Here is a 54,833-nt window from a genome sequence, read left to right as displayed (position 1 = left end):
TGACCCAGAGCCTGTACATCGCCTCGATCGAGGGGTTCACGGGAAAGTCACTGGTCGCGCTCGGCGTGGTCGACCAGCTCGCCCGGCGCGCGTCCCGGGTCGGCGTCTTCCGGCCGCTCGTGGAGTCCCGCGAGGAGCGCGACCCCGTCCTCGAGCTCCTGCTCGAGCACGACGCCGTCGACCTCGGGTTCGACGAGTGCCTGGGCGTGACCTACGACGAGTGGTTCGCCGACGAGGAGGCGGCGCTGACGACCATCGTCGAGCGCTACCGGGCGGTGGCCCGGCAGACCGACGTCGTCGTGGTCGTGGGCTCGGACTACACGGACGTGACGACGCCGACCGAGCTCGCGTCCAACGCGCGGATCGCGGCGAACCTCGGGGCGCCCGTGCTCCTGGTGGTCCGCGGTCTCGGGCGCAGCGTCGACGAGATCCGCCAGGTCGTCGGCGTGGGCACCAACGAGATCACCCAGGGGCACGCGACCACGGTCGGCGTGGTCGTCAACCGGTGCGAGGCCGACCGGGTCGAGGAGGTCCGCGCAGCGTTGAAGGACGAGCCCCTGGACACCGGCGTCCTGCCCGAGATCCCCGTGCTGTCGGCGCCGACCGTCGACGAGGTCCGCGAGGCCCTCGGGGGACGCCTGTACATGGGCGAGCCCGACCTGCTCTCCCGCGAGGCCGAGCACATCCTCGTCACCGGGATGAACGCCGAGCACATCATCGAACGGCTGCGCGAGGGCACGCTCGTCATCGCGCCCGCGGACCGGGTCGATGCCGTCCTCGCCGTCATCGCCTCCCACGCGGCCGACGGCTTCCCCTCGCTGTCCGGGCTCGTGCTCAACGGCGGTCACCTGCCCAGCGAGCAGCTACGGCAGCTCATGTCGGGCCTCGTCGACCGGCTCCCCGTCATCACGACCGAGGACGACACGTTCGAGACGGCGCTCAAGGTCTCCGGCACGCGCGGCGTGATGTCCCGCCACACCCAGCGCAAGAGGGACCTCGCGCTCGGCGTCGTCGAGCAGAACCTCGACGCCGACCGGCTGCTCGGGCTCATCGACGTCCCGGCCAGCGAGGTCGTCACGCCGCTGATGTTCGAGGCGACCCTGCTCGACCGCGCGCGGTCCGACCGGCAGCACATCGTGCTCCCCGAGGGTGACGACGACCGGATCCTCCGCGCGGCGTCGACGGTGCTCTCCCGCCAGGTCGCGGACCTGACGATCCTCGGCAAGGAGTCGGAGGTACGGGCGCGGGCCGCCGAGCTCGGCCTCGACATCGACGCCGCGCGCGTCGTCGACCCGGCCACCTCGGAGCACGTGGAGGAGTTCGCCGCCGAGTACGCCCGGCTGCGCGAGCACAAGGGCATGACGCTGGAGCGGGCGCGCGAGGTCATCACCGACGTCTCCTACTTCGGCACGCTCATGGTCCACCTCGGGCTCGCGGGCGGGATGGTCTCCGGCGCCGCGCACACCACCGCCCACACGATCAAGCCGTCGTTCGAGATCATCAAGACCCGGCCGGGCGTCTCGATCGTCAGCTCGGTGTTCTTCATGTGCCTCGCGGACCGCGTCCTCGTCTACGGCGACTGCGCCGTCAACCCGGACCCGACGGCGGACCAGCTCGCCGACATCGCCATCAGCTCGGCGGACACCGCAGCGCAGTTCGGCGTCGACCCGCGCATCGCGATGCTCTCCTACTCCACCGGCGCGTCCGGCGCCGGCGCCGAGGTGGAGAAGGTGCGCTCGGCGACGGACACGGTGCGGGAGCGGGCCGCCGAGCTCGTCGTCGAGGGCCCCATCCAGTACGACGCCGCCGTCGACGCCTCCGTGGCCTCGAAGAAGCTGCCCGGCAGCGAGGTCGCGGGCCGGGCGACGGTCTTCATCTTCCCCGACCTCAACACGGGCAACAACACGTACAAGGCGGTCCAGCGCTCGGCCGGGGCCGTCGCCGTGGGCCCGGTCCTGCAGGGCCTGCGCAAGCCGGTCAACGACCTCTCCCGCGGGGCACTGGTCGGAGACATCGTCAACACCGTCGCCATCACGGCCGTCCAGGCCCAGGCGCAGAAGGAGAACGCATGAGCGGCACCGTCCTCGTCGTCAACTCGGGATCGTCGTCGATCAAGTACCAGCTGGTCGACCCCGACACCGCGGACGTCGTCGCCTCCGGCCTGCTCGAGCGGATCGGCGAGGTCTCCGGGCACCTGCGGCACACGACCGGGGACGGGACCACCGAACGGGACCTGCCCGTGCCGGACCACACCGCCGGGCTCGCGGCGGTGCTGGAGGCGTTCGACGAGCTCGGGCCGGTCCTCGCCGACGCCGGGATCCGCGCGGTGGGCCACCGGGTCGTCCAGGGCGGCGCGGAGTTCTCCGGCCCGGTCGAGCTCGACGACGACGCCGTGGAGCGCATCGACGCGCTCTCCCCGCTCGCCCCGCTGCACAACCCCGGCAACGTCGCCGGCATCAGGGTGGCGCGCGAGCTCGTGCCGGACGTCCCGCACGTGGCCGTCTTCGACACCGCGTTCTTCGCCGACCTGCCGGCGGCCGCAGCCACCTACGCGCTCGAGCGGACCACCGCCGAGCGGTACGCGGTCAAGCGCTACGGGGCGCACGGGACCTCGCACGAGCTCGTATCAAGGGCCGTGAGCGAGCGCCTCGGGCGCGACGACCTGCGCCAGATCGTCCTGCACCTGGGCAACGGGGCGTCGGCGTCGGCGGTCCGCGCCGGACGAGCGGTGGACACGTCGATGGGACTCACGCCGCTGGAGGGCCTGGTCATGGGGACCCGCACCGGGGACATCGACCCGGCGGTCGCCTTCCACCTGCACCGGGTCGGCGGGCTCGACGTGGCCGAGATCGACGACCTGTTCAACAAGCGGTCCGGCCTCAAGGGCATGACCGGGCACAACGACATGCGTGAGGTCCGCGAGCTGGCCGGAGCCGGCGACGCCGACGCCCGGCTCGCCCTCGACGTCTACGCGCACCGGCTGCGCAAGTACATCGGCGCGTACGCGGCCGTCATGGGCGGGCTCGACGCGGTGACGTTCACCGCCGGCGTGGGCGAGAACGACGCCCTCATCAGGGCCGAGGTCCTCGCTCCCCTGGCCTTCCTCGGGATCGAGCTCGACGACGACGCGAACACCGCGCGCTCGGGCGAGCCGCGGGTGATCTCGACGCCGGGCTCGGCCGTGACGGTGCTGGTGGTGCCGACGAACGAGGAGCTGGCGATCGCTCGGCAGACGATCGAGGTCAGCGGCGCCTGACCGACGCCGTCGACGGCAGCCCCGCGCCGAGCTGGACCAGAGGCCCTCGAGATGGACCGTGCAGAGGTCCATCTCGAGGGTGTCGGGTCCAGCGCGGCCCGGACGGAGGCTCAGGCCTGGTTCGGGCCCGTCATCGTGCGGACGTCGAGGAGCTCGTCGAGCTGGGTCTCGGTGATCTCGCCGCGCTCGACGTAGCCGAGGTCGCGGGTCGCCTCGCGGATCGTCAGGTCCGCCGCGACCGAGTGCTTGGCGATCTTCGCCGCCGCCTCGTAGCCGATGACCCGGTTGAGCGGGGTGACGATCGACGGCGAGGACTCGGCCAGCCGCAGGCAGCGCTCCTCGTCGGCCTCGAGCCCGTCGATGCAGCGCTCGGCGAGCACGCGCGAGACGTTGCCGAGGATCGTCATCGACTCGAGCAGGTTCTGCGCCATCACCGGCAGCATGACGAGCAGGTCGAAGTTGCCCTGCGCACCGGCGAAGGCGATGGCCGCGTCGTTGCCGATGACCTGGGCGGCGACCATGACGGCCGCCTCCGGCAGCACCGGGTTGACCTTGCCGGGCATGATCGAGGAGCCGGGCTGCAGGTCGGGCAGGCGCAGCTCGCCCAGGCCGGTGCGGGGCCCGGAGCCGCCCCAGCGGATGTCGTTGGCGATCTTCGTCAGGGAGACGGCGGTCGCGCGCAGGGCGCCGGAGGTCTCCACCGCGGAATCGAGCGCGGCCTGCGCCTCGAAGTGGTTCGGCGCCTCGGTCAGCGGCAGCCCGGTGTTCTCCGCGATGAGGGAGATGACGCGGGGCGCGAACCCCTCGGGGGTGTTGATGCCGGTCCCGACGGCGGTGCCGCCGAGGGGGAGCTCGGCCAGCCGCGGCAGGGTCGCCTCGATGCGGGAGATGCCGTTGCGGATCTGCTGGGCGTAGCCGGAGAACTCCTGCCCGAGGGTGATCGGGGTGGCGTCCATGAGGTGGGTGCGGCCCGACTTCACGACGTCGGCGAACTCGCTCGCCTTGCGCTCGAGGGACTCGGCCAGGACGGTGAGGTTCGGGATGAGCCCGGTGGTCGCGAGCCCGACGGCGGCGATGTGGATCGCGGACGGGAAGGTGTCGTTCGACGACTGGGACGCGTTGACGTGGTCGTTCGGGTGCACCGCGAGGCCCGAGTCGCGCGAGGCGATCGTGGCGATGACCTCGTTGGTGTTCATGTTCGAGCTCGTGCCGGAGCCGGTCTGGAAGACGTCGATCGGGAACTCGCCGTCGTGGTCCCCCGCGACGACCTGCTCGGCGGCCGCCACGATCGCGGCGGAGACGTCCTTGTCGATGACGCCGAGCTCCGCGTTGGCGATGGCCGCCGCACGCTTGATCTGCCCGATGGCGTGGATATGCTGCGGAGTGAGGGTCTTGCCCGAGATCGGGAAGTTCTCCACGGCCCGCTGCGTCTGCGCGGCGTACAGGGCGTCCGCCGGGACGCGCACCTCGCCCATGGTGTCGTGCTCGATCCGGAACTCAGTCACGTCGTCGTCTTCCTCTCGCTGCGCCGGTCACGGGCGCGACCGCGCGCCCGCCGCGCACAGTGTCCCACCGGCAGCGGCACCGGGTGCGCCGCCCGGCTCAGGACGCCTGGTACGGCGAGACGACGACCTCGACCCGCTGGAACTCCTTGACGTCGGAGTAGCCCGTCGTCGCCATCGCACGCCGCAGCGCACCCATGAGGTTCACGGTGCCGTCCGCGCGGTCGGAGGGCCCGTGCAGGATCTCCTCGAGCGTCCCCGCAGTGCCGACCTGGACGCGCGCGCCCCGCGGCAGCTGCGGGTGGTGGGCCTCGGACCCCCAGTGCCAGCCCCGGCCGGGCGCCTCCTCGGCGCGGGCGAGCGCGGCCCCCAGCATCACGGCGTCCGCACCGCAGGCCACGGCCTTGACGAGGTTGCCGGCGTGCCCGACCCCGCCGTCGGCGACGACGTGGACGTACCTGCCGCCCGACTCGTCGAGGTAGTCGCGACGGGCGGCGGCGACGTCGGCGATCGCCGAGGCCATCGGCACGTGGATGCCGAGGGTCTGACGCGTCGTGGAGGCGGCGCCGCCGCCAAAGCCGACGAGCACGCCGGCCGCGCCGGTGCGCATGAGGTGCAGGGCGGCCGTGTAGGTGGCCGCGCCTCCGACGAGCACGGGGACGTCCAGCTCGTAGATGAAACGCTTGAGGTTGAGCGGCTCGGCCGCCGACGACACGTGCTCGGCGGACACGGTGGTGCCCCGGATGACGAACAGGTCGACGCCGGCCTGCACGACCGTGCGCCAGTGCTCCTGGGTGCGCTGCGGGGACAACGAGCCGGCGACCGTCACACCGCTCGCCCGGATCTCCTTGAGGCGGGCCGTGATGAGCTCGGCCTTGATCGGCTCGTCGTAGATCTCCTTCATCCGGTTGATCGCGGCGTCGGCGTCGAGCCCGGCGATCTCCGCGTAGAGCGGTTCCGGGTCCTCGTAGCGTGTCCACAGGCCCTCGAGGTCGAGGACCCCGATGCCGCCGTGCCGGCCCAGGGCGACGGCCGTGGCCGGCGACATCACCGAGTCCATCGGCGCCGCGAGCACGGGGATGTCCACGTGGTAGGCGTCGATCTGCCAGGCGATCGACACGTCCTCCGGGTCGCGCGTGCGTCGGGAGGGCACGACGGCGACGTCGTCGAAGGAGTATGCGCGGCGGCCGCGCTTGCCACGTCCGATCTCGATCTCGATGCTCACGTGTGGAGGCTACCTGCACGACGTCGGTGGGCTCTGCGACAGTGGCCCAGACGTCAGGAGGACGGATGACCGGATGGACGCAGGACGTGTGGCTCGGGTTCGACACCGAGACCACGGGGATCGACGTCGGGAACGACCGCGTGGTGACGGCGGCGCTCGTCGTGCGGGAGGCCGACGGCACGATCGGCAGCTCGCGCACGTGGCTGATCGACCCCGGCGTGGAGATCCCCGAGGCCGCGACCGCGGTCCACGGCATCACGACGGCCTACGCGCGCGAGCACGGGGCGCCCCCGGAGGAGGCGCTCGAGGAGGTGGCCCAGGTCGTCGCGGGCGCCCTCGCGTCCGGCGCAGTCCTCGTCGCGTTCAACGCGACGTACGACCTGACGATCCTGCGCGCCGAGCTCGCCCGGCACGGCCTCGCCACTCTCGAGGAGCGGCTCGGGCGGGAGGTCTCCCCCGTCGTCGACCCGCTCGTCGTGGACCGGAAGGTCGAGCGGTTCCGGAAGGGGAAGAAGACTCTCGAGGCGATGGGCGAGGCGTACGGGGTCGCGGCGAACGATGCCGCGCACACCGCCGACGGCGACGTGGCGCACACGCTCGCCGTCCTGACGGCCCTGGCGGCGAAGCACCCGAAGGTCGCGGACCTGCCCTCGGCCGACCTCCACCGGGCGCAGGCCACGTGGCACGCCGAGTGGGCGGAGAGCTTCGAGGAGTTCCTGCGCGGCAAGGGACGTGCCGACGCGCACGTCTCACGGGCATGGCCGGTCGAGCCGACGGCATAGGTCACGAGCGACGGCCATGAGTCGCACCGTCGAGCTCGACGGCCGCCGCGCTCTCGCGTGGCGGCTGGACCGGCACGGCCTCGGCGACGCGGGCGCGTCCGACCCGGTCGATGTCGTGCGTCGCGTCGTGGCGCTGCGCGGGTGGCCGGCGGAGCGCGCGGAGCTCTCGGTGGGGGCGCGGTCCTCCGTTCCAGCCGCCGGCGCGCTGGAGCAGACCCTGGGCGGTGACGACCTCGTGCTGGCCTACGCGTTCCGCGGCGGCTCGTACGTGATGGAGGCCCGCACGGCGCGGACCCTGCTGACCGTGCGCCGCACGACCCGGGTGTGGGAGACCCCGCGGTACCAGCGTCAGGCGAGCTTCGAGCTCGACGACTGGGGCGACCTGCGCGCCGCGGTGGGCGAGCTGCTCACCGCTGGGCCGGCGACCCGCGAGGAGATCGCGGCACATCTCGGTCGCAGCCCGTCGCTCGCGCACCTGGCACGGGCCGCAGGCGGTCTCGGTGCGGACGCGCTCTACAAGCCGCTGCACTGGTGGGGCGACATCGTCTTCGGACCCCCTCGGGACGGGCGGTCGACATTCCGGCTCGCGCCCGGACGCGATCCGGGTCGTATCGAGCAGGCGACCGACGAGGCGGGCGTCGCCGCCGTCGTCCTCTATCTCGCCGCCTACGCACCCGCGACCGAGGCGAACCTCCTGTACTGGCTCGGCGAGGGGCTCAGCGCCCCGAGGCGTCGGGTCCTCGACTGGCTCCGGTCGGCGGACGCCGTCCGCGTCGGCGTCGACGGCCGGGACGCCTGGGCGCTCGGGGCGGACCTCGAGGCGATCCTCGGCGCCCGGGCGTCGGACGTCGTTCGGCTGCTGCCCGGTCACGACCCGTGGGTACTCGGCCCCGGGACCGCCGACGACCGGATCGTCCCGCCGCACCACCGCGCCGAGGTCTCGCGAGGTTCCGACCTCGTCGTGCGCGGCGGGGTCGTGGTCGGAACCTGGCGGACGCGCGGGAGCGAGGTGTCCGTGGCCTGGTTCGGCGGCGCCGACGCGGCGACGCGGCGCGAGCTCGAGAGCGAGCTGGCGCGGGTCGGCGTCGTGCGCGGCAGGGAGCTCGCGCTCGCCGACGGCTGACCGACGTGGTGGCGGACCCCGGCGGGACGGCAGCCCTGCCGCCCAGCCGCTCAGCCGCTCACCCGCTCACCCGCTCACCCGCTCACCCGCTCACCCGCTCACCCGCTCACCCGCTCACCCGCGACGACGTTTCCACATGTCTTCCCAGGTCACACCTGTCCACAGGCTCCAGACGGTCCCCCGCCGGTGTCAGTGGTGCCGACTAGCGTGGTCGATATAACGCACGGATGGTCGAGGTCGACGACGACGCGGAGGGGGCGATGATGACGACGCAGGAGACCGACGTCGCACCCCCGGTTCTGACGCTGGACAAGCTTCAAGCCCTGCGGGAGGCGATCCCCCGCCTCGAACGCGCCTCCGAGGCCGACGCGGTCGACCAGATCCAGTTCCTCGAGGAGCTCAAGGCGGTCGCAGCTGCGGGCCAGGCGATGGCCACGGCCGATCTCGCCCGGATGCGCGCCGAGGACGAGGCCGATCGCGGTGTCCCCGCCGGTCAGCGCGCCAGGGGCCTGATGGCGGAGGTCGCGCTGGCACGCAAGGAGGCCCCCACGAAGGGCGACCGGCACCTCGGGCTCGCCAAGACCCTCGTCCACGAGCTGCCCCGGACCCTCACGCTGATGAGTCAGGGGCTCGTGTCCGAGTGGCGCGCCACGATCCTCGCGCAGGAGACCGTCGGCCTCTCGGTCGAGCAACGCCGCGAGGTCGACGCGATGCTCGCGCCGGACCTCCCGACCTGGGGCGACCGGCAGGTGCGTAACCACGCGCGCAAGGCCGCCTTCGAGCGCGACGAGGGGGCCGCCGAGCGCCGGCGTCTCCGGGAGAAGCGGCAGCGTCATGTCAGCGTGCGGCCGGCAACCGGGTCGATGGCCTACGTCTCGGCGCTGCTGCCGATGACCGAGGCGGTACGGGTGCACGCCTCCCTGCTCACGCAGGCCGGAGGCATCGTCAATTCCGGGAACGCCCGAGGGCGCACCCCTGGACAGATCGCCGCCGACCTCCTGGTCGAGCACGTGACAGGCACCTGCGCGACCGAGCCGCGGGACGTCGATCTGACCATCGTCATGACCGACCGTACGCTCGCCGGTGGCAACGAGCCGGCCTGGCTGCCCGGTCACGGCCCGGTGGCCGCGTCGGTGGTCCGGGACCAGCTCCGCGAGGCGACCAAGGTCTGGTTCCGGCGGCTGTGGACGGATCCCGCCACGGGCGGTGTGGTGTCGATGGAGTCCCGTGCGCGGGTGTTCGGCGGGCAGCTCCGGCGGCTGATCCTCCTGCGCGACGACGCGTGCACCGGACCGTTCTGCAGCGGCGGGATCAGGCACGTCGACCACGCCACGCCGTACGCGGAGGGCGGCGCGACCAGCGCGGACAACGCGTCGGGACTGTGCGAGACCCACAACTACGTGAAGAACAACCCGGGGTGGCGCCACGAGCTCGCGTCCGGTGGCGAGGGGCTCGAGGTCCGCACCCCCACCGGGCACCGGTACCGGACGCCGAGATCACCGTTCCCGTACCGGAGACCGACCCCGCCGCCGGAGATGACCCGCGAGCGCTACGAGGCGCTCAAGAGACGCGTCGAGGAGCGAACCCGACGACCGGAGCCGGGGCCTGAGCCGCAGCCAGAACCGGAGCCACGAGGGTCAGCGTCGCGGAACAGCCTTCCGCCCGGGAAGGCTCCCGAGCCGGATCGGCGGGCACCAGATCCGGAACCACCAGACCTCGACCACCTTCTGGAGTGAGGGCCGGATGGCCACCCGGTGCGCGCGCCGCGACCGACTGCCTACGCGCGGTCCGCGCGTGCGCACCGCACGCCCGCGAGCCCTGCCTCGAACCGGTCAGCGCGCGGTGTAGTTCGGCGCCTCGGCGATCATCCGCACGTCGTGGGGGTGCGACTCCTTGAGACCCGCGGGCGTGATGCGGATGAACCTCCCGCGCTCCTTCAGCTCGCCGGTGGTCCGCGCCCCGACGTAGAACATCGACTGGTGCAGGCCCCCGACGAGCTGGTGCGCGACCGCGGACAGCGGGCCGCGGTAGGGGACCTGGCCCTCGATCCCCTCGGGCACGATCTTGTCGTCCGTGCTGACGTCCGCCTGGAAGTAGCGGTCCTTCGAGTACGAGACGCGTCCGCGAGAGGCCATCGCGCCGAGCGAGCCCATCCCGCGGTAGTGCTTGTACTGCTTGCCGTTGACGAACACGAGGTCGCCGGGGGACTCCTCGCACCCGGCCAGCAGCGACCCGAGCATCACCGTGTCGGCGCCCGCGACGAGGGCCTTGGCGATGTCGCCCGAGTGCTGCAGCCCACCGTCCCCGATCACGGGGACGCCCGCCGGGCCGCAGACCTGGGCCGCCATGTGGATGGCGGTGACCTGCGGGACGCCGACGCCCGCCACCACGCGGGTGGTGCAGATCGAGCCCGGCCCGACCCCGACCTTGACCGCGTCGACGCCGGCGTCGACGAGAGCCTGCGCGCCCTCGCGGGTCGCCACGTTGCCGCCGATCACCTGCACGTGCGCGAAGGCCGGGTCCTTCTTCAGCTTGCGCACCATGTCGAGCAGGAGTCGCGCCTCGCCGTTGGCCGTGTCCGCCACGAGGATGTCGACGCCGGCCTCGGCGAGCGCCGTCGCCCGCTCCCAGGCGTCACCCCAGTAGCCGATGGCCGCGCCCACCCGGAGGCGGCCGTCCGCGTCCTTCGTGGCCTGCGGGTACTGCTCCGACTTGACGAAGTCCTTGACCGTGATGAGGCCGCGGAGGCGCCCGGCGTCGTCCACGAGCGGGAGCTTCTCGATCTTGTGGGCGGCGAGCAGCTCCGCGGCGTCCTCGTTGCTGATCCCGACCGGACCGGTCACCAGGGGCATCGAGGTCATCGCCGAGCGCACGGTGCGCTCCCCCATGGAGTCGGTGGGGACGAAACGCAGGTCGCGGTTCGTGATGATGCCCAGCAGCACGTCGTCGCTGTCGACGACGGGCAGACCGGAGATCCGGTACTGGGCGCACAGCTCGTCGAGCTCGGCGAGCGTCGCGTCGGGGCCGATCGTCACGGGGTCCGTGATCATCCCCGACTCCGACCGCTTGACCACGGTGACCTGCTGCGCCTGGTCCTCGATCGAGAGGTTGCGGTGCAGGATCCCGAGTCCGCCCTGGCGCGCCATCGCGATCGCCATGCGCGCCTCGGTCACGGTGTCCATCGCCGCGCTGACCAGCGGGACCTGCAGCTCGATCTCGCGCGTGAGCCGCGCAGCGGTGCTCACCTCGGAGGGGATGACGTCCGTCGCCCCAGGCAGGAGGAGCACATCGTCATACGTCAGTCCGACCAGCGCGAACGGGTCGTGTGCGGGGGTCTCCGTCATCCCGTCATGCTAGATCCGCGCCCTCGAGAAGCGCAGTGACCGTGGACACCGCAGACGGCAGGTCGGAGGCCAGGATCGCCTCGGACGGGACGCGCCTCGGGAGCCCGGGGCCGACGAGGACGACCTCGGGTCGCCGCTCGCGCCCGGACGCGGCGAGCGCCCGCACGCTCGCGGCACGTCCGAACCCCACCACCACCCCGACGTCGGGCGTCCGGTCGACGATGTCGGACAGCGCCTCGTCCGGCACCCGGCTGCGGCCGACCCGCCGCAGGAGCGTGAGAACACCGCGCTCGGCGAGGGCGCCGGCGAGGACGTGGGCGGCGAGGACGTGCTTCGGGGTCGTATGGACGGCCACGCGGACGGGCTCCGTCACACCGTGGGCGAGGACGGTCGTGCGGACGACCTCGAGCGCGCAGCCGGTGAGCACGGTGATGCCGTCGCTGCCCGGTGCCTGGGGCTCCGCCCCGACGGCGAGCAGGTCGCAGGTCGGCGAGAGCAGGCGCTGCCAGGTGGCCGTCCAGCCATGGGCCTCGACGTGCCGGGACACGGCGAGCCGGACGTCGTTCCGGTCCCCGGCGGCGGCCGCCGCGGCGAGCGACTGCACGTCGAGACTGGTGGCGGTCACGGCGACCGGCATCCCTGCCCCGTAGCCCGTCGGCGTCTGCGTGACGGCCCGCGCCGCGTCGGAGGGACTGACGCCGGAGAGCGTGAGTGCGCGCATCCGCTCGAGACGGACGACGTCGGCGGGGCCGTACCGGCGGCGGTCGCCGGCGCGGTGGTCGCTCGGACCGAGCCCGTAGCGACGGTCCCAGCTGCGCAGCGTCGACGTGGCGATGCCGAGCCGCTCAGCGAGCGCGCCGACCGTGAGGGGCGCTTCGGCGACGACGCCCGCCGCAGCACCGTCCGCCGAGCGCGAAGCGATAACGGCATCCCGGTCGAGGTCTGTCCCATGAACAGATCTCTCGTCCCGATCCGGATCTCCGTCTCCGTCCTCGGCGTTCGCACGGCGGGCCGACCTGCTCGACCCGCGATCGCCGGGGGGTCGAGCTCCGGACGGGTCGAGCGGGCGACTCTCGTCGATGTAGGCGCCGTCGAGACTCTCGACCGCGCCGGCCAGTTCAGCCTCGTGGACCGACTCCTGCGCAGGGGGTTCCCGGTCCGCCGTCGTGCCGCGGCGCGAGGCGCGGGCAGCTTCGGGGCGTGCGGCCATGCTCCATCCTCCGTCCGACGGTCCGTGCGGGCAACACGGGCGAGACACCAACCTATGCATTTCCGGTGCATGCGCAACATGCACGCCACAGCGGGACCCGGCGCCATGTGCCGCCACGCACCCCCTTGCCCAACTTTCGCGCAAGTAATAACCTGTTGATGAATGGTGCTCGGACGGTCGTCCGGCCGGGCCCCTGCTCATCCGATCTGAGGAGGCCCCATGGCCGAGCTGTCCCGACTGCCCGGACCGCTGCTCGACGTATGGAGCTGGCAGATCCACGGGACCTGCCGAGAGGTCGACCCCGAGCAGTTCTTCCACCCGGAGGGAGAGCGAGGCGGGGTGCGTCGTCGTCGTGACGACGCGGCGAAGGCGATCTGCGCCGGCTGCCCGGTCCTCGAGCAGTGCCGGGAGCACGCGCTGACGGTGCGCGAGCCCTACGGCGTGTGGGGCGGCCTGAGCGAGGACGAGCGTGCGGCGACCTACCGCCAGGACCGACGACGAACGAGCCCGCAGGCCGGCTGACCCGCCCGCCCGCGGTCGAGCGTCCGCCCCGGGCCCTCGGGCCGACCGGGCCGTCTGATCGGATCGGGCATCACCGGTGCACCTGGACGCACGAGAGGGCCCCTGCGACCGACGTGGTCGCAGGGGCCCTCTCGCGTGACTGGGCCGAGCGGGTCAGCGCTCGACGACGGCGAGCAGGTCGCGGGCCGCCAGGACGAGGTAGTCCTCGCCCGAGTACTTGACCTCGGTGCCGCCGTACTTGGAGTACAGGACGACGTCGCCGACAGCGACGTCGAGCGGGACGCGGTTGCCGTTGTCGTCGACGCGACCCGGGCCGACCGCCACGACGGTGCCCTCCTGGGGCTTCTCCTTGGCGGTGTCCGGGATGACGAGACCGGACGCGGTGGTCTGCTCGGCCTCGAGGGTCTGGACGACCACGCGGTCCTCGAGCGGCTTGATGGAGACCGACACTGCGGACCTCCCCTTCCTACGTATGGAGTGGATCTCTGACTGTCGTCCTCAGCCTCGCTCCCGCCGTCGCGGGGGTCGGGCGCGTGGTGAGTCCGTCGGGGTCAAGACTAGGTCGCCGATTAGCACTCGCGCAATCAGAGTGCCAGATCGTGGATGTCGCGCCGCGGACGAGGAGGCCCCGGCACCTGCGTCCGCCACCCTGCCGCCCTGCGCCCCCCGCTCTGCGACGATGGCCGGATGGAGCTCGACACCGCGCGCACTCTCGCCTCGACCGAGGGCCGCGCGATGCTTGCCGCGTTGCCCCCGTACTCGCCCGCGACGGCCGAGCACATGAACGCTCGGCTGCGCGCCCACGGGATGGCGCCCGACCTCGCCTCCGCCGCCCTCACCCAGCTCGCCCTGCGCGCCGAGGCCGCGGACCGTCTCGGCCCGGTCGCGGACCTGCTGCTCCTCACGCGCGCCGGGCTCGAGCAGGCCACGCGCACCGTCGTCGCCGCACATCACGCGCACCGGTTCCGCCGGGCGAGCGTCACCCGGGTCGCCGACCTCGGCTGCGGCCTCGGCCTGGACTCGCTCGCGATCGCCGGTCTGGGCACCGGGGTGGTCGCCGTCGAGCAGGACCCGGTCACCGCCGCGTTCGCCCGCGCGAACCTCGAGCCCTTCGACGGCGCCGAGGTGCGCGAGGCAGATGCCCTCGACGTCGACCTGACCGACCTCGGTGCCGACGCCCTGTGGGCCGACCCGGCACGCCGCGACGCCGCGGGCCGGCGCCTGACCGAACCCGAGAGCTGGAGCCCGCCGCTGGCCGACGTCGTCGCCCGAGCCCGCTCGGTACGTGCGGCGGGGATCAAGGTGGCGCCGGGCATCGAGCTCGACCGGATCCCGGACGACGCGCATGCCCAGTGGGTCTCGGTCGACCGCGAGGTGGTCGAGGCCGCGCTCTGGTTCGGCGACGCCGCGCCGGAGGGAGCCGGCCGCTCCGCCCTCGTCCTGCTCGGCGAGGAGCCGCACCTGCTCGCGCCCGAGGGTGGTGGCCCGCTCCCCCCGTCGGCACCCCACGACGACGCACCGGTGGCACCGCTGGGCGCCTTCCTCCACGAGCCCGACGGCGCCGTCATCCGTGCGGGGCTCGTCGCCGACCTCGCCCGACTTCTCGGCGCCGGTGTGGTCTCGCCCCGGATCGCCTACCTCACCTCGGACGCCCCGGCGGCCTCCCCGTTCGCCCGCTCCTACCGCATCCTCGAGCAGGTCGACGCGGGGGCCAAGGGCCTGGCCAGGGCCGTCGCCGCTCGCGAGATCGGGGACCTGACGATCAAGCAGCGCGGCTCGGGCGTGAAGGTCGAGGACGTGCGCCGCCGGCTGCGGCTGAGGGGACCGAACCGGGCGACGCTCGTGCTCACCCGCGCCGAGGGGCGGCACGTGGCCCTGCTCGTCGAGCCGGTGCCGGAGACGAGCGTCGAGCCGGTGGACGCGACGAGCGTCGAGCCGACGCACGAGCACGGCGACAAGGGCTGAGACCGAGCGCGTCGCCGCGGTCTCGTGCCGGGGCCCGCGGTGCACAATGGCGCCGTGCCCGTCGAGTTCGGATCCTCGGAGCGCTCGTCGCTCGGCGTCGAGTGGGAGCTCCAGGTGCTCGACGCGGCCACCGGCGAGCCCCGCGACGAGGGGCCCGCGCTCATCGACGACCTCCGCTCCGCGGCCGGCACCCCGCACCCCCGCCTGGCGCACGAGCTGCTCGCCAGCACCGTCGAGATCGTCACCGGCGTCCACGCCACCGTCGCGTCCGCGGTCGCCGAGCTGGCCGAGGTGCTCGACGAGCTCGTCGAGGCTGCCGGCCGACGCGACCTCGTCCTGTCCGGCGGAGGCGCCCACGCCACGGCCGACCCGCAGGCCCAGCCCGTGGCCGAGGGCTACGAGCGGCTCATCGCCCGCACCGCCTGGTGGGGCCGCGAGATGCTCATCTACGGACTGCACGTGCACGTCGGCGTCGAGGACCGGCACAAGGCGGTCCCCCTGGTCGGTGCCCTCCTGCAGACGAGCGGTCCGATCCTCGCGCTGTCGGCCTCCTCGCCCGCCTGGCGCGGGGTGGGCACCGGCTACGCGTCGAACCGCACGATGATCTTCCAGCAGCTGCCCACCGCCGGGCTGCCGGACTCGATGGCGACCTGGTCGGACTACGAGCGCATCGTCGAACACCTGCTCGCCGCCGACGTCATCGCGCGCCGCACCGAGACCCGGTGGGACGCCCGCCCCACCCAGCTCGGGACCGTCGAGTCCCGGATCTGCGACTCCCCGCCCACGATCGCCGAGGTCGCGGCGCTGACCGCCCTCAACCAGTGCGTCGTCGAGGACTCCTCGACGCGCCTCGACGCCGGGGAGGAGCTGCCCGCCCTCCCCCGTTGGCTCACCGCGGAGAACCGCTGGCGCGCCGCCCGGTTCGGGCTCGACGCCACCTTCGTCACCGACACCGACGGCGGCTCGGTCCCTGCCACGGAGGCCGTGCGACGTCTGGTCGCCGACCTCGCGCCGACGGCGGAGCGGCTCGGTTGCGCGGACGACCTCGCCCTCGTGGAGCACGTCCTCGACACCGGGGCCTCCTACCGGCGCCAGCTCGCGGCCGCGGAGCAGGACGGCTGGGCAGCGGTGCCCCTGCACCTGGCCGGGGAGCTGACCGAGGAGCGACGCCCCGCGGGCTGACGGCACCGGCGGCACGGGCTGGCGGCACCGGCGCCGCGAGCTGACGGCGCCGGCGGCACGAGCTGGCGGCACCGGCGCCGCCGCGCCGAGCCTCGGCCGGTGGGCGCCGTTCTCAGACCAGGACGCTCGTGGCCGCCATCGACGAGTCGACGCCGAAGCCCAGGCTCGAGGAGGGCAGTCCCGCCTCGACCACGGCGGACCCCAGGGCCGCGATCATCGCCCCGTTGTCGGTGCAGAACCTCGGCGGCGGGATGCGCACCTCCACGCCGGCGGCGGGACCGCGCTCGGCGAGCAGCTCGCGCAGGCGGGAGTTCGCGGAGAATCCCCCGCCGACGACGAGCACGTCGGCCCCCTGGTCGGCGCACGCACGCAGCGCCTTGGTCGCGAGCACGTCGGCGACCGCCTCGGAGAAGCCCGCGGCGACGTCGGCCGCCGGGATCTCCTCGCCGCGGGACGTACGGGCCTCGAGGTCACGGGCCACGGCCGTCTTCAGGCCGGAGAACGAGAAGTTGTAGGCGTGCCGCTCCCGGTCCTTCGGCGCCGAGAGCCCGCGCGGGTAGCGGATCGCCTCCCGGTCACCGGTGGCGGCGAGCCGGTCGACGTGCGGCCCGCCGGGGTAGGGCAGCCCGAGCAGGCGGCCGACCTTGTCGAACGCCTCCCCCGCGGCGTCGTCGAGCGTCTCCCCGAGCAGGGTGACGTCGGTGATGCCCGTCCCGACCGAGAGCAGGGTGGTGTGCCCGCCGGACACGACGAGCGCGACCGAGCGGGCCGGGACGGCCCCGTGGACGAGGGCGTCGACGGCCGCGTGGCCGATGACGTGGTTGACGCCGAGGATCGGCCGCCCCACGGACAGCGCGAGCGCCTTCGCGGCGGCCGCCCCCACGGTCAGCGAGCCGACGAGCCCGGGACCGGCGGTCACGGCGATCGCGTCCACCTCCGAGAGGTCGACGTCCGCGCGCGCCAGGGCGGCGCCGAGCGTCGGCCCGAAGGCCTCGAGGTGAGCTCGGGAGGCGATCTCCGGGATGATGCCGCCGAACCGGGCGTGCTCCTCCATCGACGACGCCGTCACGTCGGCCACGAGCTCGGTGCCGCGGACGAGCGCGATGCCGGTCTCGTCGCAGGAGGTCTCGATGCCGAGGACGAGCGGGGAGGTCACGCAGGCGATCGTACGCGCGGAGCGCGTCCGGCGACCCGACGGCCCGGGAGCCGGCCGACCGACCACCGGGCCGCGCCGTCAGACCGTCTCGGGCACCAGCCGGACGGCCCCCTTGTCGGCGGACTGGGCGAACGCCGCGTAGGCCCGCAGCGCCGGCGTGACCTTGCGGGGGCGCTGCTCCTTCGGCCGGTACCCGCCGCCCGCCTCCAGGGCCGCCCTGCGGCGCTCGAGCTCCTCGTCGGGGACGTCGAGCGTCAGGCTGCGCCGGGGGATGTCGATCGAGACCGTGTCCCCCTCCTCGACGAGTGCGATCGTGCCGCCGGCGGCCGCCTCGGGCGAGACGTGCCCGATCGACAGGCCCGAGGTCCCGCCGGAGAACCGTCCGTCCGTGATGAGCGCGCACGCCTTGCCGAGCCCGAGACCCTTGAGGTAGGAGGTCGGGTACAGCATCTCCTGCATCCCCGGTCCCCCCTTGGGGCCCTCGTAGCGGATGACGACGACGTCGCCCTCCTTGACCTCCTTGCCGAGGATCCGCTGCACGGCCTCCTCCTGCGACTCGCACACGACCGCGGGCCCCGAGAACGTCCAGATCGACTCGTCCACGCCCGCGGTCTTCACCACGGCGCCGTCGACCGCGATGTTGCCGCGCAGGACGCCCAGGCCGCCGTCCTTGGAGTAGGCGTGCGCGAAGGACCGGATGCACCCGTGGGTGTCGTCGACGTCGAGGGACGCCCACCGCTCGGACTGGGAGAACGCCGTCGACGAGCGCCGCCCGCCCGGGGCCGCGTGCCACAGCTCGGTGGCCTCCTCCGAGGCCCGACCGCCGCGCACGTCCCACTCGTCGAGCCAGGTGCCCAGCGTCTGCGCGTGCACGGTGTGCACGTCCTCGTTCAGCAGACCGCCGCGCCGCAGCTCGCCCAGCAGGGCGGGGATCCCGCCGGCCCGGTGGACGTCCTCCATGTAGTAGGTCCGGCCCTCGGCCACGTTGGGCGCGACCTTCGACAGGCACGGCACCCGCCGCGAGATCTCGTCGATCTCCTCGAGGCCGAAGGCCACGCCGGCCTCGCTGGCCGCGGCGAGCAGGTGGAGGATCGTGTTGGTCGAGCCGCCCATCGCGATGTCGAGCGCCATCGCGTTCTCGAACGCCGCCGGGGTCGCGATGCTGAGCGGGAGGACCGTGTCGTCGTCCTCCTCGTAGTACCGGCGCGTGATGTCGACGACCAGCGAGCCGGCCTTCTCGTACAGGGCGCGCCGGGCGGTGTGCGTGGCGAGCACCGAACCGTTGCCGGGCAGGGAGAGCCCGATGGCCTCGGTGAGGCAGTTCATCGAGTTCGCCGTGAACATCCCCGAGCACGAGCCGCAGGTGGGGCAGGCCGCCTCCTCGATGCGCATGAGGTCCTCGTCGGCCACGTTCTCGTTGACCGCCTCGGACATCGCGTCGACGAGGTCGAGCGTGCGGACGGTGCCGTCCAAGAGCGTCGCCCGCCCCGACTCCATGGGGCCGCCGGAGACGAACACCGTGGGCACGTCGAGCCGCAGCGCGGCGAGCAGCATGCCGGGCGTGATCTTGTCGCAGTTGGAGATGCACACGAGAGCGTCCGCGCAGTGCGCGTTGACCATGTACTCCACCGAGTCGGCGATGAGGTCGCGCGAGGGCAGGGAGTAGAGCATGCCGTCGTGCCCCATCGCGATGCCGTCGTCGACGGCGATCGTGTTGAACTCGCGCGGGATGCCGCCGGCGGACTGGATCGCCTCGGAGACGATCCGGCCCACGGGCGCGAGGTGCGTGTGGCCGGGGACGAACTCGGTGAAGGAGTTCGCGACGGCGATGACCGGCTTGCGGCCGATGTCCGCGCCGTCGACGCCGGAGGCACGCATGAGGGCGCGCGCCCCGGCCATGTTCCTGCCGTGGGTGACGGTGCGTGAGCGATGTGCGGGCATGTGCCCATCGTCCCCCGTCCCGACGCCGCGTCACGACGATCCGGGCCCGGTCGCCGGATGCGGCTGGTACCGGTACTCCCAGTACCATCGGTGGGTGATCCGTCCCCGCACGCCCCGGCGTGAGGAGCTCGGTGCTTTCCTCCGGGCCCGGCGCCTCACCTCCGACCGGGCGGCGCTCGGCCTGCCGACGCCGGCCCGCCGAGGCGCCACGGGCCTGAGCCGGGAGGAGGTCGCCGCCCTGTCCGGCGTGAGCGCCAGCTGGTACACGTGGCTCGAGCAGGGCCGGGACACCAACGTCTCGCGCCAGGTGCTCCTCGCCGTCGCCCGCGTGCTCCGGCTGACCGAGGACGAGACCGCCTACGTGCTCGGCCTCGCAGAGCAGGAGGCCGTCGCCCCGCCGGCTCGCCGTGAGGCCGTCCCGGCCCACCTCCGGCGGCTCGTCGACGCGCTGGACTTCCCGGCCTTCGTCGTGACGGCCGACTGGGCGATCGTCGGCTGGAACGCCGGCTACGCGTGGCTCTACCCGCGCATCGCGCACGTCGAACCGGCCGACCGCAACCTGCTGTGGCTCGTCTACACCGACCCCGACCTGCGACGCATGCTCCCCGACTGGGAGCGGGACAGCCGTCGCTTCCTCGCCGAGTTCCGGGCGGAGGCCGGGGTGCGGCTGGCCGGCCCGGGGCACCGGGCGGTCGTCGACCGGCTCACGGGGGCGAGCGAGGAGTTCCGCACCCACTCCGCCGAGATGGCCGTCTCGCGGTTCGAGTCGCGCAGGCGCACCTTCCGGCACCGCGAGCACGGTCTGCTCGAGTTCGAGCACCACCGGCTCGTGCCCTCGGACGCCGCCGACCTGCACGTGGTGATGTACGTGCCGGTCACGCCCTGACCCGCGGCGCGGGCTCAGCTCCGGCCGGAGATCGTGGCCCTGCCGAGGTCGGCGTTGAGCTGGGAGATGACGTCGAGCGGGATCTCCTTGGGGCACACCGCGGCACACTCCCCGATGTTGGTGCAGCCGCCGAAGCCCTCGGCGTCGTGCTGGTCGAGCATGTCCACCACCCGGGCCTGCCGCTCGGGCTGGCCCTGCGGCAGCATGCCGAGGTGGGTGACCTTGGCGCCGAGGAACAGCATCGCCGAGGCGTTCGGGCAGGCGGCCACGCAGGCGCCGCACCCGATGCAGGCGGCGGCCTCGAACGCGCGGTCCGCGTCGTCCTTCGGCACGGGCGTCGCGTGCGCGTCCGGGGCAGCACCGGTGTTGACCGAGACGTACCCGCCGGCCGCGATGATGCGGTCGAACGAGCTGCGGTCCACCACGAGGTCCTTGACCACCGGGAACGCGGTCGCCCGCCACGGCTCGATGGTGATCGAGTCGCCGTCCTTGAAGGACCGCATGTGCAGCTGGCAGGTGGTGGTGACCTCGGGGCCGTGCGCCTCGCCGTCGATGACGATGCCGCAGGCGCCGCAGATGCCCTCGCGGCAGTCGTGGTCGAACGCGATGGGGTCCTCGCCCGCCGCGAAGAGCTGCTCGTTGAGCACGTCGAGCATCTCGAGGAACGACATGTGCTCGGAGACGTCGTCGAGCCGGTAGGAGCGCATGGCCCCCTTGTCCTCCGGTCCGGACTGACGCCAGGCGTTGATGGTGATCTTCACTTGTAGCTCCGCTGCTTCATCTCGACGTACTCATAGGTGAGGTCCTCCTTGTGGAGCACCGGGACGCCGTCCGCGCCGTGCTCCCAGGCCGCGACGTACGCGAACTCGTCGTCGTGGCGCAGGGCCTCCCCCTCCTCGGTCTGCGACTCGGCACGGAAGTGCCCGCCGCACGACTCCCTGCGGTGCAGGGCGTCGATGCACATGAGCTCGCCCAGCTCGAAGAAGTCGGCCACGCGGCCGGCCTTCTCCAGCGACTGGTTCAGCTCCTCGTTCCTCCCCGTGACCTTGACGTCGCGCCAGAACTCCTCGCGCAGCGCCCGGATCTTGTCGATCGCCGTCCGCAGGCCCTCCTCGGTGCGCTCCATCCCGCAGTACTCCCACATGATGGTGCCGAGCTCCTTGTGGAAGGAGTCCACCGAGCGCGAACCGTCGTTGGAAAGGAAGTGGGCCACGCGCTCACGCACCTGGTCCGCGGCCGCGACGACGTCGGGGTGGTCCTCGGGCACCGGCGCGCCGTGGTGGTCCGCGAGGTAGTCGTTGATGGTGTTCGGCAGGACGAAGTAGCCGTCCGCGAGACCCTGCATGAGCGCCGACGCACCGAGGCGGTTGGCCCCGTGGTCGGAGAAGTTGGCCTCGCCCGCGACGAACAGGCCGGGGATCGAGGACTGGAGGTCGTAGTCGACCCACAGCCCGCCCATCGTGTAGTGGACGGCCGGGTAGATGCGCATCGGGACCTCGTAGGGGTTCTCGCCCGTGATGCGCTCGTACATGTCGAAGAGGTTGCCGTACTTGGACTCCACCGCGCCGCGGCCCATCCGGCCGATGGCCTCGGCGAAGTCCAGGTACACGCCACGGCGCACGCCGTCGACCTCCGGGCCGACCCCGCGTCCCTCGTCGCACATGTTCTTCGCCTGGCGCGACGCGATGTCGCGAGGCACGAGGTTGCCGAACGAGGGATAGAGCCGCTCGAGGTAGTAGTCCCGGTCCTCCTCGGGGATCTCGCGCGGGTCCTTCGTGCAGTCCTGCGCGTTCTTCGGCACCCAGATGCGGCCGTCGTTGCGCAGCGACTCGCTCATCAGCGTGAGCTTGGACTGGTAGTCGCCGGTCTGCGGGATGCACGTGGGGTGGATCTGCGTGTAGCAGGGGTTGCCGAAGTAGGCGCCCTTCTTGTGCGCGCGCCAGGTGGCCGTGACGTTGCAGCCCATCGCGTTGGTCGACAGGAAGAACACGTTGCCGTAGCCGCCGGAGGCGAGCACCACCGCGTCGGCGAGATGGGTCTCGATCTCGCCGGTGATCATGTCCCGCACGATGATGCCGCGGGCACGGCCCTCGACGACGACGAGCTCGAGCATCTCGTGCCGGCTGTTCATCTCGACGGACCCGGCGCCGATCTGCCGCTCGAGCGCCTGGTAGGCGCCGATGAGGAGCTGCTGCCCGGTCTGGCCACGCGCGTAGAACGTCCGCGAGACCTGGACGCCGCCGAACGAGCGGTTGTCGAGCAGGCCGCCGTACTCGCGGGCGAACGGGACGCCCTGCGCGACGCACTGGTCGATGATCTGACGCGAGACCTCGGCGAGCCGGTAGACGTTGGACTCCCGCGACCGGAAGTCGCCGCCCTTCACGGTGTCGTAGAAGAGCCGGTAGACGGAGTCGCCGTCGTTCTTGTAGTTCTTTGCTGCGTTGATCCCGCCCTGCGCGGCGATCGAGTGCGCGCGGCGCGGCGAGTCCTGGTAGCAGAAGGCCTTGACCTGGTAGCCGGCCTCGCCCAGGGTCGCGGCGGCCGCGCCGCCGGCCAGACCGGTCCCGACGACGATGACCGAGATCTTGCGCCGGTTGGCGGGGTTGACGAGCTTGGCGCCGAACTGGCGCTGCGCCCACTTCTCGGCCAGGGGGCCGGCGGGGGCGCTGGTGTCAGCGATGGGCGCACCCTCGCGGTACAGGTCGTTGATCACTGCGGTCATGCGGGGGCGCCTCAATTCACGATGCCGAGAAGGATGGCCGTCGGGGTCGCCATGAACCCGACGAGGAGCAGGAGCGCGACGACGATCGCGATGCCGTTGAACGCCGCCTCGCGCCGCTTCGTCGACAGGCCGAAGGTCTGCAGCGCCGACCACACGCCGTGGCGCACGTGGAGGGCGAGCAGGACCATCGCGACGAGGTAGATCGCGTACACCCACCAGTGCGCGGGCTGGAACGCCTCGACCATCCGCTGGTACGGGCTGTCGAACGAGCCGCCCACCTCGATCGTCATGGTCGTGAACTGCAGGATGTGGAAGACGACGAAGGCGAGGATGATGACACCGCCCCAGCGCATCGTGCGCGACGCGTAGGTCTGCTGCAGCGAGCGCTTCTTCACGTAGCGCGTGGTGCGGGCCCCCCGGGCCCTCTTCCAGAGCGCGAACGCCGCCCCGGCATGGACCACCAGCGACGCGAGCAGGGCGACCCGCATGAGCCACAGCAGCCCCTGGTGCGGGAGGATCGGGTAGAACGCCTCACGCAGCCAGTGCGCATACCCGTCGAACGCCTCGGCGCCCTGGAACATCTTGAGGTTGCCGTACATGTGGGACAGGACGAAGAGCACGAAGATGACACCCGTGACGGCCATCGCGACCTTGAGGGCGACCGTGGTCCTCCGTGCTGTCCGCGCCCTCGACGGCGCTGCAGTGGTGGTCACGAGGGCGATCCTAACCCCGGGGGTTCGATGGGTCGGGCCTTTCCCCGCACGCGAGACGAATGGTCCCGAACTCGTCTTTCCGGTGGGTCCGGAAATGGTCAAGAGACATTTTCGTGAGGAGTTTCGTACGGAATTCTCGCGCTATTTCCCGGGCTCCAGACCGAGCCGCATGACCACCGCGTCGCGGCCGGACCGCTGGTAGTAACGGGGTCTGATCCCGACGGCCTCGAAGCCCGCCCGCTCGTAGAGTGCCCGGGCGCCGTCGTCGTCGGCCCGCACCTCGAGGACGACGCTGCGCGAGCCGGCGCGTCGGGCCCGGTCGACCAGCTCGCCCAGCAGCCGGGTCGCGAGCCCCCGACGCCGGTGCGCCGGGTCGACGCCGACCGTCATCACCTGGGTCTCCTCCCCCGCCGCGGTGCCGGCCCAGGCGACGAGCCGGTCCTCGTCGTCGACGGCCGCGAGGTACGTCCGGCCCTGCTGCGCGAGCTCCGTGCGGTAGATGCCCGCCGACCAGTCGTCCGGGCCGAACAGGACGGGCTCGAGCTCGGCGACCCGGTCGATGTCCGCCCGGGTCAGCGGCCGCAGGCGGTACGTCACGGCCGCACCTGCGCGGGGACCGCGGCGTCCGGGCGACGCAGGTACAGCGGCTCGGCCGGCAGCTCCTCGCCCGCGGCCAGCCGCGCGAGGGCGAGCCGCGCCAGGGCGAGGGGGAAGGCTGCGGACCCGGCGCCGGAGGACCCGGCCTCCACCTCGCGGGCCCCGTGGTCCCCGGTCCCGTCGTCCGTCGCCGTGACGGCGGGCGCCATCTCCCCGACGACGACGTCGTTCGGCTCCAGCTCGCGGCGGACGTCCGCGGGGGCGGCGACGGCGGGGGCGGCCAGCACCTCCACCTCGTGCGCGCCGCGCGCACGGTACCGGCCGTGGTGGACCTCGCGGCGCCGGGCGTCGGTGGCGACGACGACCGTGGCCCCCGGCGCGTCGTCGAGCGCGTCGCGCGCCACCGCGTCGAGCGAGGGCACCCCCGCCAGGGCGGCGCCCCATCCGCGGGCGAGTGCGCGGGCCGTGACGAGGCCGACGCGCAGACCCGTGAACGGTCCGGGCCCGGTGCCGACGACGACGAGGTCCGGCGTGCCGTGCTCGCCCACGAGCTCGGCGACGGCGGGCGCCAGCTCCTCCGCGTGCCGCCGGTCGTGCACCCCGCGGACGTGCCCGAGCAGGTGGGCCGAGGCGGCATCGCCGCCGACCGCGTCGATACACGCGGCGACAGGGCGGGAGGAGGTGTCGATGACGAGGACGCGCACGCGCCCCAGGGTAGGCGCGCGTCAGCCCCGGTGGCTCCACCTGCCCGGGCGGCCCTCGCGGAGCTCGGCGCGCACGCGGGCGCGCAGCCGATCCTTGGCCGGCCGGGGTACCGCCTCGTCGTCGTCCTCCGAGCCGCGCAGCCACACGGCGAGCCCGGCCGCGACGAGCACGCCGCCCACCACGACCGCGCCGACGACGACCACCCAGCGCACCGGGTCCCCCCGGTCCTCCGGCGTCGTGCCGACCGGCTCCGGGTCGAGGAGGAAGGGAAGGTACGCGGCGATGTCGGCGGAGCCGGCGAGCATGGCGCCCGCCCTGTCGTCCAGGGGCGCGACCCGCCCGTGCGCGTACGCGTACCAGGCCCCGGTCCGCGTGTCCTCGACGACGCCCACCTCGGGGTCGAGCGCAGCGAGGGCCGGCGCGAGCCCCGGCACGTCGCGGACCTCGCCGCCGTAGGTGCCGGTACCTGTCTCGAGGACGACGACGCCGACCGGCAGCTCGTCGAGGAGCACGGGCGCGACGGCGCGGGGGGTCGAGGTGACGACGGGGCCGGTGGCGTCCTGCGCCAGCAGCTCGCGGGTCCACGTGAGGACCGGTCGCGGCGTCCCGACGGTGACCTCCTCCCCCCGGTCCCCCACCACGTCGGCGAGCACGGTGGGCGCACCTGAGCGCGCGACCGCCTCGGCCTCGACCGTGAACCAGCGCTCGACGGTCATCGGGAGCGTGAGCAGACCGTCGAGCGCAGGGTCCGGCTCGCCCGGGGCGTCGGAGGCGGACTCCGTGGGCGACTCGGTCGCCGACTCCGCACCGGCCGGTCCTGCGAGGAGCCCCAGCAGGAGCAGGACGAGCAGGGCGACCGGCGCCCTGCTCACCGCGGGCCCGTCACGTCGGAGAGATCGACGCCGGCCCAGCGCGGGCCGTGCGCAGTGATCTCCACGAGCCGCGGCTCGTCGGTGTCGGCGAGCTCGTCCGCGTCGCCCGGTTGCTCGGCGGCGGCGCCTCCCGCCGTGTTCGTGCCGCCCGACGAGTTCATGCCGCCCGCCGTGCGCGTGTCGCCGACCGGCCGGGTGAGCACGACGTCCAGCCGGCTGTCCGCGAGCGGCTCGGCCGTGCCCCCGCCCCACTCGACGACGGTGACCGACTCCTCCAGGGAGCTGTCGAGGTCGAGCGCGTCGAGCTCGCCGGCTCCGCCGAGCCGGTAGGCGTCGACGTGGACGAGGCCGGGACCGTCGCCGAGCGGCGGGTGCTCGCGCGCGATGACGAAGGTCGGGGAGGCGATGGTGCCGCGGACGCCGAGGGCGGCGCCGAGACCCTGGACGAACGTGGTCTTGCCCGCGCCGAGCGGCCCGCTGAGCACGAGGAGGTCCCCCGCACGCAGGTGCGCGGCGAGGCGGCCGGCGAGTGCCCTGGTGTCGTCCGTCGTCGGCGCGTCGGCGCTCCAGGTCCGTGGCGTCATCGCGGGCTCACCTCACCGTGGGTCCCGGCGGCGTCGTCGACGCCCCGGGTGGCGCCCACGTGGACGCGGGGGACGCGGACACCGACGGAGGTGAGCGTCTCGTAGGCGATCGTCCCCGAGGCGAGCGCCCACTCCCAGGCGGAGGGCTCCCCACGGGCCGGGTCGCCGAAGAGGACGACCTCGTCCCCCGGCCGGTCCGTCGCGCCCGGTCCGAGGTCCACGACGACCTGGTCCATGCTCACCCGGCCGACCTGGTTCACCCGACGTCCGGCGACGCTCAGGGCCACCTGGTTCGACGCGGCCCGCGGCACGCCGTCCGCGTAGCCGAGCGGCACGAGGCCGAGCACCGTGTCCCGCTCCGTCCGGGCGGTGTGCCCGTAACCGACGGGCGTCCCCTCCGGCGACTCGCGCGTGAGGACCAGGCGCCCGCTCACGGTCATCGCCGGACGCAGGTCGTGGTCCGCGGCCGGGATGACGTCCTCGGCCGGCGAGACGCCGTACAGCGCGATGCCCGGACGGATCATGTCCAGGTGCGTCGCCGGGTGCAGCAGCACGCCGGACGAGGCGGCCAGGTGCAGCGGGCCCGGGTCGACGCCGGCGGACCTCAGGCGGCCGACGAGCTCGAGGAACAGGGCGGTCTGCCGCTCGGTCGTGCCGCTCGCCGGCTCGTCAGCGCTAGCGAGGTGGGAGAAGGTCGAGCCGACGCGGAGCGCCCCCTCGGCGACCGCCGGGCCGAGCCGGGCGGCGAGGTCGTCGACCTGGGCGGGCGCGTAGCCGTTCCGGGCCATGCCGGTGTCGAGCTTGAGATGGACCGTCGCGACCCGGCCGGTGGCCCGCACGGCGGCGAGGAGCTCGTCGAGCATCCAGGGGGCGCTGATCCCGATCTCGATGTCGGCGTCGAGCGCGTCGGCCAGCGGGGCCCCGGGGGCGTAGAGCCAGGCGAGGATGCGTCCGCGGCCGCCCAGGCCGGCGCGCAGGGTGAGCGCCTCGGCGAGCTGGGCGACGCCGAGCAGCGTCGCCCCGGAGCGGAGCATCGTGCGGGCGACCGGCAGGAGGCCGTGACCGTAGGCGTCGGCCTTGACGACGGTGAGCGCGTCGGCGCCGCGGGCCCGGTCCCGGAGCACGCGGAGGTTGTGCGCGAGGGCCTCGTGGTCGACCCGCGCGGTCGCGGGCCAGCCGGCCGTCGCCGCCCCCGCCGCGTCGCTGCCGCGCGCTTCCGTGCCGCGCTCGTCCGGGCCGGGCGCGTCCGCTCCCGGCCCCGCGGCGGACGGCACCTGCTCGTTCGTCACCGCGACAGTGTGCCAGGCGGCGTTCACCGCAGGCCGAACCGGCTGAGCAGCCCGCGCCCGCCGGCGTCGATCTCGTTGTCCGCCGCCGGGTCCCGGCCGGCCACGAGGTCGGCGACGACGCCCGGGAGGGCCGCCGCGACGTCCCCGGCGACGATCGGCCGGCCCGGCGCGGGACCGGCGGCCCGCAGGCCGGCGGTGCCGTGGAGGTGGGCGGCCGCGACGGCGACGTCGGCGAGCTCGGCGGGGGCGAGCGTCCTGCCGTCGCTCTCCGCACGGGCGGCGGCCGTGGCGAGGAGGGCGCCGAGGACGCCGGCGAGGACGTCGCCCGAGCCTGCGGTGGCGAGCCAGGGCACGCCGGCCGAGGCGACCCGCAGCGGGCCGCCTCCGGCGACGACGGTCCGGGCGCCCTTGAGCAGCACGACCGCACCGGTCGCCGCGGCGATCTCGGTCGCAGCGGCGGCCGGCGCCTCCTCGACCTCCGCGCGAGGCACGTCCCCGCCGCGCAGGGTGCCCAGCAGGCGCGCGGCCTCGCCGGCGTGCGGCGTGAGGACCAGCGGCACGGCCGGCGGCTCCTCCCCGCCCGGCTGCGCGACGATCTCGGGCACGAGGGGCAGCGCCCCGGCGTCGACCACGGCAGGCGTTCCGTCACCCAGCGCCCGCTCGAGCGCCGGCGCGAGGGCGTCGCGGTCCGTCCCGGAGTCGGTGCCCGGCCCCACGACGAGTGCCTGGACGCGCCCGTCGACGCCCACGACCTCCGGGTGCGCGGCGAGCACGAGGTCGGTCGCGCGGCGGCCGGCGAGGAGCCGGATCATGCCCACGCCGGTGCGCAGCGCTCCCGCGACCGTGAGCACGGCGGCGCCGGGGAAGGCCTCGGAGCCTGCGACGACGCCGAGCACGCCGCGGGAGTACTTGTCGTCGTCCCAGGCGGGCGGGCGCACGCAACGCGCGACGTCCCTCCACTCCGGGGCCAGGACGTGCGGGACGCCGGTCGGGGGCACGCCGATGTCGGCGACCTCGACGCGGCCGGCCCGGCCGGCGGCGGGTGGGAGCAGCAGCGCGGGCTTGGCGGCGATCATCGTCACGGTGACGTCGGCGTGCAGCACGGGTCCGGGCAGCGTCGCGTCGTCGACGCCGACCCCGGACGGCACGTCGATCGCGACGACCGGTCGCCTGGGGGCCGCCAGCACGGCCTCGGCGACGGCGAGCGCCGGCCCGCGCAGCCCGCCCGTCGCCCCGGTGCCGACCATCCCGTCGACGACGAGCTCGGCCCAGCCTGCGAGGCCGGCGAGGTCGCCGGCCACGCGGGCGTCCGGCAGGTCCGCGCCGGGAGCGGCCTGGACGTCGACGCCCGCGGTGCGCGCCGCGTAGAGGCCCGGCGGGTGCGCGGAGGCGGACACGGCGAGGGCGACGACCGCGACCCCCTTGGCGGCCAGCCGGGCGGCGGCGAGCAGGGCGTCGCCGCCGTTGGCGCCCGAGCCCACGAGGACCAGGACCCGCGATCCGGTGAGGTCCTTCCGGGTGGTGCGCAGCTCGGCCTCCACGGCGGCGGCGACGGCCCCGGCGGCCCGCTCCATCAGCGGCACGCCGGCCGCAAGGTGCGGCTCCTCGAGCGCGCGGACGGCCGCGGCGGTCAGTGCGACGCGCATCAGTTCCCTTCCCCGATCGCCACCGCTGCGGCGATACCGGCGTCGTGCGAGATCGACAGGTGCCAGGTGACGATCCCGAGCTCGGCGGCGCGCGCCGCCACGGTGCCCCGGATCTCCACGAGCGGCGCCCCGCCCGTGACCCGCCGTACGGTGCAGTCGTGCCACCGCATGCCCCTCGGCGCACCGAGCGCCTTGGCGATGGCCTCCTTCGCCGCGAACCGCGCGGCCAGCGAGGCGGGCGGCATGTCGCGCTCGTCGGGCGTGAAAAGCCGCGTCAGCAACCGCGGGGAGCGCTCGAGCGCCGCCGTGAACCGGTCCACGGAGCACACGTCGATCCCCACGGAGCGCACCGCCACCGCGCGCCCCGCTACTCGACCGTGACGGACTTGGCGAGGTTGCGCGGCTGGTCGACGTCGAGGCCCTTCGCCGCGGCCACCTCGGACGCGAAGATCTGCAGCGGCACGGTGGTCACCAGCGGCATCATGAGGGTCGGCGTCCGGGGCACCCGGATGACGTGCTCCGCGACCTCCTCGACCGCGGTGTCCCCCTCCTCGGCGACGACGATCGTCAGCGCGCCGCGGGCGCGCACCTCCTGGATGTTGGACAGGACCTTCTGGTGCAGGACCGGACGCCGGGGGGTGGGCACGACGACGAACACGGGCTGGCCGGGCTCGACGAGCGCGATCGGCCCGTGCTTGAGCTCGCCGGCCGCGAAGCCCTCGGCGTGGATGTAGGCGAGCTCCTTGAGCTTGAGCGCCCCCTCGAGCGCGACCGGGAACCCGACGTGGCGGCCGAGGAAGAGCACCGACCGGGTGTCCGCCATCGAGCGGGCGAGCTCGCGGACCCGGCCCTCCTCCTTCTCGAGCACGTCCGCGATCTTGTCCGGCATCGCGGCGAGCTCCTCGAGGTAGCCCGCGACCTCCTCGGGGTACTTGTTGCCCCGCAGCTGGGAGAGGTAGAGGCCGAGCAGGTAGCAGGCCGTGATCTGGGCGAGGAACGCCTTCGTCGACGCCACCGCGATCTCGGGGCCGGCGTGCGTGTAGAGCACCGCGTCCGCCTCGCGGGCGATCGTGGACCCGAACGTGTTGACGATCGCCAGGACCTTCGAGCCCTGCTCGCGCGCGTGGCGCACGGCCATGAGGGTGTCCATGGTCTCCCCGGACTGGGAGATCGCGACGACGAGGGTGCGCTCGGTGACCACCGGGTCGCGGTAGCGGAACTCGCTGGCGAGCTCGACCTCGCACGGGATGCGGCACCAGTGCTCGATCGCGTACTTGGCGACGTGGCCCGAGTAGGCGGCCGTGCCGCAGGCGATGATGATGACCTTGTCGACGGTGCGCAGGACCGACTCCTCGATCCGCATCTCGTTGAGGACCAGGCGGCCCTCCTCGTCGCGGCGGCCGAGCAGCGTGTCCCGCACGGCGGCCGGCTGGTCGTGGATCTCCTTGTCCATGAAGGTCGGGAACCCGCCCTTGACGGCGGCCGCGGCGTCCCAGTCCACCGTGTAGCGGCGGCCCTGCGCCGGGGTGCCGTCGAAACCGACGACGTCGACCGAGTCGGGCGTGATCGTCACGACCTGGTCCTCGCCGAGCTCGAGCGCCTCCTTGGTGCCGGAGATGAACGCGGACACGTCCGAGCCGAGGAAGTTCTCGCCCTCCCCGAGGCCGACGACCAACGGGGAGGACCGGCGCGCGCCCACGATCGTGCCGGGCTGGTCGCGGTGCTGGGCGAGGATCGTGAACGCGCCCTCGAGGCGACCGACGACGGCGAGCAGCGCGGCCGTGAGGTCGCCCTCGTAGGCGTCGGCGAGCAGGTGGGCGACGACCTCCGTGTCGGTCTCGGAGCTCATCGTCACGCCGGCCTCGAGGAGCTCGCGACGCAGCGGGGCGAAGTTCTCGATGATGCCGTTGTGGATGACGGCGACCGCGCCGGCGCCCCCGACGTGCGGGTGCGCGTTGCCGTCCGTCGGCCCGCCGTGCGTCGCCCACCGCGTGTGCCCCAGCGAGGCCACCGCGTCCGGCACCGGATCCTGCTCGATCGCGTCCCTGAGGTTCTGCAGCTTCCCCGCGCGCTTGCGCACCACGATCTCGGACCCCGTGTGCAGGGCGATCCCCGCGGAGTCGTAGCCGCGGTACTCGAGCCTCGCGAGACCGTCCATCGCGATCTCGAGCGGACGGGCGGACGGGACGTTCGGGCCGACGTAGCCGACGATTCCACACATGGGAGCGAGGATAACCGCCGAGCCGGTGGCAGGATGTCCGGGTGTCAGAGGATCACCTGAGAACCGACCACGGATCCCGGAACGGCGCCGCTCACGAGCGCCACCTCACCCCCTACACCGAGCTCGACCGGGAGTCCTGGTCGCGCCTGGCCGAGACCACGCCGCTGCCGCTGACCGACGCCGACGTCGTCAACCTGCGCGGCCTGGGCGACCCGCTGGACCTCTCCGAGGTCGACGTCGTCTACCGGCCGTTGTCCGCGCTGCTGCAGCAGTACGTGGCGGCGACCGACCACCTGCACGCCGGCACCGAGCACTTCCTCGGCGGCAGCTACACCCGCACGCCGTTCGTCATCGGCGTGGCGGGCTCGGTGGCCGTGGGCAAGTCCTCCACCTCGCGGCTGCTGCGCGAGCTGCTCAGGCGCTGGCCCCAGACGCCCCGGGTCGAGCTCGTGACGACCGACGGCTTCCTGCTGCCCAACGCCGAGCTCGAGCGGCGCGGGCTCCTCGGGCGCAAGGGCTTCCCCGAGTCCTACGACCGGCGCGCGCTCCTGCGTTTCATGGCCTCCGTCAAGGCGGGCGCGCGGTCGGCGTCGACGCCCGTCTACGACCACGTGACGTACGACATCGTGCCCGGCGAGCAGAAGGTCGTCCGCCACCCCGACATCCTCATCGTCGAGGGGCTCAACGTCCTTCAGCCCGCGCGACCTGCCGCCGACCGCTCCTCCATGCTCGCGGTGAGCGACTTCTTCGACTTCTCGATCTACGTGGACGCCCGGACAGCGGACGTGCGGCGCTGGTACATCGACCGGTTCCTCAAGCTGCGCTCGACCGCGTTCTCGGTCCCGGACTCCTACTTCCGGCGCTACGCCGACCTCGACGACGAGGAGGGCGCGGCGACCGCGTCCCACATCTGGGAGACCATCAACGCCCCGAACCTCGAGCAGAACATCCTGCCCACCCGCAGCCGCGCCAAGCTCGTCATCACCAAGGACGGCGAGCACCGGATGCACCGCATGCTCCTGCGCAAGCTCTGACGCGCCGGCGCTACGCCACCCGGCCCTGATCGTCGGCGGACGCGTCATCGCCCGCGGACGCGTCGTCGCCCGCGGACGCGTCGTCGCAGGCGGCCGCGTCGTCGCCGGTGGCTGCGTCCCCGTCGGTACCGGCCCCCGCGGGCAGATCGTCGGCGTCGCCCTCGTCCTCGGGGATCCCCAGGTCGGGCAGGAACCGTCCCTGCGCCCAGCCGAGGAGCCGCTCGAGCGCCAGGCCGAGCAGGACCCCGCCGACGACGCCGACGACCACGCCGAGGAGCGGGTGGTCCTTGAGTGCCGCCCCGGCCCCGAAACCCAGGCCGACCGTGTAGGTCGCCCACACGACCGCGGCGATGCCGGCCAGCACGGTGAACCTCGTGCGCGGGTAGTCCACCGCTCCGGCCGTCATGTTGACGGCCACCCGGCCGAACGGGAGGAAGCGCGCGGCGAGGATGAGAGAGGCCCCCCGGCGTCCCAGCGCGCGCCGTGCGCCGGCTACCGCCCGCCTCCCCTGCGTGCCGTTGAGCACCGGGATGCGCGCGAGCGGGATCTTGCTACCGATCCAGTACGCGATCTTGTCGCCGATGAACGCCCCGGCCGCGGCGACGGGCCAGAGGAAGTAGATGTGCGGTCCCTCCCCCGCGGCCGTGAGTGCCGCGGCCGAGATGACGACGCTCTCGCTGGGTGCCGCCGGGAAGAAGCCGTCGACGATGCAGCCCACCAGGACGATGAGCAGCACCCACGGCGAGGACGCGAGGTCGACCATCCACGTCTGGACGGCGTCGACGAGCTCGAGCACCTCGCCCATGGCGGTCAGGCGGGCAGCGCGAGCCGGTCGGCGACGACGGCGGCGAGCGCCTCCGCCTCCCGGCGCGCCTCGTCCTCGGTGCCGGCCTCCACCATGACGCGCACGACCGGCTCGGTGCCGGACGGGCGCAGGAGGACGCGGCCCCCGCCGCCGAGGCGCCCCTCGGAGGCGGCGACGGCCGCGGCCAGGCCCTCGTCGGTGGCCGCTGCGGCCCGGTCGACGCCCTTGACGTTGAGCAGCACCTGCGGCAGGCGCGGGACGACGGCGGCGAGGTCGGCGAGCGTGCGGCCCGTCTGGACGACGCGCGCGGCCAGGAGCAGCGCGGTGAGCACGCCGTCGCCGGTCGAGGCGTGCGACGCGGCGATGACGTGACCGGACTGCTCGCCGCCGAGGACGAAGCCGCCGGCGCGCATGGCCTCGAGCACGTAGCGGTCGCCCACGCCGGTCTGCACCGTCGCGATGCCCGCGCGGTCCATGGCCTGCAGGAGCCCCAGGTTGGACATCACGGTGACGACGAGCGTGTCGTGCGCGAGCTCGCCCCGCTCGTGCAGGTCGGTCGCGAGGATCCCCATGATCTGGTCGCCGTCCACGAGCGTGCCGGTGGCGTCGACGGCGAGGCACCGGTCGGCGTCGCCGTCGAACGCGACGCCGAACGCGGCGCCCGCGGCCACCGTCACGGCCTGGAGCTGCTCGGGGTGGGTCGACCCGCAGGCGTCGTTGATGTTGTACCCGTCCGGGGAGGCGTTGAGCACGACGACGTCGGCCCCCGCCTCGCGCAGGGCCGCCGGAGCGATGTCGGAGGCGGCGCCGTTCGCGCAGTCCACGGCGACGCGCAGGCCGGCCAGGGGCGTGCCGGAGATCGCGCCGACGAGGTGCTCGACGTAGGTGGAGCCGGCCGTGACGGCGCCGGAGCCGAGCCGGCCCAGGCCGTCGCCGACGGGCGCGACGAAGTCGGTGCCCAGGAGGGCCTCGAGGCGGTCCTCGACGGCGTCGTCGAGCTTGAAGCCGCCGCGGGCGAAGAACTTGATGCCGTTGTCGGGCATCGCGTTGTGCGAGGCGGAGATGACGACGCCGAGATCGACGTCGGAGGTCGCGGTGAGGTGGGCGATCCCCGGGGTGGGCAGCACACCCACGTCGTCGACGTCGACACCCGCCGAGGCGAGGCCCGCGCACATCGCGGCCGACAGCATCTCGCCGGACACGCGCGTGTCCCGGCCCACGATCGCCCGGGGCCGGTCGCCGGTGCCGTGCGCGGCCCCCGACGCGACCAGCTCGCGTGCGGCGGCGACGCCGAGCTCGAGCGCCAGGCTCGCGGTGATGTCCCGGTTCGCGAGCCCGCGAACCCCGTCCGTGCCGAACAGGCGTGCCATCCGGTTCCCTTCCTCGATCTCGGTCCGCACCCAGCCTGCCAGGCCGGGGCGCTGCGCACTGGCGCGCCCGCGCGGATGTGACGACGGCCCCGTCCCTTGCCGGGACGGGGCCGTCGACGAGGCGATCAGCGCTTGGAGTACTGCGGCGCCTTGCGGGCCTTCTTCAGACCCGCCTTCTTGCGCTCGATGGCGCGGGCGTCGCGGGTGAGGAAGCCGGCCTTCTTCAGCTCGGCACGGTTCGCGTCGCGGTCGATGACGTTGAGCGCCCGGGCGACGCCGAGGCGCAGCGCGCCGGCCTGGCCGGACACGCCGCCGCCGGCGATGCGGGCGACGACGTCGAACCGGCCGTCGAGGTCGAGCAGCGTGAACGGCGAGCGCGCGAGCTGCTGGTGCAGCTTGTTCGGGAAGTACTCCTCGAGCGTGCGGCCGTTGATCGTCCACTCACCGGTGCCGGGGACGAGCCGGACGCGGGCGACGGCCTCCTTGCGGCGGCCCAGGGCCTGACCGGGGGCGGTGATCGAGGCGCCGGCACCCTCGGGGGCCGACTCGCTCTCTGACGTGTAGGTGGCGGGCGCGTCGTCTGCGTCGACGTCGAACTCGGTGGTGGGCTCGGCCACGGTTCTCCTCGTGGGTCTCGGTGGTGGGCTCAGGCCTTGGCGGGCTGCTGAGCGACCTGGTCAATGACGAACGGCTGCGGCTGCTGGGCCGCGTGCGGGTGCTCGGGGCCCGCGTAGATCTTGAGCTTGTCGAGCTGCTGACGACCCAGGGTCGTCCTCGGCAGCATCCCGCGCACGGCGCGCTCGACGGCGCGCGTCGGGTGCTTGGCCAGCATCTCCACGTACGTCGTCGACTTGAGCCCGCCCGGGAACCCGGAGTGGGTGTAGGTCTTCTTGTCCGCCAGCTTGGCGCCGGTCAGGGCGACCTTGTCCGCGTTGACCACGACGACGAAGTCGCCGCCGTCGACGTGCGGGGCGAAGGTCGGCTTGTGCTTCCCACGGAGCAGGGTGGCGACCTGGCTGGCCAGGCGGCCCAGGACCACGTCGGTGGCGTCGATGACGTGCCACTGCCGCGTGACGTCGCCGGGCTTGGGTGTGTACGTGCGCACGGGCGTATGCCTCACTACTACTGTCGGCGTTCTTGACGAACGGGTGCGGCGCTCGTGGGCGCCACCACCAATGGTCGGTTGCTTCGTGCCGTGGTCATCCTCGGCGCGACTCCGGCGAGTGGGAGGCACCGGGCGCACGAGGGACGTACGACGACTCCCCAGGGTAGCCCACGCGGCCGGGTCGCGGGAGGTCCCGCCGTCGATCGCGCTCGTGACGGTGGCCACGGCGCGCTCAGGACGGCGTGCCGTCGGTGTCGTGCGTGCGGCCCGTGCCCACCGACGGTGCGGTCGGACCCCGTCAGGGCGACGCCTCGTCCTCGTCGAGCGTGCGGACGCGTCGCGCGGCCCGGGCCCGCTCGGAGAGGAGCTCGTCCGCGGGGTAGCCGACCCCCTCGAGCGTGAGCCCGTGGGCGGGCGCGACGTCGACGCCGGCGGTCCGGCTCCGCAGCGCGAGCGCCTCCGCCGGCCAGGTCACCGGCCGCCTCCCCTCGCCCACGGCCAGCAGGGCGCCGGCGAGCGATCGGACCATCGAGTGGCAGAAGGCGTCGGCGCGCACGGTGAGGACGACGAGCCCGGCGTCCGGGCCGGCGTCCGCCCGCTCCACGGCGAGTGACTCGAGGGTGCGGATCGTCGTCGCCCCCTCCCGGGGCCGGCAGAACGACAGGAAGTCGTGCTCGCCGACGAGGCCGGCGGCCGCCCGTCCCATCGCTGCGCCGTCGAGGGCGCGCGGGTGCCACAGGACGGCGCCACGGCGCACGGGGTCCCGCGTGGCGACGCTGTCGCTCACCCGGTAGGCGTAGCGCCGCCAGGTGGCCGAGAAGCGCGCGTCGAAGCCCGGCGGGGCGGGGCGCACGCCGTGCACGACGACGTCGCTCGCCCCTCGCGGGCCGCTCGCCGAGCGCGCGAGCACCCCCGCGAGCCGCGTGCGGAGCGCGTCCGCGGGGTCCCGGTCCGTCCGGCCCGGCACCGCCGCCCATGCCTCCGCCGGCACGTCGACGTGCGCGACCTGGTGGTGCGCGTGCACGCCTGCGTCGGTGCGGCCGGCGACGGTGAGACGCAGCCCGGGCACGCGCAGGACGGTCGTCAGAGCCGCGGTGAGCTCACCCTCGACGGTGCGCAGGGCGGGCTGCGCGGCCCAGCCGGAGAAGGCGGTGCCGTCGTAGGCGAGGTCGAGCCGGACGCGCAGGGTCTCCGCGGCGTGCCGCCAGGCGGCCCCGGCGGCCCCGACGGCCCCAACGGCCCCGACGGCCCCGACGGCCCGCGAAGCGTCCACGCCGGCACCCGGAGCGTCCCGCACGGCGTCCGCGGGCTCGGCGCCGGTCCCGTCGTCTCGCACCCGTGCAGGGTAGTCCGGCCCGCACGCGGTGATGAGGGGACCTTCACGTCGCTCTCCCGGCCTTCACCTCTGCGCCCGGCACGGTGTGGTCATCGAGGAAGTCCCCATCCCCCCGGATGGCGTACCAAGGAGAGAGAGACCATGAGCAAGAAGCTGTGGATCACCACCGGCACCCTGTCGGCCGTCGCCATCATCGCGGGCGGATCGCTCGCCGTCGCGGACGACCGGGACGACCACCCCGCCGACCGCACGACGACCCAGCGCCAGACCGTCTCCGGACCGTCGCCGGCCTCGGCCGCGTCGACGGACTCGGCCGCGTCCATCGACTCGGCCCCGTCGGCACCACGGGTGGAACTGGTCGGACCCGGGCGGTTCGCCCTCCCCGACTCCGCCTACAGCACCCGGACAGCGGTGAGCGCCCCGAGCCAGGCGTCCGCGGTCTCGGCGGCGAGCGCAGCATCGGCGCCGTCGCCCGCGTCCGGCCCGTCGCCCGCCTCCGCCCCGTCGGCGCCCTCCCCGGCACCCGCGCCGCGTCAGCAGGCACCCGCGGCTCCGGCCCCTGCACCCGCCCCGGCCCCTGCACCGGCCCCTGCACCCCGCCAGGCGCCCGTCTCGGCCGACTCGGGCTGGTCGGCGGACTCCCCGGCCTCGGCGCCCAGCGCGGACTCCGGCGCCTCGGCGCCGAGCGCCGACTCCGGGGACTGACCCCGCTCGCGGCCAGGGGGCCACGAGCGGACGGCGTCCCGGAAGCGTGCGAGCCCGGGGCGCCTCCGTCCGGCGACGACGGTTCCTGAGGGGGTCCCGTCCACGCGGGGACGGACGACGGCCGCGGTGCGACGGCACCGCGGCCGTCGGCGTCCCGAACGGTGGGACGCCCTGCCGGTGGTCCGCCGCTCCCCCACCGGCCCGGTCCACGGACGCACCGCCGACGCGTTGATCCACCGGCGTGCCGACGCACGAACGCCGGAGGGCGGACCACCCGTGGTGGTCCGCCCTCCGGCGTTGCTACGTGCCCGGCGTCAGGCCTTGTCGGCCTCGTCCGCGCCGGCCTCCTCGGCGGCGTCGCTCGACGCGTCCGCCTCGTCCGCGGCGGGTGCCTCGTCCGCGGCGGGTGCCTCGTCCGCGGCGGGTGCCTCGGTCGCCTCGTCCGCGGCGGGCGCCTCGGTCTCGACGTCCTCGACGTCGGCGGTGGCGCCCGCGTCCTCGGCGATCGGCTCGGCGGAGGTGGGGGCCTCGGCCGCCGGCGCGCTGCGCTGCGTGGCCTTGGTGGCCTCCTTGACGACGGCCTGCTTCGGCGAGACGGGCTCGAGGACGAGCTCGATCACGGCCATGGGGGCGTTGTCGCCCTTGCGGTTGCCGACCTTCGTGATGCGCGTGTAGCCGCCGTTGCGCTCCGCCATCTTCGGGGCGGTCTCGGCGAACAGGCCGTGGACGACGTTCTTGTCCGAGAGGTGACGCAGCACCCGCCGGCGCGAGGCCAGGTCGCCGCGCTTGGCGAACTGGACGAGGCGCTCGGCGAGCGGCTGGACGCGCTTGGCGCGCACGACCGTGGTGGTGATGCTGCCGTGCTCGAACAGGGACTGCGCGAGGTTGTTGAGCATGTGGCGCTCGTGCGACGGGCTACCACCCAGACGCGGACCCTTGGCGGGCTTGGGCATGATGACTCCTTGGGTGAATACGGTGCGCGATAGGTGGTGGGATCAGGCGGGGTTCTCGGCGGAGAACCGGATGTCCCCGAAGTCGTCGTCCACCTCGGTGCCGCGGTGCTGGGCCAGGTCGAAGCCCGCCGGGCTGTCCTTGAGACCGAGGCCGAGCGTCTGCAGCTTCTCCTTGATCTCGTCGATCGACTTCGCACCGAAGTTGCGGATGTCGAGGAGGTCCGCCTCCGAGCGGGCGACGAGCTCGCCGACGGAGTGGATGCCCTCACGCTTGAGGCAGTTGTACGAGCGGGAGAGCAGGCCGAGCTCCTCGATCGGGAGGGCCAGGTCCTGGGCCAGCTCGGTGTCCATCGCCGACGGACCGATCTCGATGCCCTCGGCCTCGACGTTGAGCTCGCGCGCGAGCCCGAAGAGCTCGACGAGCGTCTTGCCGGCCGAGGCCAGCGCGTCACGGGGGGTGATCGCGCTCTTCGTCTCGACGTCGACGACGAGCTTGTCGAAGTCCGTGCGCTGCTCGACACGGGTGGCCTCGACCTTGTAGCTGACCTTGAGGACGGGCGAGTAGATCGAGTCCACCGGGATGCGACCGATCTCGGCGTCGACCGACTTGTTCTGCTGGGCGGAGACGTAGCCACGGCCGCGCTCGACCGTCAGCTCGATCTCGAGCTTGCCCTTCGCGTTGAGCGTGGCGATGTGCAGGTCGGGGTTGTGGACCTCGACGCCGGCGGGCGGCGTGATGTCCTCGGCCGTCACCGAGCCGGAGCCCTGCTTGCGCAGGTACATGACGACGGGCTCGTCGTTCTCGGAGGAGACGACGAGGTTCTTGATGTTGAGGATGATCTCGGAGACGTCCTCCTTGACCCCGGGCACGGTGGAGAACTCGTGCAGCACGCCGTCGATGCGGATCGAGGTGACGGCTGCACCGGGGATGGAGGACAGGAGCGTGCGGCGCATCGAGTTGCCGAGCGTGTAGCCGAAGCCCGGCTCGAGCGGCTCGATGACGAAGCGCGAACGCTGGTCGTCGACGACCTCTTCGGTGAGAACGGGGCGCTGTGCGATGAGCACGGTCGATCATTCCTTTCGGCGGGCATCCGCTATATGACGCCTCGCAGGCCGCGCGGACTCTGTCCGTCCGCGCGGGTCGTGCAGGGGCCCGCCCGTGGGCGGGGCGACCCCGGTCCCGACGGGCGCCACGCGCGGTGCGCGGGTGCCGACGGGGCCGGGGCGGGAGGTCTCAGACCCGGCGTCGCTTGGGCGGCCGGCAGCCGTTGTGGGCCTGCGGCGTCACGTCCTGGATCGAGCCGACCTCGAGGCCGGTCGCCGTCAGCGAACGGATCGCGGTCTCGCGGCCCGAGCCGGGGCCCTTGACGAAGACGTCGACCTTCTTCATGCCGTGCTCCTGGGCGCGGCGGGCGGCCGCCTCGGCCGCGAGCTGCGCCGCGAACGGCGTGGACTTGCGGGAGCCCTTGAAGCCGACCTGGCCGGACGAGGCCCAGGCGATGACCGCACCGGACGGGTCCGTGATGGAGACGATCGTGTTGTTGAACGTCGACTTGATGAAGGCGTTGCCGGCGGAGACGTTCTTCCGCTCCTTGCGACGCGGACGGCGGGCGGCCGTCGAGGTACGAGCCTTGGGAGGCATGGGGTCTGTCCGTTCTCGCGAGGGTGTGGGTTGATCGGTGCGGCGCTCACACCGCGTGGCGGGCGCCGGCGGATGTGGCTACTTGGTCTTCTTCTTGCCGGCCACGGTCTTCTTCGGGCCCTTGCGGGTGCGCGCGTTCGTCTTGGTGCGCTGACCGCGGACGGGAAGACCGCGACGGTGGCGGATGCCCTGGTAGCTCCCGATCTCGACCTTGCGACGGATGTCGGCGGCGATCTCGCGCCGCAGGTCACCCTCGATCTGATAGTTGCCCTCGATGTGGTCGCGCAGTGCGACGAGGTCGGCGTCGGTCATGTCCTTGACCCGCAGGTCCGGGCTGATGCCGGTCGCCTCGAGGGTCTTGGCCGCACGGGTGCGGCCGACGCCGTAGATGTAGGTGAGCGCCACTTCGAGCCGCTTCTCGCGGGGAAGATCGACGCCGGAAAGACGTGCCAACTCGGGTCTCCTCGATCCGGTCCGGAGGTCCGATCACCCCGACCTCCCGCCTTGTGCGGGCCCCGGCCTCCGGACCAGGGGTGGCACGCGCGCCGCGCGTGCTGTCGGAATGTCGCCGACCGGGTCGCCCGGTCGACTTCCAGGGGTTCAGCCCTGGCGCTGCTTGTGGCGAAGGTTGTCGCAGATGACCATGACGCGACCGTGGCGACGGATCACCTTGCAGTTGTCGCAGATCTTCTTGACGCTGGGCTTGACCTTCATGGTGGTGTGTCCTTCATCGTCGCTCGCCCGCCGGCCCGGGACGGGCTCGGGCGGCGTCGACGCTCGAGATGTGGATGGGTTACTTGTAGCGGTAGACGATGCGGCCGCGGGTGAGGTCGTACGGGCTGAGCTCGACCACGACCCGGTCCTCGGGAAGGATCCGGATGTAGTGCTGACGCATCTTGCCCGAGATGTGAGCCAGCACCTTGTGCCCGTTGCTCAGCTCAACCCGGAACATCGCGTTCGGGAGTGCCTCGACGACACTGCCCTCGATCTCGATGACCCCGTCCTTCTTCGCCATGCTCTCCGCTCACGTCGTGGGTGGTGCTCCGACCGCGCCGTGCGGTCGCTCAGCCGTGCCGAGACACAGCCATGCCCAGCGGGCCACTTTACGCCATGGCGCCTCGTCGCGGAACCGGGCGTCTCGGTGAGCCAGCGCACGTGCCGAGCTCGGGTGGGGCGAGATGGGCCCGACGGGCGCGCCGCCCCGGTCCCCCGCACGGGGGTGAGGGCGCGTGCGCGCCCCCACCCCCTGGACGTCGCGGCCGGACCCGGCCCCCGCCGTGCCCGCCCCTGACGTCCGCGCACGGTTGCCGGGCCCTTCCCTTCCCCGCATCCGCAGCTGTGCGCCGGCCGGGCGTGGCCCGGCCGGGGCCCGTGACCAGCTCGATCGGATGCGCCGCGCCGTGAGGCGCCCGGGGGACGCGTCCCTCGCGCGCGGACCGCCCGATCGTGGCCCTGGTCCGGGCCCGTACCCGGATCCAATCCGTTCCGACCACGCCTGCGCAGTAGGACGAGCGCCGACACGTGCGCGCTCGGCCTCGAGAAGCGTCCACCCTGCGTCCAGGTGGGGTCCGGGCGGTGTCCAGAGGCACCGTGCCGTGAGCACCCGGGCCGGCAGCGGGCAGGGCACCGAGGCCCCACCTGCAGGCGTGCAGGAGCCCGAGCCGGGTCGCACGCTCGATCGCGGCGGCCCAGCTCCTCCTGCAGGAGCCCGATCCGGGTCACGTCCTACAGGAGCCCGATCCGGGTCACGTCCTACAGGAGCCCGAACCGGGTCACGTCCTACAGGAGCCCGAGCCGGGTCGCACGCTCGATCGCGGCGGCCCGGGTCGTCACCCCGAGCTTGCGGTACAGGGCCGACGTGTGGGTGCGGATGGTCGACGGCGCGACGACGTACGTGCGGGCGATCCCTGGCACGGTGGCCCCCTTGGCGAGCTCGGTGAGGACCTCGAGCTCGCGAGCCGTCAGCCGCACCTTGTCCTCCGGGGCCGGGAACACGCCCCGGTGCTCGTGGAGCAGCGGGACGTCGAGGTCACCGAGGGCGGGCGCGGCCAGCTCGACGATGTCGTGGGCGACGTCGGCCGGCAGCTGGAGGAACGGGCGGACGATACGGTGCTCGACGGCGAGCGCCGCGGCCTCGCGGACCGCCTCGGACAGGACGTAGATCAGTCCCGAGCGCTTCGCCGCGGCGGCACGGCCGAGCCAGAGCTCGAGGGCGTACCGGGGGGCCACCGACTCGTCGATCGTCTCGGTGCGGCGCAGCACCTCGGCCACGTCCCCGCGGGCGAGCAGCAGCCGCGTCGTGACCGGCTCCGTGAGGACCGAGGCGTACGCGCTCGTGTGCGCGGAGTCGATCCAGGACCCTGCCGCCGTGGTGTGACCGAGCGCCAGGCACAGGTCGGCGGCGCAGGCGTGCATGAGGATGCGCGCCACCGGGATCTGCGTGGCCGACCGGGCGACGACGGCGCGCTGCTCGACCTCGGCGAGCATCGGGCCCGCCTCCCCCCGCAGGAGCGCGATGCCGGTGAGGACGAGGACGATCCCGCCCTGGAGCCCGGCGTCCGAGGTCGAGTCGAGCAGCCGCCTCAGGGCGAGAGTCACGTCCTCCTCGCCGTCCGCCGGTCTCCTGGCCACCGGGCCGAGCCGGTCGAGCTCGTCGGCGATCCGGGCGAGCCAGCCGGCGACGAGCACCGACTCGGCCGTCCGGTCGTCCGGGTCCGGCCCGGCGCCCTGTTCCCGGTCCTCGCCGGACGCCGACCCGGCGCCCGGGGTCTGCTCGATGCGCTCCACCCATGCGAGCGCGTCCGCGGTGTTCCCCACGAGCGTCAGCGCGAGGGACAGTCCGGCCGCCACGGCCCGGTCCGAGGCCCACGACGGGGTCCCGGCGTCGGCGCCGGGTCGGAACTTCAGGGCCTGGTGGGCCGCGATGGTGGCCGTGACGCCGTCCGCGGCACGCATCCGCGACACGGCCAGGAGGGCCAGGGTCTTGCGCCAGTCGAGCACGTCGATGCCGCGGGCACCCGCCGCGGGCAGCGGACCCATCGACGACGAGGGCGCGCTCGCCGGGATGCGGGCAGCCATGAACTCGGTCATCCACGACGGCGGGCCGTCGGCGCCGAGGAGCTCGCGCGCCGCGAGCAGCCGCGGGTCGTCGGCCACCTGCGAGTCCGGCGCGCGCGTCGCGACCGCGTGCAGCGCGTCCGGATGGTCACGGACGAGGAGCTCCCACTCGTCGTGCACGACCGTCCGCACGGCCTGCCAGTCGCCCGCCTCCGCCGCCAGGAGCACCACCTCCCGGACGTCCCCCTCCTGGCGCGCCCGCACGAGGAGCCGCTGCGCGACCGACCTCAGATGGTCGGGGTGCTCCTCCCGGAACGCGCGCAGCCCGATGCGCCGGATGCCCGCGGCGAACACGAACGCGTCACCGGCGGGGCGGACGACACCCAGGCCCTCGACCCGGCGCACGACCGAGGTCGCGTCCATGCCGCCGAATAGCTCGTCCGCCACCCAGTCGGTGATCCGCTCGGGAAGCATGAGCCCTGCGTACCCGCCGGAGGTCATCGCGGAGAAGTCGGACATCACGTGGGTCGACAACCGGGTGAGCACGTCGTAGCTCGCGGCACCCGCGCCCCCGGTCACCTCCCCGAACAGGGCCCCACGCACGAGTCCGGGCCAGCCGGCGAAGTCGTCGACCATCCGCTGCGCGCGTTCGGTGGAGAGCTCCACCCCCATGCGCCGGCCGATCTCGACCGTGCGGTCGGCGTCGATCCGCAGGTGCTGGCCGGTGATGATCACCGAGTCGGGGGCGAGCGGCGCGAGCGTGACCAGCGGACGGGAGTCCCGGCTCATGAGCACGAGGTTCGGACCGTCCCAGGCCTCGGCCGTCTCGAGCAGGACGGTGACCGCGTCGGGCTCCAGCTCGCTCAGGCTGTCGAGCACGAGGGTGGGTCGCTCGGTGGGGTCGGTCGCCACCTCGGCCAGCTGGGCGAGGTAGCTCTCCACGTCCGCCCCGGTGATCGCCCGCTCGCCGAGCGACACCCAGTGGACGGGGCCCGTGTGCCCACCGGCCCCGGACAGCCGCGAGGCCATGAGCGAGGTCTTGCCCCAGCCGCGGGGGGCGTGGACGAGCGTGAGCGCGGGCAGCGGGTCGAGCAGTGCCGCCGCCACGGGCGGCATCCGGTATCCGACGGATACACGGGGTATGCCGCTCATCGGCCGGCTCCTGACAGTGGACGGAACGCACCAGGGATCACGGGAGATCCCGCTGCGCGTGCGTGCGACGCGTTGATCTGCACGACGATGCGGCCTCGCATACCAGTACCTCCCGGGGGTGAGGTAGCGACACCGTAGCGCTGCAGGCAACCCGATGGGAAGGAGTGACCGAAGTCGTCACACGATCTGCACCGCGCGTGCGGCGGCGTCGCGCCGTGAGGAGCTGCTACGCGCCCAGCGGGACGACGTCGATCCCGCGCGCGGCCAGCTCGGAGCGCCCGCCGTCCGGTGCCGTGAGCACCCATGCCCCACGCGAGTGGACTGCCACCGTGTGCTCCCAGTGCGCGGCCCGCGAGCCGTCGAGGGTGACGACGGTCCAGTCGTCGTCGAGGATCGTGTTGTCCTGCGCGCCCACCGTCAGGAGCGGCTCGACGCAGACCACGAGGCCCGGTCGGACCGGGTAGCGCGGGGCGCGGACCCGGTGGTTGACGACGTCGGGGGCCATGTGCATGGCAGTGCCGATGCCGTGGCCGATGTAGTCCTGGACCACGTCGTGGGACGTGGCGTGCTCGGCGTCGTACCCCTCGACCTCGTCCCGGACCGCGTGCCCGACGTCGGTGACATGACCACCACGTGCGATCGCCGCCACGCCGGCCCACATCGCCCGCCGCGTGGCCTCCACGAGGTGGGCGTCGCGCTCGACCGGCTCTCCCACCGTCGTCGTGAACGCGGCGTCGGCGTGCCAGCCGTCGACGACGGCGCCGGCGTCGACGGAGACGACGTCACCCGGGGCGAGCGGTCGGTCGTCGGGGATCCCGTGCACCACCCGGTCGTTGACGGACACGCAGATGTGGCGGGGAAAACCGTGGTAGCCCAGGAAGTTCGACCTCGCCCCGTGCTCGTGCAGGACCCGTGCGGCGACGTCGTCGAGGTCCACGGGCGTGACGCCCGGCGAGACGGCCCCGCGGACGGCCTCGTGGATCGCCGCCACGACCAGGCCGGGGGTCCGCATCGACCGGATCTCGTCGTCGGTCTTGTACTCGATCTTCCCGCGCACCCGACGCCCCTCAGCCGGCCGGGGGCAGCGCGGCCAGGAGCCGCTCGGTCACGCTCTCGATGTCCCCCATGCCGTCGACCTGCACGAGCAGACCACGGTCGGCGTAGAGCCGGGCCAGGGGCGCCGTCTGCTCGGCGTACACCTCGAGCCGGCGGCGGATGACGACCTCCGTGTCGTCCGCGCGCCCCTGCTCCTTCGCGCGCTGCAGGAGGCGGCCCACGACCTCGTCGGTCTCGGCGGTGAGCTCGACGACCACATCGAGGCCCGAGCCGTCGGCGCTCAGCATGTCGTCGAGCTCGGCGACCTGGTCCGCGGTGCGGGGGTAGCCGTCGAGCAGGAAGCCGGCCGCCGCGTCCTCCTCCGCGAGCCTGTCGCGGACCATCGCGTTGGTCACCTCGTCGGGGACGTACTCCCCCGCGTCCATGTACCGCTGGGCGCGACGCCCGAGCTCGGTCTTCTGGGCCACGTTCTGCCGGAAGATGTCGCCCGTCGAGATCGCCGGGACGCCGAGCGCGTCCGAGATCCGACCGGCCTGGGTGCCCTTTCCCGCTCCGGGCGGGCCGAGGAGGACGAGTCGTGAGGTCATCGCAGGAACCCTTCGTAGTGGTGCTGCTGGAGCTGGGAGTTGATCTCCTTGACGGTCTGCAGGCCGACGCCGACCACGATGATGATCGAGGTCCCGCCGAACGGCAGCTGGGTGACGTTCATGGCGGCGAGCGCGATGGTCGGGATGAGTGCGACGATCGTGAGGTAGATGGCGCCGACGGTCGTGATGCGAGTGGTGACGTAGCGCAGGTACTCCGCCGTCGGACGACCGGCGCGGATGCCCGGGATGAAGCCACCCGCACGCTTCATGTTGTCCGAGATCTCGTCGGGGTTGAACGTGATCGACGTGTAGAAGAACGCGAAGAACAGGATCATCGCGGCCATGAGGATCATGTAGCCGGCGCTCTGCGGGGAGAAGTTGACCATCACCCACTGGACCCAGCCCTCGTTCGGGTCGCCGAACTGCGAGGCCATCGTCGGCAGCATGAGGATCGAGGACGCGAAGATGACCGGGATGACGTTGGCCATGTTGATCTTCAGCGGGATGTAGGTGGACGAGCCGCCGTAGGTCCGGCGCCCCACCATCCGCTTGGCGTACTGCACGGGGATGCGTCGCTGGCTCTGCTCGACGAACACGATGACGAGGGTGATGACGAGCAGCAGGCCGACGATGAGGGCGAAGCGACCGGCGCCGCCGTCGCCGCGGCCCACCGTGAGCATGGCCGACGGGAACGACGCGGCGATCGAGACGAAGATGAGCAGCGACATGCCGTTGCCGACGCCGCGCTCCGTGATCAGCTCGCCGAACCACATGATGAGGACCGTGCCCGCGGTCAGCGAGATGACGGTGACGAGCAGGGAGACCGGCGAGGTGTCCGGGATCGGGTCGACGGGGCAGCCGGGGAACAGGCCGTTGTTGGCGACGGTGACGATGACGGCGGACTGCAGGACCGCGAGGCCGACCGTGAGGTAGCGCGTGTACTGGGTGAGCTTCGCCTGTCCCGACGAGCCCTCCTTGTGGAGCTCCTCGAACCGCGGGATCACCACGCGCATGAGCTGCGTGATGATGCTGGCGGTGATGTACGGCATGACGCCGAGCGCGAAGACCGACAGCTGCAGCAGGGCCCCTCCGGAGAAGAGGTTGATCATGCCCATGAGGTCGTTCTGCTGCGTCGCACCGAGACACTGCTGCACGTTCGGATAGCTCACGCCGACGGCCGGCACGAACGCACCGATCCGGTAGATCGCGATGATCCCCAGCGTGAACAGCAGCTTGCGCCGTAGGTCCGGAGTCCGGAACGCCTGGAGGAATGCGCTCAGCACCTAGTTCGTCTCCTGATCATGATCGTCGACCGGTTGCGCGAGGGGCGCACGGTCCTCGGCGCACGCGGCGCCTGGGTCACCCTACCTGCCGGTCCGGCAAGGGTCGGAGGGCTGCGCGGCGGGCGGACGTGACGTAGGTCCCGCCGCTGCCCGGATCGCGTCGTCGGGCCCGGTCGCACGGCGGGCCACGGACGGCGGAAGGGCGGCCCGGCTGAGCCGGACCGCCCTTCGGCTACGCGCGGGTGGTGGTCACGCGGTCGTGACCGTACCGCCCGCAGCCTCGATCTTCTGGCGCGCGGACGCCGAGGCCTTGTCGACGCTCAGCGTGAGGGCGACCGACAGCTCGCCGTCGCCGAGCACCTTGACCGGGTGGCCCTTGCGCACCAGGCCCTTGGCCACGAGCTCCTCGACGCCGACCGTGCCGCCCTCGGGGAACTGCTCGCCCAGCGCGTCCAGGTTGACGACCTGGTACTCGACGCGGAACGGGTTCTTGAAGCCCCGCATCTTGGGCAGCCGCATGTGCAGCGGCGTCTGCCCGCCCTCGAAACCGGCGGGCACCTGGTAGCGCGCGCCCGTGCCCTTGGTACCGCGGCCGGCGGTCTTGCCGCCCTTTCCGCTCTCACCACGACCGACTCGCGTGCGTGCGGTCCTGGCGCCGGGTGCCGGGCGCAGGTGGTGGACCTTGATCGGACGCGAGGCGCCCGTCGTCTCCTCCGACATGGTCAGTCGACCTCCTCGACGGCGACGAGGTGCGCCACCGTGCTGATCATCCCGCGGACCTCCGGTCGGTCCTCGCGCACGACCGTGTGGCCGATCCTGCGCAGGCCGAGGCTCCGCAGCGTGTCCTTCTGGGACTGCTTGCCACCGATGGTGGACTTCGTCTGGGTCACCTTGAGCTGGGTCATCAGGCCGACACCCCCGCCACGGCCGCGTCGTTCTCGGCCTTGGCCGCATCGGCGTCCCTGGCCTCGCGGTCCTTGGACTCGCCCTCGGCGCGCGCCCGGAGCATCGCCGCCGGGGCGACGCGCTCGAGCGGAAGCCCACGGCGGGCCGCCACGGACTCGGGCTGCTCGAGGTTCTTCAGCGCCTGCACCGTGGCGTGCACGATGTTGATGGCGTTGGACGAGCCCAGCGACTTGCTGAGGATGTCGTGGATCCCGGCGCAGTCGAGGACGGCGCGGACGGGACCGCCGGCGATGACCCCGGTACCGGGGGCGGCCGGTCGCAGGAAGACGACGCCCGCGGCGTCCTCGCCCTGCACGGTGTGCGGGATCGTGTTGCGGACGCGCGGCACCTTGAAGAAGTTCTTCTTGGCCTCCTCGGTCCCCTTGGCGATCGCCGCGGGCACCTCCTTGGCCTTGCCGTAGCCGACGCCCACGGTGCCGTCGCCGTCGCCCACCACGACGAGCGCGGTGAAGCTGAACCGGCGGCCGCCCTTGACGACCTTCGACACGCGGTTGATGGTCACCACGCGCTCGATGTACTGGCTCTTCTCCTCGCGACGGTTGTCGCGCCCACCCCGGCGGTCGCCGCGACCGCGGCGGTCCTCACGGCCCTCCGTGGAACCGCCCGTCGTGGCCGAGCCGGAGCTTCGGTCTCGCTGCTGTGCAGCCATATGTCTCTCCTTGAGCTCTCTACTCGGGGTCAGAGTTCCAGGCCGGCGTCGCGGGCACCGTCGGCGACGGCGGCCACGCGGCCGTGGTACTGGTTGCCGCCGCGGTCGAAGACCGCGGCCGTGACGCCCTTGGCCCTGGCACGCTCGGCCACGAGACGGCCGACCGTCCTGGCCTTCTCGACCTTCTCCGTCTCGGCGGAGCGCAGGTCGGCCTCGAGCGTGGACGCCGAGGCCAGCGTGACACCGGCCGTGTCGTCCACCAGCTGCGCGACCATGTGGCGCGAGCTGCGGGTGACGACGAGGCGCGGACGGGTGGCCGTGCCCTGCACGCGCTTGCGCACGCGCAGGTGGCGACGGGAGCGGGCGACCCGACGCCCCTTGCCCTTGATCGTGATCGCCATCGTTACTTACCAGCCTTTCCGACCTTGCGGCGGACCTGCTCGCCCTCGTACCGCACGCCCTTGCCCTTGTACGGCTCGGGGCGGCGGATCTTGCGGATGTTCGCGGCGGTCTCGCCGACGAGCTGCTTGTCGATGCCCGAGACCTTGATCTTGGTGGGCGACTCGACGGTGAACGTGATGCCCTCCGGCGGGGACACGACCACGGGGTGCGAGAACCCGAGGGCGAACTCGAGGTCCGAGCCCTTGGCGACGACACGGAAGCCCGTGCCGACGATCTCGAGGCCCTTGGTGTATCCGTCGGTCACGCCGGTCACCATGTTGGAGATCAGCGTGCGGGTCAGGCCGTGCAGCGAGCGCGACTCGCGCTCGTCGTCCGGACGCGAGACGACGATCGCGCCGTCGTCGTCGCGGGCGACGGTGATGGGCTCCTTGACCGTGTGCGACAGGGCGCCCTTGGGGCCCTTGACGGACACGGCGGCTCCGTCGATGGTGACGTCCACGCCCGTGGGCACGGCGACCGGGTACTTTCCGATGCGGCTCATACTGTCTCTTCCTTCCCGATCACCAGACGTAGGCGAGGACTTCCCCGCCCACGCCCTTGTCGCCGGCCTCGCGGTCCGTCAGCAGACCGGAGGAGGTGGACAGGATCGCCACACCGAGGCCGCCCAGCACGCGCGGCAGGTTCGTGGACTTCGCGTAGACGCGGAGCCCGGGCTTGGACACGCGCCGGACGCCCGCGAGCGAGCGCTCACGGTTGGGGCCGAACTTCAGGGCGAGCACGAGGGTCTTGCCGACCTCGGCGTCCTCGACCGTCGACCCGGCGATGTAGCCCTCGGCCTGCAGGATCTCGGCGATCGCGGCCTTGAGCTTCGAATAGGGCATGGACACCGACTCGTGGTAGGCCGAGTTGGCGTTGCGCAGACGCGTGAGCATGTCTGCGATGGGATCGGTCATCGTCATGGTGGGCAGCAGCCCTTCCTCGTCGCGGTTTCCGTCTCGGACCTGCGACGTCAGTGAATTACCAGCTGGACTTGGTGACGCCGGGGAGCTGGCCGGCAAGGGCCATCTCGCGCAGGCAGACGCGGCACAGGCCGAACTTGCGGTACACGGAGTGCGGACGTCCGCAGCGCTGGCACCGGGTGTAGGCACGCACCTTGAACTTCGGGGTGCGGGCGGCCTTCTGCTTGAGAGCGGTCTTGGCCACGGGATCAGTCCTCCTTGAAGGGGAAGCCGAGGCGCTTGAGCAGCGAGCGCCCCTGGTCGTCGTTGATGGCGGACGTGACCACGGTGATGTCCATGCCGCGGACCCGGTCGATGGCGTCCTGGTCGATCTCGTGGAACATCGACTGCTCGTTGAGACCGAAGGTGTAGTTGCCGTTCCGGTCGAACTGCTTGGGGCTCAGGCCCCGGAAGTCGCGGATACGCGGCAGCGCGATGGACAGCAGGCGGTCGAGGAACTCCCACATGCGGTCGCCGCGCAGCGTGACGTGCGCGCCGATCGGCATGCCCTCGCGCAGCTTGAACTGCGCGATCGAGCGCCGCGCCTTCGTCACCTGGGGCTTCTGACCGGTGATGAGGGTGAGGTCGCGGACCGCACCCTCGATGAGCTTGGAGTCGCGTGCCGCGTCACCGACACCCATGTTCACGACGACCTTGACGAGGCCCGGAATCTGGCTGACGTTCTCGTACCCGAACTCCTCGAGGAGCCCCGCCTTGACCTCGGAGCGGTACTGCTCCTTGAGGCGCGGGGGGACGACGGTGGTGGTCTCGGTCATGTCAGACGTCCTTACCGGAGCGCTTGGCCACGCGGACCCGCACGTCGCGGGTCCGTCCGTCGCGCTCCACCTGCTCGGTGCGGTACCCCACGCGGGTGCCCTTCTTGGTCTCCGGGTCCACCAGCATCACGTTGCTCACGTGGATCGGGGCCTCGATCGTCTCGATGCCGCCGCTGGTGCCGCCGGAGGAGGACTGGCCGACCTTGGTGTGCCGGGTGACGCGCTGGACACCCTCGACGATCAGGCGGTCCTTCGCGACGTCGACCTTGAGCACACGGCCCTGCTTGCCCTTGTCACGACCGGCGATGACGACCACCAGGTCGCCCTTCTTGATCTTCGCCATCACAGCACCTCCGGCGCCAGGGAAATGATTCGCATGTACTTCTTGTCGCGCAGCTCGCGGCCGACCGGGCCGAAGATGCGGGTGCCCCGCGGGTCGCCGTCGGCCTTGAGGATGACGGCCGCGTTCTCGTCGAAGCGGATGTAGCTGCCGTCGGGGCGGCGGCGCTCCTTGCGGGTGCGGACGATGACCGCCTTGACGATGTCGCCCTTCTTCACGTTGCCGCCAGGGATCGCGTCCTTGACGGTGGCGACGATGACGTCGCCGATGCCGGCGTAGCGTCGGCCCGAGCCACCGAGCACACGGATGCAGAGGATCTCCTTCGCACCCGTGTTGTCGGCGACCTTGAGCCGCGACTCCTGCTGGATCATTCTTTACTCCTGTCGTCGTGCCGGTTCTCGCCGGCGGGCGAGCCTGGCCGAACGGATGTGATGGTGGGTCGAGCTGCCCGCGTCAGCGGGCCTTCTCGATGATCTCGGTGACGCGGTAGCGCTTGGTGGCGGACATCGGCCGGGTCTCCATGATCCGGACCAGGTCGCCGACGCCGACCTCGTTGTTCTCGTCGTGCGCCTTCACCCGCTCGGAGCGGCGCAGGACCTTGCCGTAGAGCGCGTGCTTGACGCGGTCCTCGACCTCGACGACGACGGTCTTGTCCATCTTGTCCGACACGACGTAGCCGCGACGGGACTTGCGGTAGTTGCGCTCGTCCGTCGTCGTCGCCGTGGTGGCGGCGCTGGGGTTCTCGCTCATGTCGTCCTTCACTTCTTCTTCGTGGTCTCGGCCGGGGCGGGCGCGGTGCGCAGCCCGAGCTCGCGCTCACGCGCGATCGTGTAGATGCGCGCGATGTCCCGCTTGACCGCCTTGAGCCGCCCGTGGTCCTCGAGCTGGCCCGTGGCCGAGGAGAACCGGAGGTTGAACAGCTCGGTCTTGGCCTCCGCCAGCTTTTCGGCGAGCACGGAGTCGTCCATCTCGTCGAGCTCGATCGGCGTCAGACCCTTCGATCCGATGGCCATCAGCCCTCACCACCTTCACGCACGACGAATCGCGTCTTCATCGGGAGCTTGTGCTGCGCACGGGACAGGGCCTCGCGGGCCAGGTCCTCGGGGACGCCGGCGAGCTCGAACATCACTCGACCCGGCTTGACGTTGGACACCCACCACTCGACGGAGCCCTTGCCGGAACCCATGCGGGTCTCGGCCGGCTTCTTCGTCAGCGGGCGGTCCGGGAAGATGTTCACCCACACCTTGCCGCCACGCTTGACGTGACGGGTCATGGCGATACGGGCCGCCTCGATCTGCCTGTTGGTGACGTAGGCGTGCTCGAGCGCCTGGATGCCGTAGTCGCCGAACGAGATGGTGGTGCCACCCGTCGCCATTCCCCGGCGTCCGGGGTGGTGCTGCTTGCGGTGCTTGGTCCGCCTGGGGATGAGCATGCTCAGGCCTCCGTCGTGGGCGTAGCGGGCGCCGCGGGGGCGCCCTCGGTGGCGGCCGGGGCCGGCCGCGAGTCCCGACGCGGACCACGGCCACCGCCGCGTCCCTGGCGGGGACCGCGCTGGGAGCCGGCGTCGGCCTCCTGACGGGCGTACTCCTTCTCGGTGACGTCGCCCTTGTAGATCCAGACCTTGACGCCGATGCGGCCGAAGGTCGTGCGGGCCTCGAAGAAGCCGTAGTCGATGTTCGCGCGCAGGGTGTGCAGCGGCACGCGGCCCTCGCGGTAGAACTCCGAGCGGGACATCTCGGCGCCGCCGAGGCGTCCGCCGCACTGCACGCGGATGCCCTTGGCGCCGGCGCGCTGCGCGGACTGCATGCCCTTGCGCATGGCGCGGCGGAACGAGACACGCGAGGCGAGCTGCTCGGCGATGCCCTGGGCGACCAGCTGCGCGTCCATCTCGGGGTTCTTCACCTCGAGGATGTTGAGCTGGACCTGCTTGCCCGTGAGCTTCTCGAGGTCGCCGCGCAGGCGGTCGGCCTCGGCGCCGCGGCGGCCGATGACGATGCCCGGACGCGCGGTGTGCAGGTCGATGCGCACGCGGTCACGGGTGCGCTCGATGTCCACCTTGGAGATGCCGGCGCGCTCGAGGCCCTTCGACATGAGCTTGCGCACCTCGACGTCCTCGCGGACGTAGTCGCGGTAGCGCTGCCCCTCCTTGGTGGAGTCGGCGAACCACCGCGAACGGTGGTCGGTGGTGATGCCGAGCCGGAAACCGGTCGGGTTGACCTTCTGACCCACTAGTTGGTCCCTCCCTTGCTTCCGGCGCCCGCGGGCACCTCGGACTCGTCGCCGACGACGACGGTGATGTGGCTCGTCCGCTTGAGGATCCGAGCGGCACGCCCCTGGGCGCGCGGCCGGAACCGCTTCATCGTCGGACCCTCGTCGACGTACGCCTCGAGGACGCGGAGCTCGCTCGCGTCGAAGCGCTCGCCGTCGCGGTCGGCCATCACACGTGCGTTGGCCATCGCGGACTCGAGCACCTTGCGGACGGTCTCCGCCGCCGCCTGGGGGGCGAACCGGAGCACGTCCACGGCCTCCTCGGCGCGCTTGCCGCGGACGACGTCCACGATCCGGCGTGCCTTCATGGGCGTCACGCGAACGAATCGCGCCTGCGCCTTGGCTTCCATGTCTCTGCCTTACCTCTGCTGGTCGTCGGGCGCGCGCCTCAGCGGCGGCGGCCCTTCCGGTCGTCCTTGTCGTGCCCGCGGTAGGTGCGCGTCGGGGCGAACTCCCCGAGCTTGTGACCGACCATCGCCTCGGTGACGAACACCGGGACGTGCTTGCGGCCGTCGTGCACGGCGAAGGTGTGGCCCAGGAAGTCGGGCGTGATGACCGACCGGCGGGACCAGGTCTTGATGACGTTCTTGGCGCCCTTCTCGTTGGCGACGTCCACCTTCTTCTGCAGGTGGTCGTCGACGAAGGGGCCCTTCTTCAGGCTGCGTGGCATCTCGTCAGTGCTCCTTGGCTCAGCGCTTCTTGCCGGTCCGGCGACGACGCACGATCAGCTTGTCGCTGGGCTTGTTGGGACGGCGGGTGCGACCCTCCGGCTTGCCCCACGGGCTCACCGGGTGGCGACCACCGGAGGTCTTGCCCTCACCACCACCGTGCGGGTGGTCGACGGGGTTCATGACGACACCGCGGACGGTGGGACGCTTGCCCTTCCAGCGCATGCGGCCGGCCTTG

Annotated in this window: 61 protein-coding genes (2 of these 61 running past the window's edge); 11 read left to right on the top strand and 50 right to left on the bottom strand. The window is 72.9% G+C overall.

Going from position 1 to position 54,833, the window contains the following annotated elements; all coding sequences use genetic code 11:
* On the top strand, window positions 1–2,072 hold the 3' portion of the coding sequence (gene pta, locus AC24HA_RS06415; RefSeq protein ID WP_425708278.1) for a phosphate acetyltransferase. The gene continues 1 nt to the left of window position 1, outside the view; only the last 2,072 of its 2,073 coding nucleotides appear in the window; its start codon straddles the left edge of the window (only 2 of its three bases are visible, at window positions 1–2); its stop codon occupies window positions 2,070–2,072.
* Complete coding sequence (locus tag AC24HA_RS06410) at window positions 2,069–3,256, top strand: acetate/propionate family kinase (RefSeq protein WP_425708279.1); 1,188 nt, start codon at window positions 2,069–2,071, stop codon at window positions 3,254–3,256. The genes pta and AC24HA_RS06410 overlap by 4 nt, the downstream gene beginning before the upstream one ends.
* Window positions 3,257–3,366: 110 nt before the next feature.
* Here AC24HA_RS06410 and AC24HA_RS06405 read toward each other — a convergent pair whose 3' ends face one another.
* Window positions 3,367–4,731, bottom strand: a complete 1,365-nt coding sequence (locus AC24HA_RS06405) for a class II fumarate hydratase (RefSeq protein WP_487563617.1) — start codon at window positions 4,729–4,731, stop codon at window positions 3,367–3,369.
* Window positions 4,732–4,858: 127 nt separating this feature from the next.
* Window positions 4,859–5,983, bottom strand: a complete 1,125-nt coding sequence (locus AC24HA_RS06400) for a GuaB3 family IMP dehydrogenase-related protein (protein ID WP_425708281.1) — start codon at window positions 5,981–5,983, stop codon at window positions 4,859–4,861.
* A 65-nt stretch (window positions 5,984–6,048) separates the two neighbouring features.
* On the opposite strand from AC24HA_RS06400, the gene AC24HA_RS06395 reads away from it, so the two are divergent.
* The 3 genes from AC24HA_RS06395 to AC24HA_RS06385 all read left to right on the top strand — a co-directional run bounded on the left by AC24HA_RS06395 (window position 6,049) and on the right by AC24HA_RS06385 (window position 9,624).
* Window positions 6,049–6,765: an exonuclease domain-containing protein gene (locus AC24HA_RS06395; RefSeq protein WP_425708282.1), complete on the top strand. Its 717-nt coding sequence runs from the start codon at window positions 6,049–6,051 to the stop codon at window positions 6,763–6,765.
* A gap of 16 nt (window positions 6,766–6,781) precedes the next feature.
* Complete coding sequence (locus tag AC24HA_RS06390) at window positions 6,782–7,888, top strand: DNA glycosylase AlkZ-like family protein (RefSeq protein ID WP_425708283.1); 1,107 nt, start codon at window positions 6,782–6,784, stop codon at window positions 7,886–7,888.
* 227 nt (window positions 7,889–8,115) lie between these two features.
* Window positions 8,116–9,624 (top strand): HNH endonuclease, encoded by a 1,509-nt coding sequence (locus AC24HA_RS06385; protein ID WP_425708284.1) that lies wholly within the window; start codon window positions 8,116–8,118, stop codon window positions 9,622–9,624.
* A gap of 96 nt (window positions 9,625–9,720) precedes the next feature.
* Here the strand turns inward: AC24HA_RS06385 and guaB are convergent, their stop codons facing one another.
* Window positions 9,721–11,232 (bottom strand): IMP dehydrogenase, encoded by a 1,512-nt coding sequence (gene guaB / locus AC24HA_RS06380; protein ID WP_425708285.1) that lies wholly within the window; start codon window positions 11,230–11,232, stop codon window positions 9,721–9,723.
* Window positions 11,233–11,236: 4 nt separating this feature from the next.
* Complete coding sequence (locus AC24HA_RS06375) at window positions 11,237–12,442, bottom strand: MerR family transcriptional regulator (RefSeq protein ID WP_425708286.1); 1,206 nt, start codon at window positions 12,440–12,442, stop codon at window positions 11,237–11,239.
* Window positions 12,443–12,661: 219 nt separating this feature from the next.
* Between AC24HA_RS06375 and AC24HA_RS06370 the strand changes: the two genes are divergently transcribed.
* Window positions 12,662–12,964 (top strand): WhiB family transcriptional regulator, encoded by a 303-nt coding sequence (locus AC24HA_RS06370; protein ID WP_425708287.1) that lies wholly within the window; start codon window positions 12,662–12,664, stop codon window positions 12,962–12,964.
* Window positions 12,965–13,117: 153 nt separating this feature from the next.
* Here AC24HA_RS06370 and groES read toward each other — a convergent pair whose 3' ends face one another.
* Window positions 13,118–13,414, bottom strand: a complete 297-nt coding sequence (groES, locus tag AC24HA_RS06365) for a co-chaperone GroES (RefSeq protein WP_425708288.1) — start codon at window positions 13,412–13,414, stop codon at window positions 13,118–13,120.
* 237 nt (window positions 13,415–13,651) lie between these two features.
* On the opposite strand from groES, the gene AC24HA_RS06360 reads away from it, so the two are divergent.
* Together AC24HA_RS06360 and AC24HA_RS06355 are read left to right on the top strand one after the other, a co-directional pair.
* Complete coding sequence (locus tag AC24HA_RS06360; RefSeq protein ID WP_425708289.1) at window positions 13,652–14,929, top strand: class I SAM-dependent methyltransferase; 1,278 nt, start codon at window positions 13,652–13,654, stop codon at window positions 14,927–14,929.
* 54 nt (window positions 14,930–14,983) lie between these two features.
* Window positions 14,984–16,111 carry a YbdK family carboxylate-amine ligase gene (locus tag AC24HA_RS06355; protein ID WP_425708290.1) on the top strand — a complete coding sequence of 376 codons (1,128 nt, stop codon included), beginning with the start codon at window positions 14,984–14,986 and terminating at the stop codon, window positions 16,109–16,111.
* Between the two features lie 112 nt (window positions 16,112–16,223).
* On the opposite strand, the gene tsaD is transcribed toward AC24HA_RS06355, so the two are convergent.
* Together tsaD and ilvD are read right to left on the bottom strand one after the other, a co-directional pair.
* Window positions 16,224–17,267: a tRNA (adenosine(37)-N6)-threonylcarbamoyltransferase complex transferase subunit TsaD gene (gene tsaD / locus AC24HA_RS06350; RefSeq protein ID WP_425708291.1), complete on the bottom strand. Its 1,044-nt coding sequence runs from the start codon at window positions 17,265–17,267 to the stop codon at window positions 16,224–16,226.
* 78 nt (window positions 17,268–17,345) lie between these two features.
* Window positions 17,346–19,208 carry a dihydroxy-acid dehydratase gene (gene ilvD, locus AC24HA_RS06345; RefSeq protein WP_425708292.1) on the bottom strand — a complete coding sequence of 621 codons (1,863 nt, stop codon included), beginning with the start codon at window positions 19,206–19,208 and terminating at the stop codon, window positions 17,346–17,348.
* A 97-nt stretch (window positions 19,209–19,305) separates the two neighbouring features.
* Here ilvD and AC24HA_RS06340 point away from each other — a divergent pair, with 97 nt between their 5' ends.
* Complete coding sequence (locus tag AC24HA_RS06340; protein ID WP_487563616.1) at window positions 19,306–20,094, top strand: helix-turn-helix transcriptional regulator; 789 nt, start codon at window positions 19,306–19,308, stop codon at window positions 20,092–20,094.
* A 14-nt stretch (window positions 20,095–20,108) separates the two neighbouring features.
* Here AC24HA_RS06340 and AC24HA_RS06335 read toward each other — a convergent pair whose 3' ends face one another.
* The 11 genes from AC24HA_RS06335 to glmS form a co-directional block, all read right to left on the bottom strand.
* Window positions 20,109–20,801 carry a succinate dehydrogenase/fumarate reductase iron-sulfur subunit gene (locus tag AC24HA_RS06335; protein ID WP_487563615.1) on the bottom strand — a complete coding sequence of 231 codons (693 nt, stop codon included), beginning with the start codon at window positions 20,799–20,801 and terminating at the stop codon, window positions 20,109–20,111.
* 50 nt (window positions 20,802–20,851) lie between these two features.
* The gene (locus AC24HA_RS06330; RefSeq protein ID WP_425708295.1) at window positions 20,852–22,816 is read right to left on the bottom strand and encodes a fumarate reductase/succinate dehydrogenase flavoprotein subunit; all 1,965 of its coding nucleotides are present in this window, start codon (window positions 22,814–22,816) and stop codon (window positions 20,852–20,854) included.
* A gap of 11 nt (window positions 22,817–22,827) precedes the next feature.
* The gene (locus AC24HA_RS06325) at window positions 22,828–23,529 is read right to left on the bottom strand and encodes a succinate dehydrogenase cytochrome b subunit (protein ID WP_425708296.1); all 702 of its coding nucleotides are present in this window, start codon (window positions 23,527–23,529) and stop codon (window positions 22,828–22,830) included.
* Window positions 23,530–23,670: 141 nt separating this feature from the next.
* Window positions 23,671–24,126, bottom strand: coding sequence for a ribosomal protein S18-alanine N-acetyltransferase (rimI, locus tag AC24HA_RS06320; protein WP_425708297.1), 456 nt, complete (start codon window positions 24,124–24,126; stop codon window positions 23,671–23,673).
* Window positions 24,123–24,830: a tRNA (adenosine(37)-N6)-threonylcarbamoyltransferase complex dimerization subunit type 1 TsaB gene (gene tsaB / locus AC24HA_RS06315; protein ID WP_425708298.1), complete on the bottom strand. Its 708-nt coding sequence runs from the start codon at window positions 24,828–24,830 to the stop codon at window positions 24,123–24,125. The genes rimI and tsaB overlap by 4 nt, the downstream gene beginning before the upstream one ends.
* A 21-nt stretch (window positions 24,831–24,851) precedes the next feature.
* On the bottom strand, window positions 24,852–25,703 hold the full coding sequence (locus AC24HA_RS06310) for a hypothetical protein (protein WP_425708299.1): 852 nt from the start codon (window positions 25,701–25,703) through the stop codon (window positions 24,852–24,854).
* Entirely contained in the window at window positions 25,700–26,287 is a 588-nt protein-coding gene (tsaE, locus tag AC24HA_RS06305; RefSeq protein WP_425708300.1) for a tRNA (adenosine(37)-N6)-threonylcarbamoyltransferase complex ATPase subunit type 1 TsaE, read from the bottom strand. Before tsaE ends, AC24HA_RS06310 begins: the two co-directional genes overlap by 4 nt.
* Window positions 26,284–27,576: an alanine racemase gene (gene alr, locus AC24HA_RS06300; RefSeq protein ID WP_425708301.1), complete on the bottom strand. Its 1,293-nt coding sequence runs from the start codon at window positions 27,574–27,576 to the stop codon at window positions 26,284–26,286. The genes tsaE and alr overlap by 4 nt, the downstream gene beginning before the upstream one ends.
* Window positions 27,577–27,599: 23 nt before the next feature.
* Entirely contained in the window at window positions 27,600–29,222 is a 1,623-nt protein-coding gene (locus AC24HA_RS06295; protein WP_425708302.1) for an NAD(P)H-hydrate epimerase, read from the bottom strand.
* Window positions 29,222–29,563, bottom strand: coding sequence for a holo-ACP synthase (locus AC24HA_RS06290; RefSeq protein ID WP_425708303.1), 342 nt, complete (start codon window positions 29,561–29,563; stop codon window positions 29,222–29,224). The genes AC24HA_RS06295 and AC24HA_RS06290 overlap by 1 nt, the downstream gene beginning before the upstream one ends.
* Window positions 29,564–29,589: 26 nt before the next feature.
* Window positions 29,590–31,443 (bottom strand): glutamine--fructose-6-phosphate transaminase (isomerizing), encoded by a 1,854-nt coding sequence (gene glmS, locus AC24HA_RS06285; RefSeq protein WP_425708304.1) that lies wholly within the window; start codon window positions 31,441–31,443, stop codon window positions 29,590–29,592.
* A gap of 56 nt (window positions 31,444–31,499) precedes the next feature.
* Between glmS and coaA the strand changes: the two genes are divergently transcribed.
* Window positions 31,500–32,477 carry a type I pantothenate kinase gene (gene coaA, locus AC24HA_RS06280; protein WP_425708382.1) on the top strand — a complete coding sequence of 326 codons (978 nt, stop codon included), beginning with the start codon at window positions 31,500–31,502 and terminating at the stop codon, window positions 32,475–32,477.
* Between the two features lie 10 nt (window positions 32,478–32,487).
* Here coaA and AC24HA_RS06275 read toward each other — a convergent pair whose 3' ends face one another.
* The 5 genes from AC24HA_RS06275 to AC24HA_RS06255 all read right to left on the bottom strand — a co-directional run bounded on the left by AC24HA_RS06275 (window position 32,488) and on the right by AC24HA_RS06255 (window position 36,943).
* The gene (locus tag AC24HA_RS06275; protein WP_425708305.1) at window positions 32,488–33,282 is read right to left on the bottom strand and encodes a DedA family protein; all 795 of its coding nucleotides are present in this window, start codon (window positions 33,280–33,282) and stop codon (window positions 32,488–32,490) included.
* Between the two features lie 5 nt (window positions 33,283–33,287).
* Entirely contained in the window at window positions 33,288–34,652 is a 1,365-nt protein-coding gene (gene glmM, locus AC24HA_RS06270; RefSeq protein ID WP_425708306.1) for a phosphoglucosamine mutase, read from the bottom strand.
* A 125-nt stretch (window positions 34,653–34,777) separates the two neighbouring features.
* Window positions 34,778–35,269, bottom strand: a complete 492-nt coding sequence (rpsI, locus tag AC24HA_RS06265) for a 30S ribosomal protein S9 (RefSeq protein ID WP_425708307.1) — start codon at window positions 35,267–35,269, stop codon at window positions 34,778–34,780.
* Window positions 35,270–35,298: 29 nt separating this feature from the next.
* Window positions 35,299–35,757, bottom strand: a complete 459-nt coding sequence (gene rplM / locus AC24HA_RS06260; protein WP_425708308.1) for a 50S ribosomal protein L13 — start codon at window positions 35,755–35,757, stop codon at window positions 35,299–35,301.
* A gap of 298 nt (window positions 35,758–36,055) precedes the next feature.
* Window positions 36,056–36,943 (bottom strand): tRNA pseudouridine synthase A, encoded by an 888-nt coding sequence (locus AC24HA_RS06255; RefSeq protein WP_425708383.1) that lies wholly within the window; start codon window positions 36,941–36,943, stop codon window positions 36,056–36,058.
* A gap of 291 nt (window positions 36,944–37,234) precedes the next feature.
* Here AC24HA_RS06255 and AC24HA_RS06250 point away from each other — a divergent pair, with 291 nt between their 5' ends.
* On the top strand, window positions 37,235–37,798 hold the full coding sequence (locus AC24HA_RS06250; RefSeq protein ID WP_425708309.1) for a hypothetical protein: 564 nt from the start codon (window positions 37,235–37,237) through the stop codon (window positions 37,796–37,798).
* Between the two features lie 314 nt (window positions 37,799–38,112).
* Here the strand turns inward: AC24HA_RS06250 and rplQ are convergent, their stop codons facing one another.
* From rplQ to rplB, 27 genes are all read right to left on the bottom strand, one after another.
* Window positions 38,113–38,751: a 50S ribosomal protein L17 gene (gene rplQ / locus AC24HA_RS06245; RefSeq protein WP_425708310.1), complete on the bottom strand. Its 639-nt coding sequence runs from the start codon at window positions 38,749–38,751 to the stop codon at window positions 38,113–38,115.
* A 42-nt stretch (window positions 38,752–38,793) separates the two neighbouring features.
* Window positions 38,794–39,816 (bottom strand): DNA-directed RNA polymerase subunit alpha, encoded by a 1,023-nt coding sequence (locus AC24HA_RS06240; protein WP_425708311.1) that lies wholly within the window; start codon window positions 39,814–39,816, stop codon window positions 38,794–38,796.
* A gap of 169 nt (window positions 39,817–39,985) precedes the next feature.
* Window positions 39,986–40,393 carry a 30S ribosomal protein S11 gene (gene rpsK / locus AC24HA_RS06235; RefSeq protein WP_425708312.1) on the bottom strand — a complete coding sequence of 136 codons (408 nt, stop codon included), beginning with the start codon at window positions 40,391–40,393 and terminating at the stop codon, window positions 39,986–39,988.
* Between the two features lie 78 nt (window positions 40,394–40,471).
* Entirely contained in the window at window positions 40,472–40,846 is a 375-nt protein-coding gene (gene rpsM, locus AC24HA_RS06230; protein ID WP_425708313.1) for a 30S ribosomal protein S13, read from the bottom strand.
* 147 nt (window positions 40,847–40,993) lie between these two features.
* On the bottom strand, window positions 40,994–41,107 hold the full coding sequence (gene rpmJ / locus AC24HA_RS06225) for a 50S ribosomal protein L36 (RefSeq protein WP_100421663.1): 114 nt from the start codon (window positions 41,105–41,107) through the stop codon (window positions 40,994–40,996).
* Window positions 41,108–41,186: 79 nt separating this feature from the next.
* Window positions 41,187–41,408: a translation initiation factor IF-1 gene (gene infA / locus AC24HA_RS06220; protein ID WP_043501486.1), complete on the bottom strand. Its 222-nt coding sequence runs from the start codon at window positions 41,406–41,408 to the stop codon at window positions 41,187–41,189.
* Window positions 41,409–42,172: 764 nt separating this feature from the next.
* Window positions 42,173–44,602: a helix-turn-helix transcriptional regulator gene (locus AC24HA_RS06215; protein WP_425708314.1), complete on the bottom strand. Its 2,430-nt coding sequence runs from the start codon at window positions 44,600–44,602 to the stop codon at window positions 42,173–42,175.
* A 226-nt stretch (window positions 44,603–44,828) separates the two neighbouring features.
* Window positions 44,829–45,659 (bottom strand): type I methionyl aminopeptidase, encoded by an 831-nt coding sequence (gene map / locus AC24HA_RS06210; protein WP_425708315.1) that lies wholly within the window; start codon window positions 45,657–45,659, stop codon window positions 44,829–44,831.
* Between the two features lie 10 nt (window positions 45,660–45,669).
* Window positions 45,670–46,245, bottom strand: a complete 576-nt coding sequence (locus AC24HA_RS06205; RefSeq protein WP_425708316.1) for an adenylate kinase — start codon at window positions 46,243–46,245, stop codon at window positions 45,670–45,672.
* The gene (secY, locus tag AC24HA_RS06200) at window positions 46,242–47,528 is read right to left on the bottom strand and encodes a preprotein translocase subunit SecY (RefSeq protein ID WP_425708317.1); all 1,287 of its coding nucleotides are present in this window, start codon (window positions 47,526–47,528) and stop codon (window positions 46,242–46,244) included. The genes AC24HA_RS06205 and secY overlap by 4 nt, the downstream gene beginning before the upstream one ends.
* A 249-nt stretch (window positions 47,529–47,777) precedes the next feature.
* Complete coding sequence (gene rplO, locus AC24HA_RS06195; RefSeq protein WP_425708318.1) at window positions 47,778–48,248, bottom strand: 50S ribosomal protein L15; 471 nt, start codon at window positions 48,246–48,248, stop codon at window positions 47,778–47,780.
* A gap of 2 nt (window positions 48,249–48,250) precedes the next feature.
* Window positions 48,251–48,433, bottom strand: a complete 183-nt coding sequence (gene rpmD / locus AC24HA_RS06190) for a 50S ribosomal protein L30 (RefSeq protein ID WP_425708319.1) — start codon at window positions 48,431–48,433, stop codon at window positions 48,251–48,253.
* Window positions 48,433–49,143 carry a 30S ribosomal protein S5 gene (gene rpsE, locus AC24HA_RS06185; RefSeq protein ID WP_425708320.1) on the bottom strand — a complete coding sequence of 237 codons (711 nt, stop codon included), beginning with the start codon at window positions 49,141–49,143 and terminating at the stop codon, window positions 48,433–48,435. The genes rpmD and rpsE overlap by 1 nt, the downstream gene beginning before the upstream one ends.
* Window positions 49,144–49,172: 29 nt before the next feature.
* Window positions 49,173–49,544, bottom strand: a complete 372-nt coding sequence (gene rplR, locus AC24HA_RS06180) for a 50S ribosomal protein L18 (RefSeq protein ID WP_425708321.1) — start codon at window positions 49,542–49,544, stop codon at window positions 49,173–49,175.
* 2 nt (window positions 49,545–49,546) lie between these two features.
* Entirely contained in the window at window positions 49,547–50,086 is a 540-nt protein-coding gene (gene rplF, locus AC24HA_RS06175) for a 50S ribosomal protein L6 (protein ID WP_425708322.1), read from the bottom strand.
* A gap of 19 nt (window positions 50,087–50,105) precedes the next feature.
* Complete coding sequence (gene rpsH / locus AC24HA_RS06170; protein ID WP_425708323.1) at window positions 50,106–50,504, bottom strand: 30S ribosomal protein S8; 399 nt, start codon at window positions 50,502–50,504, stop codon at window positions 50,106–50,108.
* A gap of 58 nt (window positions 50,505–50,562) precedes the next feature.
* Window positions 50,563–50,748 (bottom strand): type Z 30S ribosomal protein S14, encoded by a 186-nt coding sequence (locus AC24HA_RS06165; protein ID WP_425708324.1) that lies wholly within the window; start codon window positions 50,746–50,748, stop codon window positions 50,563–50,565.
* 4 nt (window positions 50,749–50,752) lie between these two features.
* Window positions 50,753–51,319 (bottom strand): 50S ribosomal protein L5, encoded by a 567-nt coding sequence (gene rplE / locus AC24HA_RS06160; RefSeq protein WP_425708325.1) that lies wholly within the window; start codon window positions 51,317–51,319, stop codon window positions 50,753–50,755.
* A 1-nt stretch (window position 51,320) separates the two neighbouring features.
* Window positions 51,321–51,662 (bottom strand): 50S ribosomal protein L24, encoded by a 342-nt coding sequence (gene rplX / locus AC24HA_RS06155; RefSeq protein WP_425708326.1) that lies wholly within the window; start codon window positions 51,660–51,662, stop codon window positions 51,321–51,323.
* Window positions 51,662–52,030, bottom strand: a complete 369-nt coding sequence (rplN, locus tag AC24HA_RS06150) for a 50S ribosomal protein L14 (RefSeq protein WP_425708327.1) — start codon at window positions 52,028–52,030, stop codon at window positions 51,662–51,664. Before rplN ends, rplX begins: the two co-directional genes overlap by 1 nt.
* An 82-nt stretch (window positions 52,031–52,112) precedes the next feature.
* Window positions 52,113–52,409: a 30S ribosomal protein S17 gene (gene rpsQ / locus AC24HA_RS06145; RefSeq protein ID WP_425708328.1), complete on the bottom strand. Its 297-nt coding sequence runs from the start codon at window positions 52,407–52,409 to the stop codon at window positions 52,113–52,115.
* Between the two features lie 8 nt (window positions 52,410–52,417).
* Window positions 52,418–52,672 carry a 50S ribosomal protein L29 gene (gene rpmC, locus AC24HA_RS06140; protein ID WP_425708329.1) on the bottom strand — a complete coding sequence of 85 codons (255 nt, stop codon included), beginning with the start codon at window positions 52,670–52,672 and terminating at the stop codon, window positions 52,418–52,420.
* Entirely contained in the window at window positions 52,672–53,091 is a 420-nt protein-coding gene (rplP, locus tag AC24HA_RS06135) for a 50S ribosomal protein L16 (protein WP_425708330.1), read from the bottom strand. Before rplP ends, rpmC begins: the two co-directional genes overlap by 1 nt.
* Window positions 53,092–53,093: 2 nt before the next feature.
* Complete coding sequence (gene rpsC, locus AC24HA_RS06130; protein ID WP_425708331.1) at window positions 53,094–53,888, bottom strand: 30S ribosomal protein S3; 795 nt, start codon at window positions 53,886–53,888, stop codon at window positions 53,094–53,096.
* Window positions 53,888–54,277, bottom strand: coding sequence for a 50S ribosomal protein L22 (rplV, locus tag AC24HA_RS06125; RefSeq protein WP_425708332.1), 390 nt, complete (start codon window positions 54,275–54,277; stop codon window positions 53,888–53,890). Before rplV ends, rpsC begins: the two co-directional genes overlap by 1 nt.
* 38 nt (window positions 54,278–54,315) lie before the next feature.
* Window positions 54,316–54,597, bottom strand: a complete 282-nt coding sequence (gene rpsS, locus AC24HA_RS06120) for a 30S ribosomal protein S19 (protein WP_425708333.1) — start codon at window positions 54,595–54,597, stop codon at window positions 54,316–54,318.
* Between the two features lie 19 nt (window positions 54,598–54,616).
* Window positions 54,617–54,833 carry the end of a 50S ribosomal protein L2 gene (gene rplB, locus AC24HA_RS06115; protein WP_425708334.1) on the bottom strand. It continues 620 nt past the right edge of the window, so only the last 217 of its 837 coding nucleotides appear in the window; the start codon falls outside the window, past its right edge; its stop codon occupies window positions 54,617–54,619.

The organism is Georgenia sp. Z1491 (assembly GCF_057652395.1).
Note: the sequence above shows the minus strand (reverse complement) of the source record. Positions and strands in the feature narration are given on the sequence as shown.

Bases quoted from the DNA above. Each gene is read 5' to 3' on its own strand.
- AC24HA_RS06410 (WP_425708279.1), top strand. From the start codon at position 2,069: ATGAGCGGCACCGTCCTCGTCGTCAACTCGGGATCGTCGTCGATCAAG.
- AC24HA_RS06405 (WP_487563617.1), bottom strand. From the start codon at position 4,731: ATGGGCGAGGTGCGCGTCCCGGCGGACGCCCTGTACGCCGCGCAGACG.
- AC24HA_RS06395 (WP_425708282.1), top strand. From the start codon at position 6,049: ATGACCGGATGGACGCAGGACGTGTGGCTCGGGTTCGACACCGAGACC.
- AC24HA_RS06390 (WP_425708283.1), top strand. From the start codon at position 6,782: ATGAGTCGCACCGTCGAGCTCGACGGCCGCCGCGCTCTCGCGTGGCGG.
- AC24HA_RS06385 (WP_425708284.1), top strand. From the start codon at position 8,116: ATGGTCGAGGTCGACGACGACGCGGAGGGGGCGATGATGACGACGCAG.
- guaB (WP_425708285.1), bottom strand. From the start codon at position 11,232: ATGACGGAGACCCCCGCACACGACCCGTTCGCGCTGGTCGGACTGACG.
- AC24HA_RS06375 (WP_425708286.1), bottom strand. From the start codon at position 12,442: ATGGCCGCACGCCCCGAAGCTGCCCGCGCCTCGCGCCGCGGCACGACG.
- AC24HA_RS06370 (WP_425708287.1), top strand. From the start codon at position 12,662: ATGGCCGAGCTGTCCCGACTGCCCGGACCGCTGCTCGACGTATGGAGC.
- AC24HA_RS06360 (WP_425708289.1), top strand. From the start codon at position 13,652: ATGGAGCTCGACACCGCGCGCACTCTCGCCTCGACCGAGGGCCGCGCG.
- ilvD (WP_425708292.1), bottom strand. From the start codon at position 19,208: ATGCCCGCACATCGCTCACGCACCGTCACCCACGGCAGGAACATGGCC.
- AC24HA_RS06335 (WP_487563615.1), bottom strand. From the start codon at position 20,801: ATGCGCTCCTACCGGCTCGACGACGTCTCCGAGCACATGTCGTTCCTC.
- AC24HA_RS06330 (WP_425708295.1), bottom strand. From the start codon at position 22,816: ATGACCGCAGTGATCAACGACCTGTACCGCGAGGGTGCGCCCATCGCT.
- tsaE (WP_425708300.1), bottom strand. From the start codon at position 26,287: ATGACGCCACGGACCTGGAGCGCCGACGCGCCGACGACGGACGACACC.
- AC24HA_RS06295 (WP_425708302.1), bottom strand. From the start codon at position 29,222: ATGCGCGTCGCACTGACCGCCGCGGCCGTCCGCGCGCTCGAGGAGCCG.
- glmS (WP_425708304.1), bottom strand. From the start codon at position 31,443: ATGTGTGGAATCGTCGGCTACGTCGGCCCGAACGTCCCGTCCGCCCGT.
- AC24HA_RS06275 (WP_425708305.1), bottom strand. From the start codon at position 33,282: ATGGGCGAGGTGCTCGAGCTCGTCGACGCCGTCCAGACGTGGATGGTC.
- glmM (WP_425708306.1), bottom strand. From the start codon at position 34,652: ATGGCACGCCTGTTCGGCACGGACGGGGTTCGCGGGCTCGCGAACCGG.
- AC24HA_RS06250 (WP_425708309.1), top strand. From the start codon at position 37,235: ATGAGCAAGAAGCTGTGGATCACCACCGGCACCCTGTCGGCCGTCGCC.
- rplQ (WP_425708310.1), bottom strand. From the start codon at position 38,751: ATGCCCAAGCCCGCCAAGGGTCCGCGTCTGGGTGGTAGCCCGTCGCAC.
- rpsK (WP_425708312.1), bottom strand. From the start codon at position 40,393: ATGCCTCCCAAGGCTCGTACCTCGACGGCCGCCCGCCGTCCGCGTCGC.
- rpmJ (WP_100421663.1), bottom strand. From the start codon at position 41,107: ATGAAGGTCAAGCCCAGCGTCAAGAAGATCTGCGACAACTGCAAGGTG.
- infA (WP_043501486.1), bottom strand. From the start codon at position 41,408: ATGGCGAAGAAGGACGGGGTCATCGAGATCGAGGGCAGTGTCGTCGAG.
- AC24HA_RS06215 (WP_425708314.1), bottom strand. From the start codon at position 44,602: ATGAGCGGCATACCCCGTGTATCCGTCGGATACCGGATGCCGCCCGTG.
- AC24HA_RS06205 (WP_425708316.1), bottom strand. From the start codon at position 46,245: ATGACCTCACGACTCGTCCTCCTCGGCCCGCCCGGAGCGGGAAAGGGC.
- rplO (WP_425708318.1), bottom strand. From the start codon at position 48,248: ATGTCGGAGGAGACGACGGGCGCCTCGCGTCCGATCAAGGTCCACCAC.
- rpmD (WP_425708319.1), bottom strand. From the start codon at position 48,433: ATGACCCAGCTCAAGGTGACCCAGACGAAGTCCACCATCGGTGGCAAG.
- rpsE (WP_425708320.1), bottom strand. From the start codon at position 49,143: ATGGCTGCACAGCAGCGAGACCGAAGCTCCGGCTCGGCCACGACGGGC.
- rplR (WP_425708321.1), bottom strand. From the start codon at position 49,544: ATGGCGATCACGATCAAGGGCAAGGGGCGTCGGGTCGCCCGCTCCCGT.
- rplF (WP_425708322.1), bottom strand. From the start codon at position 50,086: ATGAGCCGCATCGGAAAGTACCCGGTCGCCGTGCCCACGGGCGTGGAC.
- rpsH (WP_425708323.1), bottom strand. From the start codon at position 50,504: ATGACGATGACCGATCCCATCGCAGACATGCTCACGCGTCTGCGCAAC.
- rplE (WP_425708325.1), bottom strand. From the start codon at position 51,319: ATGACCGAGACCACCACCGTCGTCCCCCCGCGCCTCAAGGAGCAGTAC.
- rplX (WP_425708326.1), bottom strand. From the start codon at position 51,662: ATGGCGAAGATCAAGAAGGGCGACCTGGTGGTCGTCATCGCCGGTCGT.
- rplN (WP_425708327.1), bottom strand. From the start codon at position 52,030: ATGATCCAGCAGGAGTCGCGGCTCAAGGTCGCCGACAACACGGGTGCG.
- rpsQ (WP_425708328.1), bottom strand. From the start codon at position 52,409: ATGAGCGAGAACCCCAGCGCCGCCACCACGGCGACGACGACGGACGAG.
- rpmC (WP_425708329.1), bottom strand. From the start codon at position 52,672: ATGGCCATCGGATCGAAGGGTCTGACGCCGATCGAGCTCGACGAGATG.
- rplP (WP_425708330.1), bottom strand. From the start codon at position 53,091: ATGCTCATCCCCAGGCGGACCAAGCACCGCAAGCAGCACCACCCCGGA.
- rplV (WP_425708332.1), bottom strand. From the start codon at position 54,277: ATGGAAGCCAAGGCGCAGGCGCGATTCGTTCGCGTGACGCCCATGAAG.
- rpsS (WP_425708333.1), bottom strand. From the start codon at position 54,597: ATGCCACGCAGCCTGAAGAAGGGCCCCTTCGTCGACGACCACCTGCAG.